Genomic DNA, 57671 nt, shown 5'->3' with positions numbered 1-57671 from the left:
TTTTATTGGCTCAAACTCGATTAATCCCCTTTACTTCTTTCAGTAATAAACATTGGCGGCCGGAAAATATATTTTCTGCGGCAGATGATGTCGCCGCATTTGGCGTCAGGGCGAGCGTTATTTTTTATGTTATTAAAAAACATACTCTTTCCCATCTTGTTACGTGAGTACGAGGTAAAATGCTGGTTAAGAATGTCGCATTTTAGTGCTATCCTGTATGCCCTGAACATTACGTGCTATGTTCTGACTCATTCTGCCAGTGATGCGTTTAACACAATGATTTTATGGTGAATTTTTATTGTTAGTATCATGTGAAACGAAGCAAACCAACCCTTTGAAAGGTGGGCGGCGCATTCTGCCCGCCAGCAGGTTGTCGTCCCGAGGGTAAGCAGCCAGGACGTTAATTTGAGAGATTTCTTCTTCCTCTGAACAGGGGAAGTATTGAGAATCAGGCCTTTGCGCCTGAACGTTGCGGAGAAAAAGCATGGCGGGAGATGACCGCGAGCCTATCGGACGTAAGGGAAGACCCTCACGTCCGACAAAACAGAAAGTCACCCGTCGCCGGGTCCGGGAAGAGGACTACGACGACGAGTATGATGACGATGATTATGAGGATGAGAAACCGGTGCCGAGAAAAGGCAAAGGCAAAGGTGGCAAGCCTCGTCGTAAGCGCAGCTGGCTGTGGCTGCTGGTCAAGCTGGGGATTGTCTTCGCGGTGCTGATTGCCGCCTATGGCGTCTACCTCGACCAGAAAATCCGCAGCCGCATTGACGGTAAAGTCTGGGAGCTGCCGGCCGCGGTCTATGGCCGAATGGTGAACCTTGAGCCGGACATGCAGATCAGCAAAAACGAGATGGTGCGTCTGCTGAACGCCACCCAGTATCGTCAGGTCAGCGCGATGACGCGTCCCGGCGAATATACGGTGCAGGCCAACAGCATCGAGATGATCCGCCGTCCGTTCGATTTCCCGGACAGTAAAGAAGGGCAGGTGCGCGCGCGTCTGACCTTCGACGGCGACCATCTGGAAACCATCGAGAATATGGATAACAACCGCCAGTTCGGTTTCTTCCGCCTCGATCCGCGGCTTATCACCATGCTGCAGTCGCCGAACGGCGAGCAGCGTCTGTTCGTGAAGCGCAGCGGCTTCCCCGACCTGCTGGTGGATACGCTGCTGGCGACCGAAGACCGCCACTTCTACGAGCACGATGGTATCAGCCTCTATTCCATCGGCCGTGCGGTGCTGGCGAACCTGACGGCAGGCCGGACGGTGCAGGGGGCAAGTACCCTGACCCAGCAGCTGGTGAAAAACCTGTTCCTCTCCAGCGAACGCTCCTACTGGCGTAAAGCCAACGAAGCGTACATGGCGCTGATCGTCGACGCCCGCTACAGCAAGGATCGTATCCTTGAGCTGTATATGAACGAGGTGTACCTCGGTCAGAGCGGCGATAACGAAATTCGCGGCTTCCCGCTGGCCAGCCTGTACTACTTTGGCCGTCCGGTGGAAGAGCTGAGCCTCGACCAGCAGGCGCTGCTGGTGGGGATGGTGAAAGGGGCCTCGGTCTATAACCCGTGGCGCAACCCGAAACTGGCCCTTGAGCGACGCAATCTGGTGCTGCGTCTGCTGCAGCAGCAGCAGGTCATCGACCAGGAGCTGTACGACATGCTGAGCGCGCGTCCGCTGGGCGTGCAGCCGCGCGGCGGGGTGATTTCACCACAGCCGGCGTTTATGCAGATGGTGCGTCAGGAGCTGCAGGCGAAGCTGGGCGATAAAGTGAAAGATCTCTCCGGCGTGAAGATCTTCACGACCTTCGACTCGGTGGCGCAGGATGCCGCGGAAAAAGCGGCCACTGAAGGGATCCCGGTACTGAAGAAACAGCGCAAGCTGGCAGATCTGGAAACCGCCATGGTGGTGGTGGACCGCTTTACCGGTGAAGTGCGGGCGATGGTCGGCGGCGCGGAGCCGCAGTTCGCCGGCTACAACCGTGCGATGCAGGCCCGCCGGTCGATTGGTTCTCTGGCCAAGCCGGCGACCTATCTGACCGCGCTGAGCCAGCCGAACCAGTATCGCCTGAATACGTGGATCGCCGATGCGCCAGTGACCATTCGCCTGTCCAACGGCCAGACCTGGTCGCCGCAGAACGACGATCGTCGCTTCAGCGGCCAGGTGATGCTGGTGGATGCCCTGACCCGTTCGATGAACGTGCCGACGGTTAACCTCGGGATGGCGCTGGGCTTGCCGGCGGTGGTCGATACCTGGACCAAACTGGGGGCGCCGAAGAATCAGCTCAACGCCGTGCCGGCGATGCTGCTTGGCGCGCTGAACCTGACGCCAATTGAAGTGGCCCAGGCCTTCCAGACCATCGCCAGCGGCGGCAACCGTGCGCCACTCTCCGCCCTGCGGTCAGTGATTGCGGAAGATGGCACGGTGCTGTATCAGAGCTACCCGCAGGCGGAGCGCGCGGTGCCTGCCCAGGCGGCCTACATGACGCTGTGGACCATGCAGCAGGTGGTGCAGCGCGGGACGGGGCGTCAGCTGGGCGCGAAGTATCCGGGCCTCCATCTGGCGGGGAAAACCGGGACCACCAACAATAACGTCGATACCTGGTTTGCCGGGATCGACGGTAGCCAGGTGACCATCACCTGGGTGGGTCGCGATAATAACCAGCCAACCAAACTGTACGGCGCCAGCGGTGCGATGTCGATTTACCAGCGTTATCTGGCGAACCAGACGCCAACGCCGCTGGTGCTGACGGCGCCTGAAGACGTGGTCGACATGGGCGTGGACAGCAACGGCAACTTCGTCTGCAGCGGCGGTATGCGTTCGCTGCCGGTGTGGACGACGCAGCCGGATGCGCTGTGCCGCCAGGGCGAGATGATGCAGCAGCAGCAGTTGCAGCAGCAGGAAGCGAACAACCCGTTCAATCAGTCCGGGCAGCAGCCTCAGCAGCAACAGCAACAGCAGCAGCAGCAACAGCAGCCGCCGAAGCAGCAGGAGAAGAGCGACGGCGTCGCGGGCTGGATCAAGGATATGTTCGGCAGTAACTGATTTAAGCCCTAAGACCAGACCCCTTAAGACGAAAGTATTAAGGGGTTTTTTTATGCCTGTAAAAAAGTTAACGGCTCTTTAACTCCATAATAACTATCTGGTTATTAATTCAGCCTTCAACCCGCAGCGACAGGCATATCGCTTGCCTTGCCTTCAACGTTTCGCCTATTATATCGCCCGTCATAATAATAATTCTCGTTTACGTTATCATTCACTTTCATCAGAGATATATCCATGGCGCGTCCAAAAACTGCTCAGCCAAACCACTCGCTGCGTAAAGTCGCAGCTGTAGTAGCCACGGCGGTTAGCGGCATGTCTGTCTACGCACAGGCAGCAGAACAACCGAAGCAAGAAGAAACCATTACCGTCGTTGCCGCCCCGGCCGCCCAGGAAAGCGCCTGGGGACCGGCGCCGACCATCGCGGCGAAACGTTCCGCCACGGCGACGAAAACCGATACCCCGATTGAAAAAACGCCGCAGTCTGTGTCGGTGGTGACGCGCCAGGAGATGGAGATGCGCCAGCCGACGACGGTAAAAGAGGCGCTCTCCTATACGCCAAGCGTCTTCTCCACCCGCGGCAGTTCGACCACCTATGACGTGGTCACCATTCGCGGCTTCACCACCTCGACGACCGTCAACACCAACCAGTATCTGGACGGCATGAAGCTGCAGGGGAATAACTACTCTGAAGTCTCCATGGATCCTTACTTCCTGGAGCGCGTGGAAGTGATGCGCGGGCCAACCTCGGTGCTGTACGGCAACAGCAACCCGGGCGGTATCGTCAGCATGGTCAGCAAACGCCCGACCACCGAGCCGCTGAAAGAAGTGCAGTTTAAGATGGGCACCGACAATCTGTGGCAGACCGGGTTTGACTTCAGCGACGCCATTGATGATGCCGGCGTCTGGTCCTACCGCCTGACCGGCCTGGGCCGCAGCCAGGATGCCCAGCAGCAGATGGCGAAATCGACCCGCTACGCGGTGGCGCCCTCCTTTAGCTGGCGTCCGGATGATAAAACCGACTTCACCTTCCTGAGCAACTTCCAGAATGATCCGGATGCGGGCTACTACGGCTGGCTGCCGCGCGAAGGCACCGTGGTGCCGTATTACGACGCCAACGGTAAGGCGCACAAGCTGCCGACCGATTTCAACGAAGGCGAGGCGGATAATAAGATCTCCCGCCGCCAGAAGATGGTGGGCTACAGCTTCTCCCATCAGTTCGATGACACCTTTACCGTGCGGCAGAACCTGCGCTATGCCGATGTGCATACGCTCTATCGTTCGGTGTACGGCAACGGCTATGTCGCGCCGGGCTACATGAATCGCGCCTATGTACGCTCCGACGAGCACCTGAACACCTTCACCGTCGATACTCAGCTGCAGTCTGATTTCGCCACCGGCGCGGTTAGCCATACCCTGCTGACCGGCGTGGACTACTCGCGGATGCGTAACGATGTGGATGCCGACTACGGGACGGCGGATCCCATCAGCATGAACAATCCGCAGTACGGCAACCCGAATATTCAGGTCACCTTCCCGTACGCGGTGCTCAACCGGATGGAGCAGACTGGCCTGTACGCGCAGGATCAGATGGAGTGGGATAAATGGGTGATGACCCTGGGCGGCCGTTACGATTACGCCACGACCTCAACGTTAACCCGCGCCACCAACAGCCTGGCGGAGAACCACGACCAGCAGTTCAGCTGGCGCGGCGGCATCAACTACCTGTTCGATAACGGTATCTCTCCGTACTTCAGCTACAGCGAATCGTTTGAACCGGTATCGGGCGCCAGCAGCAGCGGTAAGCCGTTCGATCCGTCGCGCGGTAAGCAGTATGAAGCCGGCGTGAAATATGTGCCGAAAGATATGCCGGTGGTGGTCACCGCGGCGGTCTATCAGCTGACCAAAGACAAGAACCTGACGGCGGATCCGGCTAACCAGGCGTTCAGCATCCAGACCGGCGAAATCCGCTCCCGCGGCCTTGAGCTGGAGGCGAAGGCGGCGGTGAACGCCAATATTAACGTCACCGCAGCCTACAGCTACACCGATGCGGAGTACACTCACGATACGGTGTTCAACGGCAAACGTCCGGCGGAAGTGCCGCGTAACATGGCCTCCCTGTGGGCGGATTATACCTTCCACGAAACCGCGCTGAGCGGTCTGACGATTGGGGCCGGGGCGCGCTATATCGGTTCAACGGTCAGCTACTACAAAAATGACACCAGCACCGGTAAGAAAAATGATGCCTTTAGTGTGGCCGGTTATGCGCTGATGGATGCGACGGTGAAATACGATCTGGCGCGCTTTGGCCTGCCGGGCTCGTCGGTCGGCGTCAACGTCAACAACCTGTTCGACCGCGAATATGTCTCCAGTTGCTACAGCGAATACGCCTGCTACTGGGGGGCCGGACGTCAGGTCGTCGCCACCGCCACCTTCCGTTTCTAACCACCTACGGGCGCGGTTCGCCGCGCCCTTTATCAGGTTATCGCTATGCAGGAACAGACTCCGCACGCAGAAACCACCTTCGCGCTGGATCGCGTCACTTTCCGTGTGCCTGGCCGCACGTTGCTCCATCCGCTCTCGCTCACCTTCCCGGCCGGAAAAGTCACAGGCCTGATCGGCCATAATGGCTCCGGCAAGTCGACGTTACTGAAAATGCTTGGCCGCCATCAGCCGCCTTCCGCAGGCGATGTGCTGCTGGACGGCCAGCCGCTGGAGAACTGGGGCAGCAAAGCCTTTGCCCGCAAAGTGGCCTATCTGCCGCAGCAGCTGCCGCCGGCCGAAGGTATGACGGTGCGCGAGCTGGTGGCGATCGGCCGCTATCCGTGGCACGGCGCGCTGGGTCGCTTTGGCGCGGCGGACCGCGAGAAAGTGGAAGAGGCGATTGCGCTGGTAGGGCTGAAGCCGCTCGCCCATCGTCTGGTGGACAGCCTCTCCGGCGGCGAACGTCAGCGGGCGTGGATCGCCATGCTGGTGGCGCAGGATAGCCGCTGTCTGCTGCTCGATGAACCCACCTCGGCGCTGGATATCGCCCATCAGGTTGATGTCCTCGCGCTGGTGCATCGTCTCAGCCAGCAGCGCGGCCTGACGGTGATCGCCGTCCTGCACGACGTTAATATGGCGGCCCGCTACTGCGACTATCTGGTGGCCCTGCGCGGCGGGGAAATGATCGCCCAGGGGACGCCGGCGGAACTGATGCGCAGCGACACCCTGGAACAAATCTACGGCATCCCGATGGGGATCCTGCCGCACCCGGCCGGCGCGGCGCCGGTAAGCTTTGTCTATTAATGATGACCCCGACTCAGATAACCCGACGTCGCCTGCTGACCGCGATGGCGCTCTCGCCGCTGCTGTGGCAGATGCGCGGCGCGCAGGCGGCGAACGTTGACCCGCAGCGTGTGGTCGCCCTGGAGTGGCTGCCGGCGGAGCTGCTGCTGGCGCTGGGCGTCACGCCTTACGGCGTGGCCGATATCCCTAACTATCGCCTGTGGGTGAACGAGCCCGCGCTGCCCGACTCGGTGATCGATGTCGGTCTGCGCACTGAACCCAATCTTGAGCTGCTGACGCAGATGAAACCGTCGTTTATCGTCTGGTCAGCAGGCTACGGCCCGTCGCCGGAGAAGCTGGCGCGTATCGCCCCCGGCCGCGGATTCACCTTTAGCGACGGCAAACGCCCGCTGGCGATGGCTCAGCGCTCGCTGCTGGAGATGGCTGACCTGCTGGGCAAACCGCAGCAGGCTCAGCGCCACCTGGCGGAGTTTGAGGCGCTGATGGCGAGCCTGAAGCCGCGTTTTGCCGGGCGCGGCGACCGTCCGCTGCTGATGATCTCCCTGCTCGATCCGCGCCACGTTCTGGTGTTTGGCGAAAACTGCCTGTTCCAGGAGGTGCTTGACCGCTTTGGTATTAAAAACGCCTGGCGCGGCGAAGCGGCGTTCTGGGGCAGCGTCAGCGTTGGCATCGACCGGCTGGCGGCGTTTAACGAGGCCGATGTGATCTGTTTTGATCATGGTAACGAGCGGGAGATGACCCAGCTGCTGGCGACCCCGCTGTGGCAGGCGATGCCTTTCGTGCGCGCGGGACGCTTCCAGCGCGTTCCGGCGGTGTGGTTCTATGGCGCGACGCTGTCGGCGATGCATTTTGCCCGCGTGCTGGCCGAGGCCCAGGGGAGTCCGGCATGAATACGCGTATTTCACCGTTAGCCAGTATCCTGCTGGCCGCGCTGCTGGTCGCCGCCTTCGCGTTGAGTATCGTCAATCTCAATGTCGCCTTGCCCTATGCGCAATGGCGGCAGGCGCTGCGGCAGCCGGATAGCGATCAGATTGCCCAGATGCTGTTTCATTACAGCCTGCTGCCGCGGGTGGCCGTTTCACTGCTGGTGGGGGCCGGGCTGGGACTGGTCGGCGTACTGTTCCAGCAGGTGCTGCGCAATCCGCTGGCGGAGCCGACCACCCTTGGCGTCGCCACCGGCGCGCAGCTGGGGATAACGGTCACCACGCTGTGGGCCATCCCCGGCGTGCTGGCGTCGCAGTTTGCCGCGCTGGCCGGGGCCTGTCTGGTGGGGGCGCTGGTGTTTGGCGTCTCCTGGGGCAAGCGTCTGTCGCCGGTAACGCTGATCCTGGCGGGCCTGGTGGTCAGCCTCTACTGCGGGGCGCTTAACCAGCTGATGGTGATTTTCCATCACGACCAGCTGCAGAGCATGTTCCTGTGGAGCACCGGGACGCTGACGCAAACCGACTGGAGCGTGGCGCAGCGCCTGTGGCCGCAGCTGCTGGGCGGGGCGATACTCACCCTGCTGCTGCTGCGTCCGCTGACTCTGATGGGGCTCGATGACGGGGTGGCGCGCAACCTGGGGCTGGCGCTGTCTCTGGCGCGCCTCGGCGCCCTGACGCTGGCGATCGTGCTGAGCGCGCTGCTGGTCAACGCGGTCGGGATTATCGGCTTTATCGGCCTGTTCGCGCCGCTGCTGGCGAAAATGCTCGGCGCCCGTCGACTGCTGGCCCGGCTGCTGCTGGCGGCGCTGATCGGCGCGCTGCTCCTGTGGCTTTCCGATCAGGTGATCCTCTGGCTGAGCCGGGTATGGCGGGAAGTCTCCACCGGCTCGGTCACCGCCCTGATTGGCGCGCCCCTGCTGCTGTGGCTGCTGCCGCGGCTGCGCAGCATCAGCGCCCCGGTGATGAACGGCGGCGATAATGTGCAGCCTGAGCGCTATCACGTGCAATGGTTTGTTCTCGGGGGCGTCGCGTTGCTGCTGCTGGCGATGAGCGTGGCGCTGGCCTTTGGTCGCGATGCCCACGGCTGGCTGTGGGCTCACGGCGATCTGCTGGAGCAACTGCTGCCCTGGCGCTGGCCGCGGGTGCTGTCGGCGCTGTTCGCCGGGGTGATGCTGGCGGTCGCCGGCTGTATTATCCAGCGCCTGACCGGCAACCCGATGGCCAGCCCGGAAGTGCTGGGCATCAGCTCCGGCGCCGCCTTTGGCGTAGTGCTGATGCTGTTCTTCGTGCCTGGCGACGCCTTTGGCTGGCTGCTGCCGGCCGGGAGCCTTGGCGCGGCGGCCACTTTGCTGATCATTATGCTGGCCGCCGGGCGGGGCGGTTTCTCGCCGCATCGGATGCTGCTGGCGGGGATGGCGCTCAGTACCGCCTTCACTATGCTGCTGATGATGCTGCAGGCCAGCGGCGATCCGCGCATGGCGCAGATCCTGACGTGGATCTCGGGGTCGACCTACAGCGCGACGCCGGAGAGGGTGGTACGCAGCGGCGCGGTGATGCTGGTCCTGCTGGCGCTGTCGCCGCTCTGTCGCCGCTGGTTAACCATCCTGCCGCTGGGCGGGGAGGCGGCGCGGGCGGTGGGCATGGCGCTGACGTCATCGCGGATTGTTCTGCTGCTGCTGGCGGCCTGCCTGACGGCGGCGGCGACGCTGACCATCGGCCCGCTGAGCTTCGTCGGGCTGATGGCGCCGCATATTGCGCGCATGATGGGCTTCCGACGAACGCTGCCGCATATGGTGATCTCCGGACTGACTGGCGGGCTGCTGCTGGTCTTCGCCGACTGGTGCGGACGGATGATCATGTTCCCGTACCAGATCCCGGCGGGGCTGCTGTCGACCTTTATCGGCGCGCCGTACTTTATCTATTTGCTGAGGAAACAGAGCCGCTAACGATCCCGGATGGCCTCAACATCCCCGGTGGCGCTATCGCTTACCGGGGCTACAGCGCTGTGCGATTTGGTAGCCCGGATAAGGCGCAATGCGCCGCATCCGGGAAAATCCCTGCGTCACCAGGCATTCAAGCACCTTACAGTTTGGCAAATACCCGACGCGCGGCGTCGATGGTATTGTCGATATCTTCTTCGCTGTGGGCGACGGACATAAAGCCAGCCTCAAACGCTGACGGCGCCAGGTACACGCCTTCCTCCAGCATCAGATGGAAGAAGCGCTTGAAGCGTTCGACATCGCACTTCACCACGTCCTGATAGCAGGTGACGGTTTCGGCATCGGTAAAGAAGATGCCGAACATGCCGCCGACGTTATTGACCACCAGCGGGATCCCGGCGTCACGCGCCGCATCCAGCAGGCCTTGCGCCAGCTGGTTGGTCAGCTCGGTGAGGGTTTCATGCACGCCCGGCTGCGCCACTTCGCTTAAGCAGGCGAAGCCGGCGGCCATGGCGATCGGGTTACCGGAGAGGGTTCCGGCCTGGTAGACCGGACCGGTGGGCGCCAGCGCGTCCATCACCTCGCGACGGCCGCCGAAGGCGCCTACCGGCATCCCGCCGCCGATGATTTTCCCGAGACAGGTCAGATCCGGCTCCACGCCGTAATAAGCCTGCGCGCCCGCCAGCGCTACGCGGAAGCCGGTCATCACTTCGTCGATGATCAGCAGGGCGCCAAATTCGTCGCACAGCGCGCGCAGGCCCGGCAGGAACTCCGGCTGCGGCGGAATGCAGTTCATGTTCCCGGCGACCGGCTCGACGATGATGCAGGCGATATCCTGCGGATACTGCTCGAACGCCGCGCGCACGGAGGCGAGGTCGTTATAGGTGCAGGTCAGGGTATGTTTGGCGAAATCAGCCGGCACGCCCGGCGAGTTCGGCTGGCCGAGGGTCAGCGCGCCGGAACCGGCTTTCACCAGCAGGCAGTCGGCATGGCCGTGGTAGCAGCCTTCGAACTTGATGATCTTGTCGCGGCCGGTGAAGCCGCGCGCCAGGCGAATCGCGCTCATGGTGGCTTCGGTACCGGAGTTCACCATGCGCACCATATCCATGGTCGGCACCAGCTCGGTCACCAGCGCCGCCATTTTTACTTCCATTTCGGTCGGCGCGCCAAAGCTCAGGCCGCGGGACGCCGCCTCGATCACCGCGTTGCGGATCGCCGGATGGTTGTGGCCCAGCACCATCGGACCCCAGGAGCCGACATAATCGATATAGGCTTTCCCATCCACGTCATAGAGGTAAGCGCCATCCGCGCGTTCGATAAACAGCGGGGTGCCGCCGACGCCGGTGAAGGCGCGGACCGGCGAGTTAACGCCGCCGGGGATCAGTTCACGCGCGGCGTGGTACAGATTTTCAGATTTGCTCATGGCCAGGGTCCTGGTTCGTGAAAAATGTTTTATCGGCTATTCTAAGTTATTCCAGGATGGTTATGAAAGTTTTGCCCAATTGAAACAATGTGCCGCAAGGGCATTTTTTTGACGACGCAGCGCGCCGGGGCGGCTAAAATGCCTCTCTCTTCATTTGTATTACCAATAATTGATAATGGCATGAAAGCAGAAACTCCCTCTTTTGAAGCACATCAGTTCGTGCGGGTACGTCGCGGCGATGCGGTGCGCCGTTTGATTCAGCGCGATAAAACGCCGCTGGCGGTGCTGTTTATGGCGGCGGTGGTCGGCACGCTGGCCGGGCTGGTGGGCGTGGCGTTTGAAAAGAGCGTGAACTGGGTGCAGAACCAGCGGATCGGCGCGCTGGCGCAGGTGGCGGACCACTGGTATCTGGTCTGGCCGCTGGCGTTTATCTTGTCGGCGCTGCTGGCGATGGTCGGCTATTTCCTCGTGCGCCGCTTTGCGCCGGAGGCTGGCGGATCGGGGATCCCGGAAATCGAAGGGGCGTTGGAGGAGCTGCGGCCGGTGCGCTGGTGGCGCGTGCTGCCGGTGAAATTCATCGGCGGCATGGGGACCCTGGGCGCCGGAATGGTGCTGGGACGCGAGGGGCCGATGGTGCAGCTTGGCGGCAACATTGGACGCATGGTGCTGGATATTTTCCGCATGCGCAGTCCGGAAGCGCGGCACACGCTGCTGGCGACCGGTGCGGCGTCGGGGCTCTCAGCGGCCTTTAACGCGCCGCTGGCCGGTATCCTGTTTATCATCGAAGAGATGCGCCCGCAGTTCCGCTACAACCTGATCTCCATTAAAGCGGTATTTACCGGCGTGATCATGTCGAGCATTGTGTTTCGCATTTTCAACGGCGAGGCGGCAATTATAGAGGTGGGCAAGCTGAGCAATGCCCCGGTGAATACCCTGTGGCTGTACCTGGTGCTGGGGATGCTGTTTGGCTGCTTTGGCCCGTTGTTTAATTTTCTGGTGCTACGCACCCAGGATCTGTTCCAGCGCATTCACGGCGGCAACATCAAAAAATGGGTGTTAATTGGCGGGGTCATCGGCGGGCTTTGCGGCCTGCTGGGGCTGATGCAGCCCTCCGCGGTGGGGGGCGGCTTTAACCTGATCCCCATCGCCGCCGCCGGTAACTTCTCCGTCGGTTTGCTGCTGTTCATCTTTATTGCCCGCGTGGTGACCACGCTGATCTGCTTCTCTTCCGGCGCGCCGGGCGGCATTTTCGCCCCGATGCTGGCGCTTGGCACGCTGCTGGGCACGGCGTTCGGCATGGCGGCTATTCCGCTGTTTCCATCCTACCATCTCGATGCCGGCACCTTCGCCATCGCCGGTATGGGGGCGCTGCTCGCCGCCTCGGTGCGCGCGCCGCTGACCGGGATTGTGCTGGTGCTGGAGATGACCGATAACTATCAGCTCATTTTGCCAATGATTATTACCTGCCTTGGCGCAACACTACTGGCGCAATTCCTCGGCGGTAAGCCTTTGTATTCGACCATTCTGCAACGTACTCTGGCGAAGCAGGAGGCCGAGCAGGCGGCAAAAGCGCAGCAGGCACCCCGGGAGAATACTTGAACGATTTACCAGGGTATTAGATAATGGCTCAAAAGGTCCGGTTATTCTTTAACCGGCCGGAAGTATCAATGGGAGCAAAAAATGAGTGATGACGTAGCGTTGCCGCTGGAGTTTACCGAAGCCGCAGCCAATAAAGTAAAACACCTGATTGCGGATGAAGATAATCCGAACCTGAAACTGCGCGTGTATATCACCGGCGGCGGTTGCAGCGGTTTCCAGTATGGCTTCACCTTCGACGATCAGGTGAACGAAGGGGATATGACCATTGAGAAACAGGGTGTCGGCCTGGTGGTTGACCCGATGAGCCTGCAGTACCTGGTCGGCGGCTCTGTCGACTATACCGAAGGGCTGGAAGGTTCGCGCTTTATCGTGACCAACCCGAACGCGAAAAGCACCTGCGGCTGCGGGTCCTCGTTCAGCGTTTAAAGCGAGCGCGGCAGGGGGCTTTTTCTCGCAGCGAGAGGGCGCCAACGCTAAAAACGGTAACCTCAGGGTTACCGTTTTGCTTTTATGACCGTCCGTTATCGTCCAGGGCAAACGTCGGCAGCTTCAGATGCCAGCGGATCGCCGCCAGCCGGATCGCCAGGGTCACCACCATCCCCATCATCGCCGAATTCTCCAGCGGGAGATGGAAGGTGTCGTGCGCGGTGGCGTGGACAATGCCGCCGACAATACAGGCGGTGGCGTAGATCTCGGTGCGCAGAATCATAGGAATTTCGCGCGCCAGCACGTCGCGGATTATCCCGCCGCCAACGCCGGTCACCACGCCCATGCATACCGCTACCAGCGGGCCGCTGCCGGCGAGAAAGGCTTTATTCACGCCGATGCCGACAAACACCGCTAAACCGACGGCGTCGAGCACCGGCAGGATCCATTTCGGCAGCCGGCGCGGCTGGCGGACCAGCAGGATGGTCAGCATGCTGGTGACCATCGCCACCACCAGATCGGTGGGATCTTTGACCCAGAATACCGGGCCATTCGCCAGCGCCATGTCGCGGATGGTTCCGCCGCCCACCGCCGTCACCACGCCTAACACCAGCACGCCAAACGGGTCCATGCGTAACTTTCCGGCTAGCAGAACGCCGGAGATCGCGAAAACGGCCGTGCCAATAATATCCAGCCAATAGACAAGCATCGTTGATTCCCACTGAACATCCGCTTTACCGGATGGTTATTTTACCTGGTCGAGCGCCGCACAAAGTTGTTTGGCGGCGAGGATAATACGTGGGCTTGCGCGTTCAAACCAGTCGCTCTGTAACGCAATCAACGAAATGGTGAGCTGATGTTGCCAAAAGCGCTGCGCCTCGGCGATGCGGCTGGCGTCGCCGGTCACCACAATCGCCTGCGGCTGACGGGCCAGCACCTGTTCGCGGCTCACCTGCGGCCAGGGAACACGGCTGGCGGCAAAGATATTCTCGCCGCCGCACAGCCTCAGCACCTGATCCTGAATCGAGCCGGGGCCGCTGGTGAACAGCGGGGCGGAACCGAACTGCAGGAAGACGCGTTTCTTCGGCGCGCTGGCATAGCGCGCTTTCAGCGCATCGTATTCCTGCTGCATCGCCTGCGCCGCCTGCTGCGCTTTTTCCGGCTGCGGGCTCCACTGCGCCAGCTGACGCAGGGTGGCGATGATCTCTTCGATGGTCGAAGTCTGCACCCAGAGGACGTGGATACCCAGCGACTGCAGCTGGTTAACCTGACGTTCGGCATTACCGCCGCGCCAGGCCAGCACCAGGTCTGGCTTTAACGCTACGATGCGCTCCAGGTTCATCCCCTGCCAGCTGGCAACCTGCTCAATCGTTTTGGCCTGCGGCGGATAATCGGAATAGCTACTGACGCCGACCGGCGTGATCCCGGCGGCAAAGGCCAGTTCGGTATTGGCGGGGGAGAGGGCGATCACCCGCGGCGCGGCCAGCAGCCACGCCGGGGCGAGGAACAGCAGCGCGGCAAGCGCGAAGGAGAGCGACTTAGCCACGTGCCAGGTTCTGGACCAGATTCTCCACCATCAGGGTGGACTGTCGGGCGGCGACCGCAAGGAACTCCTCAAAGCTGAGGTGAGACTGCTGGTCGGCCACATCGGAGATGGCGCGAACCACCACGAAGGGAACCTTAAAGTTATGGCAAACGTGAGCGATAGCGGTCGCTTCCATTTCCACAGCGATCGCCTGCGGGAAATTATGGCGGATCTTCGCCAGACCGACAGAGCCGTTAATGAAGGCATCACCGCTGACGATCAGGCCGCGAACGGCATTGAGATCTAACGCGTTAATGCAGCTCTCCGCGGCGGCCACCAGTTTTTCGTCCGCTTTAAAGCCCGCCGGGCAGCCAGGCAGCTGGCCGTACTCATAACCGAAGGCGGTGACGTCGGCGTCGTGGTAGCGCGCTTCATCGGAGACGACGATATCGCCGACCTTCAGCGTCGACGCCAGGCCGCCGGCAGAGCCGGTATTAATGATCACGTCAGGCTGGCAACGCTCCAGCAGCAGGGTCGCGCCCATTGCCGCCGCCACTTTCCCGATACCAGACTTCAGCAGCGCGACGTCAACGCCGTGAAGTTGGCCGGTATAGATTTCGCTCCCGCCAATAGTGATAGTCTGGCGGTTTTCGATTTTGTCGCGCAGAAGGGTAACTTCCTCTTCCATAGCGCCAATAATGCCAATTTTCATAGATTTACTCGCGATGTGTCAGGTTTAGTTGCATAGTCTATCATGCGCTTAAGGGGAAGCGTATTGCTCGCGCGGGAGAGGCTATGGCAAAGATTGATTTTCGCAACAAGATAAACTGGCGTCGACGCTTCCGTTCGCCGCCGCGTGTCGAGACGGAGCGCGACATCCTGCGGATCTTCGAAAGCGATCGGGGACGGATCGTCAACTCGCCGGCCATCCGTCGCTTACAGCAAAAAACTCAGGTCTTCCCGCTGGAGCGCAACGCGGCGGTGCGTACCCGTCTGACCCACTCGCTGGAGGTGCAGCAGGTGGGGCGTTATATCGCCAAAGAGGTACTGAGCCGGCTGAAAGAGCAGAGGCTGCTGGAAGAGTATGGCCTGGAAGAGCTGACCGGGCCATTCGAGAGCGTCGTGGAGATGGCCTGCCTGATGCACGATATCGGCAACCCGCCGTTTGGCCATTTTGGCGAGGCGGCGATTAACGACTGGTTCCGCCAGCGTCTGGCGCCCGGCGATGCGCTCGGGCAGCCGCTGACCGACGATCGCTGTGAAGTGCAGGCATTACGCCTGCAGGAGGGGGAAACGTCGCTTAACGCGCTGCGCCGCAAAGTGCGCCAGGATCTCTGCTGCTTTGAGGGCAACGCCCAGGGCATTCGTCTGGTCCATACGCTGATGCGCATGAATCTGACCTGGGCGCAGGTCGGCTGTATTCTGAAATATACTCGTCCGGCGTGGTGGTCCGAGGCGACGCCAGCCAGCCACAGTTATTTAATGAAGAAGCCTGGCTACTATTTAGCCGAAGAGGAGTATGTGGCGCGCCTGCGTAAAGAACTGGATCTGGCGCCTTACAATCGGTTCCCATTAACCTGGATTATGGAAGCCGCGGATGACATCTCATATTGCGTCGCGGATCTCGAGGACGCGGTGGAAAAACGTATTTTCAGCGCTGAGCAGCTTTATCAGCATCTTTACGACGCCTGGGGCAGCCATGAAAAAGGATCGTTATTCTCGCAGGTGGTGGAAAATGCCTGGGAGAAATCACGAGCCAATTCCCTGAAGCAGAGCGCGGAAGATCAGTTTTTTATGTATTTGCGGGTGAACACGCTGAATAAGCTGGTGCCCTACGCGGCGCGCCGATTTATTGACAACCTGCCGGCCATCTTTACGGGCGACTTTAATCATGCGCTGCTCGAGGACGACAGCGATTGCAGTCAGCTGCTGGAGCTTTATAAAAATGTAGCTATTAAACAGGTGTTTAGCCATCCGGATGTCGAGCAGCTGGAATTGCAGGGCTACCGGGTGATCAGCGGCCTGCTGGATATCTATCAGCCGCTGCTGAAATTATCACTGGAGGATTTCAGCGAATTAGTGGCGCAGGAGCGGGTACGGCGTTTACCCATTGCCTCCCGACTGTATCAGAAACTTTCAACCCGCCACCGGCTGGCCTATGTGGAAGCGGTAAATAAGCTCGCGCGCACAGCGCCTGAATTTGCGCTGATGGAATACTATTATCGCTGCCGTCTGATTCAGGATTATATCAGCGGGATGACGGATTTATATGCGTGGGATGAATATCGACGACTGATGGCGGTGGAATAGGCTGGAGTTTTGTAAAGATGGACAATAAATTTTTACTTTTTCCAGAAACTTAATTCCGGAACTTAGCGCTATAAAATGACTCTGATAGTCACGTACACAGCAACTTTCGTTTTCTGATATTGAGATTGAAACTGATGAAAAAAACCACGTTAGCAATGAGTGCACTGGCTCTGAGTTTAGGTCTGGCATTGTCCCCGCTCTCTGCGAGCGCGGCGGAAACGGCATCTTCGGCCACTAACGCGCAGCAGATGCCAAGCCTGGCCCCGATGCTGGAGAAAGTGATGCCGTCGGTGGTGAGCATTAACGTTGAAGGTAGCACCACCGTTAATACCCCACGGATGCCGCGTAACTTCCAGCAGTTCTTTGGCGATAACTCGCCGTTCTGCCAGGATGGTTCTCCATTCCAGAGTTCGCCGTTTTGCCAGGGCGGCGGACAGGGCGGTCAGCCTGACGGCGGCCAGCAGCAGAAATTCATGGCGCTGGGTTCCGGCGTGATTATTGATGCGGCCAAAGGGTATGTGGTGACCAACAACCACGTCGTGGACAACGCCACCACGATTAAGGTCCAGCTGAGCGATGGTCGTAAGTTTGATGCCAAAGTCGTGGGTAAAGACCCGCGCTCTGATATCGCGCTGATTCAGATTCAGGATCCGAAAAACCTGACGGCAATTAAGCTTGCCGACTCTGACGCGCTGCGCGTCGGCGACTACACCGTGGCTATCGGTAACCCGTTCGGTCTGGGCGAAACCGTGACCTCCGGGATTGTTTCCGCGCTGGGTCGTAGCGGCCTGAACGTGGAAAACTACGAAAACTTTATCCAGACCGATGCGGCGATTAACCGCGGGAACTCCGGCGGCGCGCTGGTGAATCTCAACGGCGAGCTGATCGGCATCAACACCGCCATTCTGGCGCCGGACGGCGGCAACATCGGTATCGGTTTTGCTATCCCGAGCAACATGGTGAAAAACCTGACCGAACAGATGGTGAAATATGGCCAGGTGAAACGCGGCGAGCTCGGCATCATGGGCACCGAACTGAACTCTGAGCTGGCGAAAGCGATGAAAGTCGACGCCCAGCGCGGCGCCTTCGTCAGCCAGGTGATGCCGGGGTCGGCGGCCGCGAAAGCGGGCATTAAAGCCGGCGACGTGATCACCTCTCTCAACGGGAAGGCGATCAGCAGCTTCGCCGCGCTGCGTGCTCAGGTCGGCACCATGCCTATCGGCAGCAAGGTTGAGCTTGGCCTGCTGCGCGATGGCAAACCGGTGACCGTCACCGTCGAACTGCAGCAGAGCAACCAGACCCAGGTTGACTCCAGCACCATCTTCAACGGGATTGAAGGGGCGGAAATGAGCAACAAGGGTCAGGACAAAGGCGTGGTGGTCAATAATGTGAAAGCCGGCACCCCGGCGGCGCAGATTGGCCTCAAGAAAGGCGACATCATTGTCGGGGCCAACCAGCAGCCGGTGAAAAATATCGCCGATCTGCGGAAAATCTTCGACGCCAAACCGTCCGTGCTGGCGCTGAACATTCAGCGTGGCGACGCCTCTATCTACCTGCTGCTGCAGTAATCGTCAGCGCTTGATCCCAGCCCCTTCCCTCGCCGAGGGCAGGGGCTTTTTTTCGTTCTGTGACCGCTTCCACAACTCCACATATCTCATCCGGGCTTCGGGCATATGCACAATGCGGCAGGGCGACGACTCTTTTATGCTGGTGCCCTGCAAAGGGGAGGATTACATGGCTGGCTGGCATCTCGATACCAAAATGGCGCAGGATATTGTGGCGCGGACGATGCGCATCATCGATACCAACATCAACGTGATGGATGCCCGCGGGCGGATTATCGGCAGCGGCGATCGGGAAAGGATTGGTGAATTGCACGAAGGCGCGCTGCTGGTGCTTTCCCAGGGGCGGGTGGTGGATATCGACGACGCGGTGGCTCGCCATCTGCACGGGGTGCGCCAGGGCATTAACCTGCCGCTGCGCCTGGAGGGGGAGATCGTCGGGGTGATCGGCCTGACCGGCGAGCCGGAGTCGCTGCGAAAATATGGCGAGCTGGTGTGCATGACGGCAGAGATGATGCTGGAGCAGTCGCGACTGATGCATCTCCTGGCGCAGGACAGCCGTCTGCGCGAAGAGCTGGTGATGAACCTGATTCAGGCGGAAGAGCATACCCCGGCGCTGAACGAATGGGCTCAGCGATTAGGCATCGACCTGAATCAGCCGCGCGTGGTGGCGATGATTGAGGTGGACAGCGGCCAGCTCGGCGTAGACAGCGCGATGGCGGAACTACAGCAGCTGCAGAACGCGCTGACCACGCCCGATCGCCATAATCTCGTGGCCATTGTCTCGCTCACGGAAATGGTGGTGCTGAAACCGGCGCTGAACAGCTTTGGCCGCTGGGACGCCGACGATCACGTCCGGCGCGTCGAGCAGCTTATCGCCAGGATGAAAGAGAATGGCCAGCTCCGTTTCCGCGTGGCGTTGGGCAACTTCTTCACCGGCCCCGGGAGTATCGCCCGCTCTTACCGTACCGCTCGCACGACGATGATGGTGGGCAAGCAGCGGATGCCGGAGAGCCGCTGCTATTTCTATCAGGATCTGATGCTGCCGGTGCTGCTTGACAGCCTGCGCGGCGGCTGGCAGGCCAATGAGCTGGCTCGTCCGCTGGCGCGTCTCAAGGCGATGGATAACAACGGGCTGCTGCGGCGAACGCTGCAGGCGTGGTTTCGCCATAACGTGCAGCCGCTGGCGACGTCGAAGGCCCTGTTTATTCATCGCAATACGCTGGAGTACCGGTTGAATCGTATCTCGGAGCTGACGGGGCTGGATCTTGGCAGCTTTGACGACCGGCTGCTGCTGTATATCGCGCTGCAGCTGGATGAACAACGCTAAGGCGTGGAGGTAAAAAAATGCCGGGTAGCGACTCGCCATACCCGGCCTGGACGATGCATGCTGTCGGTAGCGGTTTGATACCGCCAGCCCGGTCAGGCGACGCGCCGCCGGGGATGCGCTTACTTACGGGTGAGCTTTTCCAGATCGGCTTCGATTTCGCTGATCTTATTGGTGACCACGCTTTCCAGATGGCGTAAATCGTCGAGGATTTTACGCTTGAGATCGATTTCAGTGCGATCGCGCTGGCAGATCTGATCCAGCTCATCGATGACGTAGCGCAGATTGGGGCTGATCTCCTGGACCTCTTTGTAGCCCTGGCCGACGCCGTCGGCGACGACGGTTTTGCGCTGACGCGGATATTTGAACTTCACGCTCTTGGCGAAGAATTCGCCTTTGTCTTTCTGAAAATAGATTTTCAGAATGTCGTTGTTAGCTTCCTGCCGCAGGCTATAGCGATCGATCTCATCAGGGTTGGTAATGCCAAGACTTTTCAGATTATCGTACATAACGGTACCTTTGATAGCATCATAACCATTGAATAATTAACGAAAAAATCCATTCTCGCCAGCATCAAATATAAAAAAAGCGGGATATCTCCCGCTTTTTATTTGCTTTAGTCGATGGTGCGCAGCAGTTCGTTAATGCCGACCTTGCCGCGAGTTTTAGCATCGACTTTCTTCACGATCACTGCGCAGTACAGACTGTATTTACCATCTTTCGACGGCAGGTTGCCTGACACCACTACCGAGCCAGCCGGCACGCGGCCGTAGAAGACTTCGCCGGTTTCGCGATCGTAGATTTTGGTGCTCTGACCCAGGTAAACGCCCATGGAGATCACGGAGCCTTCTTCGACAATCACCCCTTCAACTACTTCAGAGCGCGCGCCGATGAAGCAGTTATCTTCGATGATGGTCGGGTTCGCCTGCAGCGGCTCCAGTACGCCACCGATGCCGACGCCGCCGGACAGGTGAACGTTTTTACCGATCTGCGCGCAGGAGCCGACGGTGGCCCAGGTGTCAACCATGGTGCCTTCGTCAACGTAGGCGCCGATGTTAACGTAGGACGGCATCAGCACGGTGTTGCGGGCGATGAACGCGCCCTGGCGCACCGCTGCCGGCGGCACCACGCGGAAACCTTCTTTCTGGAAACGCGCTTCGTCATAGTCAGCGAATTTCATCGGTACTTTATCGAAGTAGCGGCTTTCCGCACCATCGATAACCTGGTTATCGTTAATACGGAAAGAGAGCAGTACCGCCTTCTTCAGCCACTGATGCGTCACCCACTGACCGTCGATCTTCTCAGCGACGCGCAGCGCGCCGGAATCCAGAAGGGCAATAACCTGGTTAACCGCTTCGCGGGTCACGGTATCCACATTGGCCGGCGTGATGTCGGCGCGACGCTCAAAGGCGGACTCAATAACGTTCTGTAACTGCTGCATTGTTTCTTTCCATTCACTAAAAAAAATACGTCACCCTTTATCGTTTGGATTGAGGGCCGCTGTCAACCGTTGTTGCACTTCTTGTTGCAGCTCATTATTAAGGGCACGCCGGTCGGCGGTAGCGATTATAAATAAATCTTCTACTCGCTCACCAATTGTCGTAATTCGCGCCCCGTGAAGCGAAATTCCGAGGTCGGCGAACACCTGACCGACGCGGGCGAGCAGCCCGGGCTGGTCAAGGGCAATCAGCTCGAGAAACGATTTGCGATCGGTATGGGTCGGCAGGAAATTCACCTCGGTGTCCACCGAAAAATGACGCAGCTTTGCCGCCTGACGACGGGGCGCCGGGGGCTCCCAACTGCGCTGGGTGATGGTCTGTTCCAGACCCTGGCGGATCGCCTCGTGGCGGTCGGCGGACAGCGGACTGCCGTCAGGCTCAAGGACGATAAAGGTATCCATCGCCATGCCGTCGCGGGTGGTGAAGATCTGCGCGTCGTGGACGCTGAGGTTGCGACGGTCCAGTTCGCCACACACCGCGGCGAACAGGTAAGGGCGATCCGGGCTCCAGATAAAAATCTCCGTTCCGCCGCGAGTGGCCTGCGAGCTCAGGAGGATCATCGGCTTATTCAGATCGTGGCGCAGCAGGTTGCGGGCGTGCCAGGCGAGCTGCGTCGGCGTATGTCGCACGAAATAGTTGGCGCGGCAGCGGTTCCAGATTTGATGCAGCGCCTCTTCATTAATATTGTCCATCCGCAGCAGGGCCAGCGCCTGCAGCTGATGGTGACGCACCCGTTCGCGCATGTCCGGGGTGCTTTGCATGCCGCGACGCAGCTGTTTTTCAGTGGCGAAATAGAGTTCGCGCAGCAGGCTCTGCTTCCAGCTGTTCCACAGGGTTTCGTTGGTGGCGCAGATATCGGCGACGGTCAGGCACACCAGATAGCGCAGGCGATTTTCCGTTTGCACCTCCTCGGCGAACTGCTTAATCACTTCCGGATCCTGAATATCGCGCCGCTGGGCGGTGACCGACATCAGCAGGTGGTGACGCACCAGCCAGGCGACCAGCTGCGTTTCACGGGAGTTCAGCCCGTGCAGTTCGGCAAATTTCAGCACATCCTGTGCGCCGAGGATCGAGTGGTCGCCGCCGCGCCCTTTGGCGATGTCGTGGAACAGGGCGGCGATTAAAATCAGCTCCGGGTGCGTTAAGCGCGGCCACAGTTCCACGCACAGCGGGTGGCGGCTACGGGTCTCTTCTTTAGCAAAGCTCTCCAGCTTGAGCATCACGCGGATGGTGTGTTCATCGACGGTGTAGGCGTGAAACAGGTCGAACTGCATCTGGCCGACGATATGAGACCACTGCGGCATATAGGCCCACAGCACGCTGTGACGATGCATCGGCAGCAGTCCGCGACTCACTGCCCCCTGATGGCGCAGCATGCTGAGAAAGAGCGTGCGCGCCTCCGGGATATAGCACAGCGGCTGGGTCAGATGGCGGCGGGCGTGGCGCAGATGGCGCAACGTCGTGGAGTAGATGCCGGTGATGGTGCTGTTGCGCACCATGATATAAAACATGCGCAGAATGGCCTGCGGCTCGCGAATAAACAGCGTATCGTCACGCAGATCGATCAGCGTGCCGCGCAGCTGGAAATCATCATCGATCGGGCGCGGTTTTTCATCCTCGGTCAGGGCGAGGATGGCCTCTTCAAACAGCTGCAGCAGCATCTGGTTCAGCTCACTCACCCGGCGGGTGACGCGGAAGAAGTCCTTCATCATATGCTCAATCGGCTGGTTGCCGTCGCCTTCATAGCCGAGCCGGCGGGCGACGCTGAGCTGGCGGTCGAAAAGCAGGCGGTTGTCATAGCGAGTGAGTTCGAGATGCAGCGCGAAGCGGATACGCCACAGCTGGTGCAGACACTCGTTGAGCTCATTGCGCTCGGCTTCGGTCAGAAAGCCGAAGCCGACCATCTCATCCATCGAGGTGGCGCCGAAATGGCGGCGAGCCACCCACTGTAGCGTATGGATATCGCGCAGGCCGCCGGGGCTGCTTTTCACGTCCGGCTCGAGGTTATAGCTGGTGCCGTGATAGCGCTGATGACGGACGTTCTGCTCTTCGACTTTCGCGGCGAAGAACTTTTCTGATGGCCAGAAGCCGTCGCTAAAAATATGTTTTTGCAGTTCAAGGAACAGCGCGACGTCGCCGATCAGCAGGCGCGATTCGATTAAGTTGGTGGCGACGGTGAGATCCGAAAGCCCTTCCAGCAGACACTCTTCGAGAGTGCGCACGCTGTGGCCTACCTCCAGTTTGACGTCCCACAGCAGCGTCAGCAGTTCGCCGACCTTTTGCGCCTGGTCGTCCGGCAGCTTTTTGCGGCTGAGGATCAGCAGATCGACGTCAGAGAGCGGATGCAGCTCGCCGCGGCCATAGCCGCCGACGGCCACCAGCGCCAGGTCGCAGACGGATTCAAAGCCGCAGGCGATCCACAACCGCTGCAGCAACTGGTCGATAAATTCGGTGCGCGCCGCAATGAGCTGCTCCGCGGCGATACCGGCGTCAAACGCCTCGCCCAGCCAGTGCTGAAAGGTATCGATGTGCGCCTTAATTGCAGCACAGTTCAGATCGCCCTGCGGCCAGCTCACCGGATGTTCCGGCGGGATGGGCAGAAGGGGGGAGGCTGTGTCAGGTAATGAGTTGCTCATCGCGTCACCATAAGAAAAAACTATCTAATAAAAAAGCCGGCGGGCGCCGGCTTTTCATCATTCATCGTGCGAGATTATCGCCGGGATGGTGTCATCCTTACGTAGCGTCAGAATTTCGCAGCCGTTGTCTGTCACCACAATAGTATGCTCGTACTGCGCAGACAAGCTCCGGTCTTTGGTTTTCACCGTCCAGCCGTCTTTCATGCTGCGGATCTCTTTTTTACCGGCGTTGACCATCGGCTCGATGGTGAAGGTCATGCCTGGTTTGAGCACGACGTTGGTTTCCGGCGAGTCGTAGTGCAGCACCTGCGGCTCTTCATGGAAGCCGCGGCCGATGCCGTGACCACAGTATTCGCGAACCACGGAGAACCCTTCCGCTTCCACATATTTCTGGATCGCCGCGCCGATGGTGCGCAGGTTGATGCCCGGCTTCACCATCTTCAGCGCCAAGTACAGGCTTTCCTGAGTGATGCGGCACAGGCGCTCGCCGAGAATCGTCGGTTTGCCGACGATAAACATTTTGGAGGTATCGCCATGGAAATCATCTTTAATGACGGTCACGTCGATATTCACGATATCGCCATCTTTCAGCAGCTTGCCGTCGTCAGGGATACCGTGACAGACCACTTCGTTGACCGAAATGCAGACGGATTTCGGATAGCCGTGATAGCCGAGACAGGCGGAAATGGCCTTCTGCTCGTTAACGATATAGTCGTTACAGATACGGTCCAGTTCGCCAGTGCTGACGCCCGGCTTAACCCAGGGTTCGATCATTTCCAGCACTTCAGCGGCCAGACGACCGGCAACGCGCATTTTTTCAATATCTTCAGATGTCTTAATAGAGATAGCCATGGAGTATGTCCAGCAGTGTCGATATTTTCGACAATAATAGAGTAAGTCCTGTCAATGGTAACAGTCCGGGCAGGCTGGTGCCAAACTGAGAATCATTAACAGCACGTGACGTCAACAAGAGTTGGTGTCTGGATGGATTTTGTGATATAAAGCGCGCCGGACTTCCGTTCCATCTCAGATACACAAGGATGGGACGTAAGCGACATCGCTCACTTTGTGTAATAACACACACGTATCGGCACATATTCCGGGGTGCCCTTCGGGGTCGGTAATATGGGATACGTGGAGGCATAACCCCAATTTAATCTATAGAGGTTTTAAACATGGCAACTGTTTCCATGCGCGACATGCTCAAGGCTGGTGTTCACTTCGGTCACCAGACCCGTTACTGGAACCCGAAAATGAAGCCGTTCATCTTCGGTGCGCGTAACAAAGTTCACATCATCAACCTTGAGAAAACCGTACCGATGTTCAACGACGCTCTGGCTGAACTGAACAAGATCGCTGCTCGTAAAGGTAAAATCCTTTTCGTTGGTACTAAGCGCGCTGCAAGCGAAGCGGTAAAAGACGCTGCTCTGAGCTGCGACCAGTTCTTCGTGAACCATCGCTGGCTGGGCGGTATGCTGACTAACTGGAAAACCGTTCGTCAGTCCATCAAACGTCTGAAAGACCTGGAAACTCAGTCCCAGGACGGTACTTTCGACAAGCTGACCAAAAAAGAAGCGCTGATGCGTACTCGTGAGCTGGACAAGCTGGAAAACAGCCTGGGCGGTATCAAAGACATGGGCGGCCTGCCGGACGCACTGTTCGTTATCGACGCTGACCACGAGCACATCGCTATCAAAGAAGCAAACAACCTGGGCATCCCGGTATTTGCTATCGTTGATACCAACTCTGATCCGGACGGCGTAGACTTCGTTATCCCGGGTAACGACGATGCAATCCGCGCAGTAAGCCTGTACCTGGGCGCTGTTGCTGCTACCGTTCGTGAAGGTCGCTCTCAGGACCTGGCTTCTCAGGCGGAAGAAAGCTTCGTAGAAGCTGAATAATAAGGTTTAAGCCCTTATTAGTACCGTGTATGAATAGGGGCCCATTATCGGCCCCTTTTTTCAATTTACGCTGTTTGGCCGTTGGCCGGGCAGTATCCACATCTCCCGAGGATTTTAGAATGGCTGAAATTACCGCTTCCCTGGTAAAAGAGCTGCGCGAACGTACTGGCGCAGGCATGATGGATTGCAAAAAAGCGCTGACTGAAGCGAATGGCGACATCGAGCTGGCAATCGAAAACATGCGTAAATCCGGCGCGATCAAAGCGGCGAAGAAAGCAGGCAACGTGGCTGCTGACGGCGTGATCAAAACCAAAATCGAAGGCAACTACGGTTACATCCTGGAAGTTAACTGCCAGACTGACTTCGTTGCTAAAGATGGTGGTTTCCAGGCATTTGCTGACAAAGTACTGGACGCCGCTGTTGCGGGTAAAATCTCCGACGTTGAAGTTCTGAAAGCGCAGTTCGAAGAAGAACGTGTTGCCCTGGTTGCTAAAATCGGTGAGAACATCAACATCCGTCGTATCGCTGTTCTGGAAGGCGACGTTCTGGGCAGCTACCAGCACGGTGCGCGCATCGGCGTTCTGGTTGCCGCTAAAGGCGCTGACGAAGAGCTGGTTAAGCAGCTGGCAATGCACGTTGCCGCAAGCAAGCCGGAATTCGTTAAGCCGGAAGACGTGTCTGCTGAAGTGGTAGAGAAAGAGTACCAGGTTCAGCTGGACATCGCGATGCAGTCCGGTAAGCCGAAAGAAATCGCAGAGAAAATGGTTGAAGGCCGCATGAAGAAATTCACCGGCGAAGTTTCTCTGACTGGTCAGCCTTTCGTCATGGAGCCGAGCAAATCTGTTGGTCAGCTGCTGAAAGAGCACAACGCTGACGTGACTGGCTTCATCCGCTTTGAAGTGGGCGAAGGCATCGAGAAAGTTGAGACTGACTTTGCAGCAGAAGTTGCTGCGATGTCCAAGCAGTCTTAATTTTTACAAGGAGCCGCCTGAGGGCGGCTTCTTTTTGCGCCCATTTTGTAAATTCAGCCAACTGCTTATAGTGACCGCGCTGAAATGCGACATACAATGTCGCCGGAATTCTCACATCTCATTCGTTGACAGTCTCAGGAAAGAAACATGGCTACCAATGCAAAACCCGTCTACAAACGTATTCTGCTGAAATTAAGTGGCGAAGCGCTGCAGGGCTCAGAAGGCTTCGGTATTGATGCAAGCATACTTGACCGCATGGCTCAAGAGATCAAAGAGCTGGTTGAGCTGGGTATTCAGGTTGGCGTAGTAATTGGTGGCGGTAACCTGTTCCGTGGTGCTGGTCTGGCGAAAGCGGGTATGAACCGCGTTGTGGGCGACCACATGGGCATGCTGGCTACGGTTATGAATGGCCTCGCGATGCGCGATGCGCTCCACCGCGCCTATGTGAACGCTCGTTTGATGTCCGCCATTCCGCTGAACGGCGTGTGCGACAACTACAGCTGGGCAGAGGCGATCAGCCTGCTGCGCAACAACCGCGTGGTGATCCTTTCCGCGGGTACCGGCAACCCGTTCTTTACCACCGATTCCGCAGCCTGCCTGCGCGGGATTGAAATTGAAGCCGATGTGGTGCTGAAAGCCACCAAGGTTGACGGCGTATTCACCGCCGATCCGGCCAAAGATCCTTCCGCCACGATGTACGATCAGCTGACCTACAGCGAAGTGCTGGAAAAAGAGCTGAAAGTGATGGATCTGGCGGCCTTCACCCTGGCGCGTGACCATAAATTGCCGATTCGCGTCTTCAACATGAACAAACCTGGCGCGCTGCGTCGCGTGGTGATGGGCGAAAAAGAAGGCACATTGATCACGGAATAATTCCCGTCAGCGCCAAATCCGGGTAAGATTCCGCTTTACTTTCGCGGGGATATTACCCGGTGATTTTCATTAAATCTGACTATACTTAGCTCATTTTCCGACGGGTGCCCCGTCTGGTCTGACTGAGACAAGCTTTCAAGGATTCGTAACGTGATTAGCGATATCAGAAAAGATGCTGAAATCCGCATGGAAAAATGCGTCGAAGCATTCAAAAACCAAATCAGCAAAATTCGCACGGGTCGTGCTTCTCCGAGCCTGCTGGACGGGATTGTTGTTGAATACTACGGTACGCCGACCCCGCTGCGCCAGCTGGCCAGCGTCACCGTCGAAGACTCCCGTACCCTGAAAATCAACGTCTTTGACCGTTCTATGTCCGCGGCTGTTGAAAAAGCGATCATGGCGTCCGACCTCGGTCTGAACCCAAGCTCTGCCGGTAGCGATATTCGTGTTCCGCTGCCGCCGCTGACCGAAGAGCGTCGTAAAGATCTGACCAAGATCGTGCGTGGTGAAGCTGAACAGGCGCGCGTTGCCGTACGTAACGTTCGCCGCGACGCCAACGACAAAGTCAAAGCGCTGCTGAAAGAGAAAGAGATCAGCGAGGATGACGATCGCCGTTCTCAGGACGACGTGCAGAAAATGACTGACGCCGCCATCAAGAAAGTTGACGCGGCGCTGGCAGACAAAGAAGCGGAACTGATGCAGTTCTGATGCTCTGCCCTTACTCGGGCCTGACAGCGTCTGGCCTGAGTAAAATCCGAAACGCCGTACAGAAGACTGTACGCTCAATTCTCGGGATTGCGTTGCGACCGCTGGCCTTGTAGCCTTTAGCGCTAAGTTGAAGGCCTGATGCCGCCGTCTTATCCCTGATAATTGCTGCGTAGGGGCTTGCTGGCGGCGTTTTGCTTTTTATTCTGTTTCCACTCTTCTGGACGTCTCATGAAGCAATTAACCGTTCTCGGTTCGACCGGCTCCATTGGCTGTAGCACGCTGGACGTGGTACGCCATAATCCCGGTCGCTTTTCCGTCGCCGCGCTGGTCGCGGGGAAAAACGTTGACCGTATGGTTGAACAATGCCTTGAATTTACCCCCCGTTACGCCGTGATGGACGATGCGCAAAGCGCTGAGCGGTTGCGCACCCGTCTGCAGGAACATGGCTGCCGTACCGAGGTGCTGAGCGGCCAGCAGGCGGCGGCAGAGGTCGCGGCGCTGGAGGAGGTCGATCAGGTGATGGCGGCTATCGTCGGCGCGGCGGGTCTGGTGCCGACGCTGGCGGCGATCCGCGCCGGAAAAACGGTGTTGTTAGCGAATAAAGAGTCGCTGGTGACCTGCGGTCGCTTGTTCATGGAGGCGGTTCAACGGTCGGGGGCGCGATTGCTGCCGGTCGATAGCGAACATAACGCGATTTTTCAGAGTATGCCGGAGACAATTCAGCAGCATCTGGGATACGCTGACCTGGCGCAGAATGGCGTTTCGTCCATTCTGCTGACCGGCTCGGGCGGGCCTTTCCGCGAGACAGCGGTAGCTGAACTGGCGGCGATGACGCCGGATCAGGCCTGCCGTCATCCCAACTGGTCGATGGGACGCAAGATCTCCGTCGACTCCGCCACGATGATGAACAAAGGTCTGGAATATATTGAAGCGCGCTGGCTGTTTAACGCCTCGGCCCGGCAGATGGAGGTCCTTATCCATCCGCAGTCGGTGATCCACTCGATGGTTCGCTATCAGGACGGCAGCGTGCTGGCGCAGCTTGGGGAACCGGATATGCGCACCCCGATCGCCCATACCATGGGCTGGCCGCAGCGGCTGAACTCCGGGGCTAAGCCGCTGGACTTCTGTCAGCTGAGCAATCTGAGCTTCTCCGCGCCAGACTATACGCGGTATCCGTGCCTGAAGCTGGCGATGGAGGCGTTTGACGTCGGCCAGGCGGCGACCACCACGCTGAATGCGGCCAATGAAGAGTCGGTTGCCGCGTTTCTGCAGGGCGATATCCGCTTTACCGATATTGCGGCGGTTAACCTGGCGGTGCTGGATAAGATGAACCTGCTGGAGCCGCAAAGCATTGATGACGTTCTGGTTATCGACGCTGAGGCCCGCGCGGTTGCTCATCAACAGCTGAAGCGGTTGGTCACCCAGGCGTAACGCGGTGATATTTGTGGGCGCAAAGCTTCAGTGATATAGTCTGCGCCACCCGATCGTTGCATTTTGTTGTTGAAGATTACGGTGGCCGTGGCAAAACACGGCTTTTTTGCGTAAAGCTTTTGGTTGTTCTCTGCGATTGGCTGCAGCCCCGGCACCGGATAAAAATGCGTATCCAGCGCGGCCCGGTGGCCTCTGTTTGGTGGCTAGTTAATCCTTATTATGGACTTAAAACGCGTGATGTTGTCTGCTAATCAAACTGTCAGCGAAATATCGCCTACACATGGCTGCCGTCATGTCGCCATTATTATGGATGGCAACGGCCGTTGGGCGAAACGGCAAGGTAAAATTCGCGCTTTCGGGCACAAGGCCGGTGCGAAATCCGTGCGTCGCGCGGTCTCTTTCGCGGCGAATAATGGAATTGAGGCGTTAACGTTATACGCGTTCAGCAGCGAAAACTGGAACCGTCCGGCTCAGGAAGTCAGTGCGCTGATGGAGCTGTTCGTCTGGGCGCTGGATAGCGAAGTCAAAAGCCTGCACCGACACAATGTGCGTTTGCGGATTATTGGCGACACCACGCGCTTCAATGCGCGCCTGCAGGAGCGTATCCGCAAAGCGGAAGCGCTGACCGCGAACAATACCGGCTTAACGCTGAATATTGCGGCCAATTACGGCGGTCGCTGGGATATTACCCAGGGCGTTCGTTTTCTGGCGAAACAGGTACAGGACGGGACGCTGCTGCCTGAGCAGATCACGGAAGACATGCTGAGTCAGCAGGTCTGCATGCATGAACTGGCTCCCGTAGATTTAGTTATTAGGACCGGGGGAGAGCACCGAATAAGTAATTTTCTGATTTGGCAAATTGCCTATGCCGAACTTTACTTTACGGATGTTCTTTGGCCCGATTTTGCTGAACAGGACTTTGAAGGTGCACTCCATGCCTTTGTTAATCGAGAGCGTCGTTTCGGCGGCACTGAGCCGGGTGGCAGTCATGCCTGATGGGGGTCACTTTTGCTGAAGTATCGCCTGATATCTGCTTTCGTCTTAATCCCCGTCGTCATTGCGGCGCTGTTTTTATTGCCGCCGATGGGGTTTGCTATCGTGACCCTGGTGGTCTGTATGCTCGCCGCGTGGGAGTGGGGGCAACTGAGCGGTTTCACCTCGACGTCGCAGCGGGTCTGGCTGGCGGTGTTGTGCGGCCTTCTGCTGGCGGCGATGCTGTTTTTGCTGCCGGAATACCATTATGACGTTCATCAACCGATGGTTGAAGGCTCGCTGTGGGCCTCTTTCGCCTGGTGGATCGTCGCGCTGCTGCTGGTGCTCTCTTATCCGGCGTCGGCGGCATTCTGGCGGCACTCGAAAGTGCTGCGCCTTATCTTCGGTATCCTGACCATCGTCCCGTTTTTCTGGGGCATGCTGGCGCTGCGCGCCTGGCATTATACCGATAACCATTACAGCGGCGCGCTGTGGCTCCTGTATGTGATGATTCTGGTCTGGGGCGCGGACTCCGGCGCCTATATGTTTGGCAAAATGTTTGGCAAGCACAAGCTGGCGCCGAAGGTCTCGCCGGGGAAAACCTGGCAGGGCTTTTTTGGCGGTTTGCTGACCGCGGCGGTGATCTCCTGGGCCTACGGGGTGTGGGCCCATCTTGACGTTACGCCAACGGTGCTGCTGGTCTGTTCGGTGGTGGCAGCCCTGGCTTCGGTGCTGGGCGATCTGACGGAAAGTATGTTTAAGCGCGAGGCCGGCATTAAGGATAGCGGGCACTTGATTCCCGGACATGGCGGTATTCTCGATCGTATCGACAGCCTGACGGCGGCGGTGCCGGTCTTCGCCTGTCTGCTACTGTTGGTCTTCAGGACGATTTGACGGAAGGTTATATGCTGAGCGTGCTCTGGAATCTGGCAGCTTTTATCATTGCGCTTGGCGTACTGATTACGGTGCATGAGTTTGGCCATTTTTGGGTAGCGCGCCGCTGCGGTATCCGGGTTGAGCGTTTTTCTATCGGCTTCGGCAAAGCGCTGTGGCGGCGGATGGATAAGCAGGGTACGGAGTTCGTCATTGCCCTGATCCCGCTGGGCGGCTACGTCAAGATGCTGGATGAGCGTGTTGAAGCGGTGGCGCCGGAGATGCGCCACTACGCTTTCAATAATAAAACCGTCGGCCAGCGTGCGGCGGTGATTGCCGCCGGTCCCATCGCTAACTTCCTTTTCGCTATCTTTGCCTACTGGCTGGTCTTCATCATCGGCGTTCCTGGCGTTCGCCCGGTAGTGGGTGAAATAACCCCCAATTCGGTTGCCGCGCAAGCACAAATTGCAAAAGGCACGGAACTTAAAGCGATAGATGGTATCGAAACGCCTGATTGGGATGCGGTGCGTCTGCAGCTGGTGGCCAAAATCGGCAACCCGCAAACAATACTTACCGTCGCCCCTTTCGGGACCAATCAGCGCCAGGATAAAATCGTCGATCTGCGGCACTGGGCGTTTGAGCCAGACAAGCAAGATCCCGTGACGTCGCTAGGGATCCAGCCGCGCAGCGCGCAGATTGATACGGTGCTGGCGGAAGTCCAGGCGGGCTCGGCAGCTCAGAAAGCAGGTTTGCAAGCGGGCGACCGGATCGTTAAAGTCGATGGACAACCGTTAACGCAGTGGATGACGTTTGTTAATCTGGTGCGCGATAATCCGGGCAAAGCGCTGGCGCTGGAGATTGAACGGCAGGGGAGTGCGCTGCCGTTAACCCTGACGCCGGATGCAAAAACGGTGAAAGGTAAGGCAGAAGGGTTCGCAGGGGTGGTGCCAAAGGTCATCCCGCTGCCTGAAGAATACAAGACAGTACGTCAGTACGGACCGTTTGCCGCCATCGCTGAAGCCACGGATAAAACCTGGCAGCTGATGTCGCTGACGGTCAGGATGCTGGGTAAATTGATAACCGGTGATGTCAAACTGAACAACCTCAGTGGGCCGATCTCTATCGCTCAGGGGGCTGGAATGTCAGCGGAGTTTGGGTTGATTTATTATCTGATGTTCCTTGCGCTGATTAGCGTGAACCTCGGAATCATCAACCTGTTCCCACTACCCGTACTGGATGGGGGACATCTGCTGTTTTTGGCGATTGAAAAGCTGAAGGGCGGGCCGGTATCCGAGCGAGTTCAAGACTTTAGTTATCGCATTGGCTCAATACTGCTGGTGCTGTTAATGGGGCTTGCACTTTTCAATGATTTCTCTCGGTTATAAGAGAGTTTGTTAGGAAGAACGCATAATAACGATGGCGATGAAAAAGTTGCTCATAGCGTCGCTGCTGTTTAGCAGCGCGACTGTATACGGTGCTGAAGGGTTCGTGGTGAAGGACATTCATTTCGAAGGCTTGCAGCGTGTCGCTGTTGGTGCGGCCCTCCTCAGTATGCCAGTGCGTCCTGGCGATACGGTGACCGACGATGATATCAGTAACACTATTCGCGCGCTGTTTGCCACTGGCAACTTCGAGGACGTCCGCGTCCTGCGCGATGGTGATACCCTGCTGGTGCAGGTGAAAGAGCGTCCGACGATCGCCAGCATCACTTTCTCCGGCAACAAGTCGGTGAAAGATGACATGCTCAAGCAGAACCTTGAGGCCTCTGGCGTTCGGGTGGGCGAGTCGCTTGACCGCACGACCATCGCGGACATCGAGAAGGGTCTCGAGGATTTCTACTACAGCGTCGGTAAATACAGCGCCAGCGTCAAAGCGGTGGTTACTCCGCTGCCGCGAAACCGTGTCGACCTGAAACTGGTCTTCCAGGAAGGCGTCTCCGCTAAAATTCAGCAGATCAACATCGTCGGCAACCATGCGTTTTCGACTGATGAGCTGATCTCCCACTTCCAGCTGCGCGATGAAGTGCCGTGGTGGAACGTGGTCGGCGACCGTAAATACCAGAAGCAGAAGCTGGCGGGCGACCTTGAAACCCTGCGCAGCTACTACCTGGATCGCGGCTATGCCCGTTTCAACATCGATTCTACCCAGGTCAGCCTGACGCCGGATAAGAAAGGGATCTACATCACCGTCAACATCACCGAAGGCGATCAGTACAAGTTTTCCGGGGTGCAGGTGACGGGCAACCTCGCCGGCCATTCCGCGGAAATCGAAGCGCTGACCAAAGTCGAGCCGGGTGAACTGTATAACGGCGCGAAAGTGACCAAGATGGAAAACGACATCAAGAAACTGTTGGGTCGTTATGGTTACGCCTACCCGCGCGTGCAGTCGCAGCCGGAGATTAACGACAGCGATAAAACCGTTAAGCTGCACGTCAACGTCGATGCGGGCAACCGCTATTACGTGCGTAAAATTCGCTTCGAAGGCAACGACACCTCCAAAGATGCCGTTCTGCGCCGCGAAATGCGCCAGATGGAAGGCGCGTGGCTGGGCAGCGACCTCGTCGATCAGGGTAAAGACCGTCTCAACCGTTTAGGCTTCTTCGAAACGGTCGATACCGATACCCAGCGCGTCCCGGGCAGCCCGGACCAGGTCGACGTAGTCTACAAGGTGAAAGAGCGTAACACCGGTAGCTTCAACTTCGGTATCGGTTACGGTACCGAGAGCGGCGTCAGCTTCCAGGCGGGCGTTCAGCAGGATAACTGGTTAGGTACTGGCTATGCTGTCGGGATCAACGGCACCAAAAACGACTACCAAACCTATACCGAGCTGTCGGTGACCAATCCGTACTTCACCGTAGACGGTGTGAGCCTCGGCGGCCGTGTCTTCTATAATGACTTTGATGCGAACGATGCGGATCTGTCTGACTATACCAACAAAAGCTATGGTACAGACATCACGCTGGGCTTCCCGGTCAACGAATACAACACGCTGCGCGCCGGCGTCGGGTATGTGCATAACTCCCTGTCCAATATGCAGCCGCAGGTGGCGATGTGGCGTTACCTGAACTCGATGGGCCAGTATCCGGACAACACCAACGACCGGAACTCGTTCAGTGCGAATGACTTCACCTTCAACTACGGTTGGACCTATAACAAGCTTGACCGCGGCTTCTTCCCAACGGAAGGTTCGCGCGTCAACCTGAACGGTAAAGTGACCATTCCGGGTTCGGACAACGAATACTACAAAGCGACGTTGGATACCGCCACCTATGTGCCGATCGACAACGATCATGAATGGGTGGTGCTGGGTCGTACCCGCTTTGGCTATGGCGATGGTATTGGCGGCAAAGAGATGCCGTTCTATGAGAACTTCTATGCCGGTGGCTCCAGCACCGTGCGTGGCTTCCAGTCGAACACCATTGGTCCGAAGGCAGTGTATTTCCCGGCAAGCAGCCGTCATGACGATGATGACAGCTACGATAATGAATGTAAGAGCACCGAATCCGCACCGTGTAAATCCGATGATGCGGTGGGCGGTAACGCGATGGCGGTGGCCAGCCTGGAGCTGATTACCCCGACGCCGTTCATTAGTGACAAATATGCGAACTCGGTCCGGACTTCCTTCTTCTGGGATATGGGTACCGTATGGGATACTCACTGGGATTCGAGCGCGTATGGCGGTTATCCGGATTACAGCGATCCGAGCAACATCCGTATGTCTGCGGGTATTGCCGTGCAGTGGATGTCGCCGTTGGGGCCGTTGGTCTTCTCCTACGCCCAACCGTTCAAAAAGTACGATGGAGACAAAGCCGAACAGTTCCAGTTTAACATTGGTAAAACCTGGTAATTGTTGGCGGCAATGGAATGCAAGTGCAGTATAGCGCTGACCGTAGGCGATAACGCGTTTATCGCCTCGCCACGCAAATAACGGTACCCCTGGGTACTCATGGGATGGTAAGGAGTTTATTGTGAAAAAGTGGTTATTAGCTGCAGGTCTGGGTTTGGCAATGGTAACTTCCGCTCAGGCGGCAGATAAAATTGCCCTGGTGAACATGAACAGCCTGTTCCAACAGGTTGCCCAGAAAACTGGCGTTTCCAACACGCTGGAAAACGAGTTCAAAGGCCGCGCTAGCGAACTGCAGCGTATGGAAGGCGACCTGCAGTCTAAAATGCAGCGTCTGCAGTCCATGAAGCCGGGCGCCGATCGTACCAAACTGGAAAAAGACGTGATGGCTCAGCGCCAGACCTTCTCCCAGAAAGCGCAGGCGTTTGAACAGGATCGCGCTCGTCGTTCCAACGAAGAGCGTGGCAAACTGGTGACCCGTATCCAGACTGCCGTACAGAGCGTAGCGAAAGATCAGAGCATCGATCTGGTGGTTGACGCGAATGCCGTTGCATACAACAGCAGCGATGTAAAAGACATCACCGCTGATGTGCTGAAACAGGTTAAATAAGTAATGCCTTCAATTCGACTGGCTGATCTTGCGCAGCAGTTGGATGCAGAATTACACGGTGATGGCGATATCGTCATCACCGGCGTTGCGTCCATGCAGAGCGCGAAAACGGGCCAAATCACTTTCATGGTCAACCCTAAGTACCGTGAACACCTGGCCGCTTGCCAGGCTTCTGCCGTTGTGATGACGCAGGATGATTTGCCTTTTGCCCATAGCGCCGCGCTGGTAGTGCGTAATCCCTACCTGACCTACGCGCGCATGGCTCAAATTCTGGATACCACGCCGCAGCCGGCACAGGATATCGCGCCGAGCGCGGTTATCGATCCGACGGCGAAGCTGGGTAGCAACGTTGCCATCGGCGCCAACGCCGTTATCGAATCCGGGGTAGAGCTGGGCGATAACGTGGTCATCGGCGCAGGCTGCTTCGTTGGGAAAAATACGAAAATAGGCGCCGGCTCGCGTTTGTGGGCCAATGTGACCATTTACCATGAGATTGAGATCGGCGAGAATTGCCTGATCCAGTCCAGCACGGTGATCGGCGCGGATGGCTTCGGCTACGCCAACGATCGCGGCAACTGGGTGAAGATCCCGCAGCTGGGTCGCGTCATTATTGGCGATCGCGTGGAGATCGGCGCCTGCACCACAATTGACCGCGGCGCGCTGGACGATACCGTGATTGGCAACGGGGTTATCATTGATAACCAGTGCCAGATTGCGCATAACGTGGTGATTGGCGACAATACCGCGGTTGCCGGCGGTGTCATCATGGCAGGCAGCCTGAAAATCGGCCGCTACTGCATGATTGGCGGCGCCAGCGTGATTAACGGCCATATGGAAATCTGCGATAAGGTCACCGTCACGGGGATGGGGATGGTGATGCGTCCTATCAGCGAACCTGGCGTATACTCCTCCGGTATTCCGCTGCAGCCGAACAAGGCGTGGCGTAAAACCGCTGCGCTGGTGATGAATATTGACGAGATGAGCAAGCGCCTGAAAGCGATTGAGCGCAAGGTTAATCAACAAGACTAATTCATCATTTGGTCACATGACATTTCCGGCCTGTTGCATTCGCTAAAAGATTGCCGCAGGCCGTGTTATTATTGCCTTTTAGTACATTTAGACAGGAAGAGTATTTTGACTACTGACACTCATACTCTGCACATTGAAGAGATTCTGGAACTTCTGCCTCACCGTTACCCGTTCCTGCTGGTAGACCGCGTGCTGGATTTTGAAGAAGGTCGTTTTCTGCGCGCAGTAAAAAATGTTTCTGTAAACGAGCCGTTTTTCCAGGGGCATTTCCCTGGTAAGCCGATTTTGCCGGGCGTCCTGATTCTGGAAGCAATGGCGCAGGCCACCGGGATTCTGGCATTCAAAAGCGTTGGAAAACTGGAACCAGGCGAGCTGTATTACTTCGCGGGTATCGATGAAGCACGTTTCAAACGCCCGGTAGTACCAGGCGATCAGATGATTATGGAAGTCACTTTCGAGAAAACCCGCCGCGGCCTGACCCGTTTCAAAGGCGTTGCGCTGGTTGACGGTAAAGTGGTTTGCGAAGCGACGATGATGTGTGCGCGTAGCCGGGAGGCCTGATACGTGATTGATAAAACCGCTTTTGTTCATCCTACCGCCATTGTTGAAGAAGGCGCCGTGATTGGCGCTAACGTCCACATTGGTCCGTTTTGTATTGTTGGCGCCAACGTCGAAATCGGCGAAGGCACCGTACTGAAGTCTCACGTTGTCGTTAACGGCCACACCAAAATCGGCCGTGACAACGAGATCTATCAGTTCGCTTCCATCGGCGAAGTTAACCAGGATCTGAAATATGCTGGCGAACCAACCCGGGTGGAAATTGGCGATCGCAACCGCATTCGCGAAAGCGTCACCATTCATCGCGGCACAGTACAGGGCGGTGGATTAACAAAGGTGGGCAACGATAACCTGCTGATGATCAACGCCCACGTGGCGCACGATTGTACGCTTGGCGATCGCTGCATCCTGGCCAATAACGCGACGCTCGCGGGCCATGTTTCGCTGGATGATTATGTCATTATCGGCGGCATGACTGCGGTGCACCAGTTCTGCGTCATTGGCTCACACGTTATGGTTGGCGGCTGCTCCGGCGTAGCGCAGGACGTTCCGCCGTTCGTGATTGCCCAGGGCAACCACGCGACGCCGTTCGGCGTCAACATCGAAGGCCTGAAACGCCGCGGCTTCAGCCGGGAAGCGATTACCGCGATCCGCAACGCGTATAAACTGCTGTACCGCAGCGGCAAGACGCTGGAAGAAGCCAAGCCGGAGATCGCCGAACTGGCGACTCAGCATCCTGAAGTTCAGCCGTTTGTCGATTTCTTCGCCCGCTCTACCCGCGGCTTGATTCGTTAATGGCTGAACAGCGTCCCCTGACGATTGCCCTGGTCGCCGGAGAAACCTCCGGCGATATTCTTGGCGCTGGCCTCATCCGCGCCCTCAAAGCACGCATCCCGAATGCGCGCTTTGTCGGCGTGGCGGGACCGCTGATGCAGGCGGAAGGGTGTGAAGCCTGGTACGAAATGGAAGAGCTGGCGGTGATGGGTATTGTTGAAGTGCTCGGTCGCCTGCGTCGCTTACTCCATATTCGCGCCGATTTGACCCGCCGCTTCGGCGAGCTGCGTCCCGATGTTTTCGTCGGTATCGACGCCCCTGACTTCAATATTACCCTCGAAGGGAATCTGAAAAAGCAGGGCATCAAAACCATTCACTACGTCAGCCCATCGGTCTGGGCCTGGCGACAAAAACGCGTTTTCAAAATCGGCAGATCCACCGATCTGGTGCTGGCCTTTCTGCCTTTCGAAAAAGCGTTTTATGACAAATTTAACGTTCCCTGCCGCTTTATCGGCCATACCATGGCGGATGCGATGCCGCTGGATCCTGACAAAGGCGCCGCGCGCGACCGGTTAGGGATCCCGCACGACGTGCGTTGCCTGGCGCTGTTGCCCGGTAGCCGCGGCGCGGAAGTCGAAATGCTCAGTGCGGACTTTCTGAAAACCGCGCAACTTCTGCGGGCTACCTATCCCGATCTGCAGGTGGTGGTGCCGCTGGTTAATGCTAAACGGCGGGAGCAGTTTGAGCGAATTAAAGCTGAGACGGCGCCGGATATGATCGTGCATATGCTGGACGGCCAGGCGCGAGATGCGATGATCGCCAGCGACGCCGCGCTGCTGGCCTCCGGGACGGCGGCGCTGGAGTGTATGCTGGCGAAATGCCCGATGGTGGTTGGCTATCGCATGAAGCCGTTCACCTTCTGGCTGGCGAAGCGGTTGGTTAAAACCGACTATGTCTCGTTGCCGAACCTGCTGGCCGGGCGCGAGCTGGTTAAAGAGCTGCTGCAGGATGAGTGCGAGCCGCAGGCGCTGGCTGCCGCCCTGCAGCCGCTGCTGGCCGATGGCAAAACCAGCCATGAGATGCATGAGACATTCCGCGCGCTGCATCAGCAGATCCGCTGCAACGCCGATGAGCAGGCGGCGGATGCCGTACTGGAGTTAGCAAAACAATGATGGAGTTCGTCTATCCGCATACCCATCTGGTTGCCGGCGTCGATGAGGTCGGGCGTGGCCCCCTGGTTGGCGCGGTGGTGACCGCGGCGGTGATCCTCGATCCGGCGAAGCCGATTGTGGGTCTGAATGATTCCAAAAAACTCAGCGAGAAGCGTCGACTGGCGCTCTTCGATGAGATTAAAGAGAAAGCGCTGTGCTGGAGCCTTGGGCGCGCCGAGCCGCATGAGATCGATGAGCTGAATATCCTGCATGCCACTATGCTGGCGATGCAGCGCGCCGTCGCCGGCCTGAGCATTGTGCCCGAGTTTGTCCTGATCGATGGCAACCGCTGTCCGTCGCTACCGATGCCCTCCCTGGCGGTGGTGAAAGGCGACAGCCGGGTGGCAGAAATCAGCGCAGCGTCTATTCTGGCAAAAGTCACTCGTGACGCCGAAATGGCCACGCTGGACCTCGCATTTCCCCACTACGGATTTGCCCAGCATAAAGGCTATCCCACCGCTGTTCACCTGCAGAAGCTGCAGGAACACGGCGCAACAGAGCATCACCGGCGCAGTTTCGGCCCGGTGAAGCGTGCCCTGGGCCTGGCGTCCAACTAAGTCACCGGGATCTAAAGATGGCTGAACCACGTTTCGTACACCTGCGGGTGCACAGCGACTATTCCATGATCGATGGGCTGGCAAAGACCGGGCCGCTGGTCAAGAAGGCGGCCTCGCTTGGCATGCCAGCGCTAGCAATCACCGATTTCACCAACCTCTGCGGGCTGGTGAAGTTCTACGGGACGGGACACGGCGCGGGGATTAAGCCGATCGTCGGCGCCGATTTCCACGTGCAGTGCGACCTGCTCGGCGACGAATTTACCGAGCTGACCGTGCTGGCGGCGAACAACACCGGCTACCAGAACCTGACTCTGCTGATTTCCCGCGCCTATCAGCGCGGCTACGGCGCCCTGGGGCCGTGGATCGATCGCGACTGGCTGGTGGAACATCAGGAAGGGCTGATTCTGCTCTCCGGCGGCCGTAAAGGCGACGTCGGCGTCAGCCTGATCCGCGGCAACATGCCGCTGGTTGAGCAGTGCGTCTCCTTCTATGAAGAGCATTTCCCGGATCGCTATTTTCTGGAGCTGATCCGCACCGGTCGTCAGGATGAAGAGAGTTATCTCCATGCCGCCGTAGCGCTGGCGGAAGCTCGTGGTCTGCCGGTGGTGGCGACCAACGATGTCCGCTTCCTCGACACTGGCGACTTTGACGCCCATGAAATCCGCGTCGCTATTCACGACGGCTTCACCCTCGACGACCCGAAACGGCCGCGCAACTACTCGCCACAGCAATATATGCGCAGCGAGGAGGAGATGTGCGAGCTGTTCGCCGATATTCCGGAAGCGCTGGCAAACAGCGTCGAGATCGCCAAACGCTGCAACGTCACCGTGCGGCTTGGCGAATATTTCCTGCCGCAGTTCCCGACCGGCGATATGACCACGGAAGATTTCCTGGTAATGAAATCGAAAGAGGGTCTGGAAGAGCGGCTGGAATTCCTCTTCCCGGATCCGGAAGTGCGCGCGAAGCGCCGGCCGGAATACGACGAGCGTCTGGATATCGAGCTGCAGGTGATCAACCAGATGGGCTTCCCCGGCTACTTCCTGATCGTGATGGAGTTTATCCAGTGGTCGAAGGATAACGGCGTGCCGGTCGGCCCGGGCCGCGGTTCCGGCGCCGGCTCGCTGGTGGCCTACGCGCTGAAGATCACCGATCTTGACCCGCTGGAATTCGACCTGCTGTTCGAACGTTTCCTCAACCCGGAACGTGTTTCGATGCCCGACTTCGACGTCGACTTCTGCATGGAGAAACGCGACCAGGTTATCGAGCACGTGGCGGATATGTATGGCCGCGACGCGGTATCGCAGATCATCACCTTCGGTACCATGGCGGCGAAGGCGGTCATCCGCGACGTGGGCCGCGTGCTGGGTCACCCGTACGGCTTTGTCGACCGCATCTCCAAGCTGGTGCCGCCCGATCCGGGCATGACGCTGGCGAAAGCCTTTGAGGCCGAGCCGCAGCTGCCGGAGATCTACGAGGCGGACGAAGAAGTGAAAGCGCTGATCGACATGGCGCGTAAGCTGGAAGGGGTGACGCGAAACGCCGGTAAGCATGCGGGCGGCGTGGTTATCGCGCCGACCAAAATCACCGACTTCGCCCCGCTGTATTGCGATGAGCAGGGGCTGCATCCGGTTACCCAGTTTGACAAGAACGACGTGGAATACGCCGGGCTGGTGAAATTCGACTTCCTCGGTCTGCGTACGCTCACTATCATTAACTGGGCGCTGGAGATGATTAACAAGCGCCGTGAGAAGAACGGCGAAGGGCCGCTGGATATCGCCGCCATCCCGCTGGATGACAAGAAAAGCTTCGACATGCTGCAGCGCTCGGAAACCACCGCGGTCTTCCAGCTTGAATCGCGCGGCATGAAAGATCTGATTAAACGCCTGCAGCCGGACTGCTTCGAAGATATGATCGCGCTGGTGGCCCTGTTCCGCCCGGGCCCGCTGCAGTCGGGGATGGTAGATAACTTTATCGACCGTAAGCACGGCCGCGAAGAGATCTCGTATCCGGACGTACAGTGGCAGCATGAAAGCCTGAAACCGGTGCTGGAGCCGACCTACGGCATCATCCTGTACCAGGAACAGGTCATGCAGATTGCCCAGGTGCTGTCCGGCTATACCCTCGGCGGCGCGGATATGCTGCGTCGTGCGATGGGTAAGAAAAAGCCGGAGGAGATGGCCAAGCAGCGTTCTATCTTTGAGGATGGGGCGAAGAAAAACGGCGTTGATGGCGAGCTGGCGATGAAAATCTTCGACCTGGTGGAGAAATTCGCCGGTTACGGGTTTAACAAATCGCACTCCGCCGCATACGCGCTGGTTTCTTACCAGACGCTGTGGCTTAAGGCGCACTATCCGGCTGAGTTTATGGCGGCGGTAATGACCGCCGATATGGACAACACCGAGAAGGTCGTTGGCCTGGTGGACGAGTGCTGGCGTATGGGGCTGAAAATTTTGCCCCCGGATATTAACTCCGGCCTGTACCATTTCCACGTCAACGACGACGGCGAGATCGTCTACGGTATCGGCGCCATCAAGGGCGTCGGCGAAGGGCCGATCGAAGCGATCATTGAGGCGCGTAACAACGGCGGTTATTTCCGCGAGCTGTTCGACCTTTGTGCGCGGACCGATATTAAAAAGCTCAACCGTCGGGTGCTGGAAAAACTGATTATGTCCGGGGCGTTCGATCGTCTCGGTCCGCATCGCGCGGCGCTGATGAATTCACTGGGCGATGCGCTGAAAGCCGCCGATCAGCACGCCAAAGCCGAGGCCATCGGCCAGGCCGATATGTTCGGCGTGCTGGCGGAAGAGCCTGAGCAGATTGAACAGTCCTACGCCAGCTGCCAGCCGTGGCCTGAGCAGGTGGTGCTGGATGGTGAAAGGGAGACCCTGGGGCTGTACCTGACCGGGCACCCGATTAACCAGTATTTGAAAGAGATTGAGCGCTACGTCGGCGGCGTGAGGCTCAAAGACATGCATCCGACCGATCGTGGAAAAGTGACCACGGCGGCGGGGCTGGTGATTGCGGCGCGGGTAATGGTCACCAAGCGCGGCAATCGTATCGGCATCTGTACCCTGGATGACCGTTCCGGGCGGCTGGAGGTGATGTTATTCACCGACGCGCTGGATAAATATCAGCAGTTGCTGGAAAAAGACCGCATACTTATCGTCAGCGGACAGGTCAGCTTTGATGACTTTAGCGGGGGGCTTAAAATGACCGCCCGTGAAGTCATGGACATTGACGAAGCCCGGGAAAAATATGCTCGCGGGCTTGCTATCTCGCTGACGGACAGGCAAATTGATGACCAGCTTTTAAACCGACTCCGTCAGTCTCTGGAACCCCACCGTTCGGGAACCATTCCAGTGCACCTCTACTATCAGAGGGCGGATGCACGCGCGCGGTTGCGTTTCGGCGCAACATGGCGCGTCTCTCCGAGCGATCGTTTACTCAACGATCTGCGTGGCCTTATCGGCTCGGAGCAGGTGGAACTGGAGTTTGACTAATACAGGAATACTATGAGTCTGAATTTCCTAGATTTTGAACAGCCGATTGCAGAGCTGGAAGCGAAAATCGATTCCCTGACTGCGGTAAGCCGTCAGGATGAGAAACTGGATATTAACATCGACGAAGAGGTGCATCGTCTGCGCGAGAAAAGCGTAGAGCTGACGCGCAAAATCTTCGCCGATCTCGGTGCATGGCAGGTTGCGCAACTGGCGCGCCACCCGCGCCGTCCTTACACCCTGGATTATGTCCGCCTGGCGTTCGACGAATTTGACGAACTGGCCGGTGACCGCGCCTTCGCTGACGATAAAGCGATTGTCGGCGGTATCGCGCGTCTTGACGGTCGTCCGGTGATGATCATCGGCCACCAGAAAGGTCGCGAAACCAAAGAAAAAATTCGTCGCAACTTTGGTATGCCGGCCCCGGAAGGCTACCGCAAAGCGCTGCGCCTGATGGAGATGGCTGAGCGGTTTAAAATGCCGATCATCACCTTTATCGACACCCCGGGCGCCTACCCGGGCGTCGGCGCGGAAGAGCGCGGCCAGTCGGAAGCGATTGCCCGCAACCTGCGTGAGATGTCGCGTCTGAGCGTGCCGGTTATCTGCACCGTGATCGGCGAAGGCGGCTCCGGCGGCGCGCTGGCGATTGGCGTGGGTGACAAGGTCAATATGCTGCAGTACAGCACCTATTCGGTGATTTCGCCGGAAGGCTGCGCCTCCATTCTGTGGAAGAGCGCGGATAAAGCGCCGCTGGCTGCGGAAGCGATGGGCATTATCGCCCCGCGTCTGAAAGAGCTGAAGCTGATCGATTCTATCGTTCCGGAACCGCTGGGCGGCGCCCACCGCAACCCGGAAGCGATGGCGGCAAGCCTGAAAGCGCAGCTGCTGGCGGACCTGGCCGATCTCGATCTTCTCAGCGAAGAAGAGCTGCTGAACCGCCGCTATCAACGTCTGATGAGCTACGGTTACGCCTAAGTTTTCCGCTAGCGCAAAACACTAAGGGCCGGATTTTCCGGCCCTTTTTTTATGTGCGATGCGCCCAGGGGATTGCTATGATGCTGGGCTTAGGTGAATACCAGGAGGAAAGCGTGAATATCATCGCCATCATGGGGCCTCACGGCGTCTACCACAAAGACGAGCCGATCAAAGAACTGGAAGCGGCGCTGCAGCGCCAGGGCTTTCAGACCATCTGGCCGCAAAATAGCGCCGACCTGCTGCAGTTTATCGAGCACAACCCGCGCATCTGCGGCGTGATCTTCGACTGGGATGAGTACAGCGTCGATCTGTGCAGCGATATTAACCAGCTCAATGAATATCTGCCTCTGTACGCCTTTATTAACGCCCACTCGACGATGGACGTCAGCAGTCAGGATCTGCGCATGACGCTGTGGTTCTTCGAATATGCGCTGGGACTCTCCGAAGAGATCGCCACCCGCATCGGGCAGTATACCCGCGAGTACCTGGACAATATCACCCCGCCATTTACCCGCGCGCTGTTTAACTATGTGCAGGAGGGGAAATATACCTTCTGTACGCCGGGTCATATGGGCGGTAGCGCCTATCAGAAAAGCCCGGTGGGCTGCCTGTTCTATGATTTCTTTGGCGGGAATACGCTGAAGGCGGATGTCTCGATTTCGGTCACCGAGCTGGGCTCCCTGCTGGATCATACCGGCCCGCATCTGGAGGCGGAGGAGTATATCGCTCGCGCCTTTGGCGCCGAGCAAAGCTATATGGTGACCAACGGTACCTCGACGTCCAATAAAATTGTCGGTATGTACTCGGCGCCCGCCGGCAGTACCCTGCTGATTGACCGTAACTGTCACAAATCGCTGGCCCACCTGCTGATGATGAGCGATGTGGTTCCCCTGTGGCTGAAGCCGACCCGCAATGCGTTAGGGATCCTCGGCGGTATCCCCCGGCGCGAGTTTACCCGCGACAGTATTCAGCAGAAAGTGCGCGACACGGGCGGGGCGCAGTGGCCAGTGCATGCGGTGATCACCAACTCCACCTACGATGGGCTGCTCTACAACACCACCTGGCTTAAAGAGACGCTCGACGTCCCGTCGATCCATTTCGATTCCGCCTGGGTGCCGTATACCCATTTCCATCCGATATATCAGGGGAAAAGCGGCATGAGCGGTGAGCGGATCCCCGGAAAAGTCATTTTCGAGACGCAGTCGACGCACAAGATGCTGGCCGCGCTGTCGCAGGCCTCGCTGATCCACATTAAGGGCAACTATGATGAAGAGACCTTTAATGAAGCCTTTATGATGCATACCTCTACGTCGCCGAGCTATCCCATCGTCGCGTCGATTGAGACCGCGGCGGCGATGCTGCGCGGTAACTCCGGTAAGCGCCTGATCCAGCGCTCCATTGAGCGGGCGCTGGATTTCCGCAAAGAGGTGCAGCGACTGCGCGAGGAGTCGGACGGCTGGTTCTTTGATATCTGGCAGCCGGAAGCGGTGGATAAAGCCGAGTGCTGGCCGGTGGCGCCGGGCGATGACTGGCACGGTTTCAAAGATGCCGATGCGGATCATATGTACCTCGATCCGGTGAAAGTCACCATTCTGACGCCGGGTATGGACGAGCAGGGGAATATGGATGAAGAGGGGATCCCGGCGGCGCTGGTGGCGAAGTTCCTCGACGAGCGGGGCGTGGTGGTGGAGAAAACGGGCCCCTACAACCTGCTGTTCCTCTTTAGCATCGGTATCGATAAAACCCGGGCGATGGGTCTGCTGCGCGGCCTGACCGAATTTAAGCGCGCCTACGATCTCAATCTGCGGGTGAAAAATATGTTGCCGGATCTGTACGCGGAAGATCCCGACTTCTACCGCAACATGCGGATCCAGGATCTGGCACAGGGGATCCACCGCTTGATCCGCCAGCACCAGCTGCCGCAGCTGATGCTCAGCGCCTTTGACGTCCTGCCGGAAATGAAAATGACGCCGCATCATGCCTGGCAGCGCCAGATCAAGGGTGAGGTGGAAACCATTGAACTGGAGAACCTGGTGGGCCGAATTTCGGCCAACATGATCCTCCCTTATCCGCCGGGCGTACCGCTGCTGATGCCGGGAGAGATGATCACGGAGGAGAGCCGGGCGGTGCTCGACTTCCTACTGATGCTCTGCTCAATAGGACGTCATTACCCTGGGTTTGAGACCGATATTCACGGCGCGAAGCGCGATGAGGACGGCGTGTATCGGGTACGAGTCTTAAAAAATGACGAAAGGCTTGCGCGTTAACGGCGCGCACGAGTAACGTGGCTGGCTTAACAGAAGGAGTTTGACCATGCTGGGTTTGAAACGGGTTCACCATATTGCCATCATTGCGACTGACTACGCCCGCAGTAAAGCGTTCTATTGCGATATTCTGGGGTTTATGCTGCAAAGCGAGTTTTATCGCGCCGAACGTGACTCCTGGAAGGGCGATCTGGCGCTCAACGGCGAGTATGTGATTGAGCTGTTCTCGTTCCCGTTTCCGCCGGCCCGACCCAGTCGTCCGGAAGCGTGCGGGCTGCGTCATCTGGCCTTTAGCGTGGATGATATCGACGCTGCGGTGGCGCACCTGACGGCGCATGGCGTGGAGTGCGAAGCGATTCGCGTCGATCCCTTTACCGGTAAACGCTTTACCTTCTTTAGCGATCCGGACGACCTGCCGCTGGAAATATATCAGCAGTAAACCTTGCCAGCGCGACCCTGGCCCGGTAACGTGCCGGGCCATCACTTCTCGGTATGTTTGTGGTTATGACGGCTAACATTGCGCATACGCTTCATCCCCATCGCCAGCTGCTGGTGGCCTTCAGCGGCGGTCTGGACTCGACGGTTCTCCTGCATCAGCTGGTGCTGCTGCGGGAACAGGATCCCTCTCTGACGCTGCGGGCGGTGCATGTTCATCACGGCCTTAGCGCCCACGCAGACGACTGGGTGGCGCATTGTCGGCAAATTTGCCAGCAGTGGCAGGTGCCGTTGGCGGTGCATCGCGTGACGTTAGCCCGGGGCGGCCTGGGCGTCGAGGCCCATGCCCGCGCGGCGCGCTATCAGGCCTTTCAGGAGACGCTCCGCGCCGGCGAAGTGTTAGTGACCGCTCAGCACCAGGACGATCAGTGTGAAACGCTGCTGCTGGCGTTAAAACGCGGCAGCGGTCCGACCGGCCTGTCGGCGATGGCGCCATCGTCTCCCTTTGCCGGCAGTCGACTGCTGCGTCCTCTCCTCAATGAAACCCGGGAATCGCTGCGCCAGTGGGCGCTCGCCCACCAGCTGTCGTGGATTGAAGATGAGAGTAATCAGGACGATACCTATGACCGCAACTTCCTGCGCCTGCGGGTGATCCCGGTGCTGCGTGAGCGCTGGCTGCACTTTAGCGAGGCCGTCGCCCGCAGCGCCAGCCTATGCGCCGAGCAGGAGCAGCTGCTGGACGAGATGCTGGCGGCGGAGCTGGCGTCGCTGGTGGCCGAAGACGGGTCACTGGCTATCGCGCCGCTGACGTCGATGAGTTCTCCCCGCCGCGCGGCGTTGCTGCGTCGCTGGCTCGCCGGGCAGCAGGCGCCGATGCCGGCCCGCGAGGTGCCTGAGCGCCTCTGGCACGAGGTGGCGCTGGCGCGGGAAGATGCCAGCCCCTGCCTGCGGTTGGGGGAATTTACCGTCCGCCGTTTTCAGCAGCGCTTGTACTGGGTGAGATATGTACCCGGGCAGACGGACAGCGTCCAGCGCTGGAAAGACTGGCGCCAACCGCTGCGGCTGGCGGACGGTCTTGGTGAGCTGGTGCTGCAGCCGGGCGGCAGGCTGCGCCCGCCCCCGGCGGATGAGCCAGTCACCGTCCGCTTTCGCGCCAGCGGCCATCTGCATATCGTCGGGCGTCATGGCGGCCGTAAGCTGAAGAAGATCTGGCAGGAGCTGGGCGTTGCTCCGTGGCGACGAGACACCACGCCGCTGCTGTTTTACGGCGAAACGCCGATTGCCGCAGCGGACGATCTGTTTGTGACTAACGAAGGTGAAGTCAAAGACGGGGAAGGGATCAGTCTGGCGTGGAGGAAAACGGGCGGTTAAGCCCGTTTTGATTCAGGATTCGCTCACCACCACGGTGCCGATTTCCGGGTGACTGAAGCTGGCGATTTTATCCAGGCGCAGCTCGCGGACGTTGCCGGCGAGTTCGACCACAAGATACTCGATATTTTTACGCGAGATTAGATCGCTGGCCTTCGCCTGCAGCTGTTCGCCATCCTTCAGCGCCAGCGTCAGCACCAGGTGATGCTGGCAGGCCAGCTCCAGGTTGTCGTAATCATCGCAGTTAATGGGTTGATAAGTATCATTCATTGACATAATCGCTCACCAGTAAGTTTGCTGCCGCATAAGCGGCCTTTTCCCTGACTGACTCCGAAAGGGCCTCATCCGCCGCAATCTCATTCAATACTTTCAACACGCAACCCAGCGCATCCGGGATATACCCTAAGTCTCCGCTGGCTATTTCCGCATACCGCTTGCGTATTAACTCACAATAGTGGTCCACATGCCCTCCTGTCAGCGTTCTGACTCAACCGTGGGATGCAAGTTTAAGCCTACGAAGATAAACTCTGTTTAGCAAGGGAACTATATCATAGTCATTTAAGCAATTTCAGCAGGATGAAACAGGTTGCTGCGATTGCTGACAGCCTTTTGTCGCCAGTTTCGCTACAATGTACGCCATTTTTTTCAGGAGTTTGTTCATGGCGCTGAAAGCGACGATATATAAAGCCGCGGTGAATGTAGCCGATCTGGATCGCAACCAGTTTCTGGATGCTAACCTGACGCTGGCGCAGCACCCATCGGAAACCCAGGAGCGCATGATGCTGCGCCTGCTGGCGTGGATCAAATATGCCGATGAGCGGCTGCAGTTTACGCGCGGCCTCTCGTCAGACGACGAGCCGGAGCTGTGGCTGCTTAACGATCATCTCGGGGTTGATCTGTGGATCGAGCTGGGGCTGCCGGACGAGAAACGTCTCAAGAAAGCCTGCTCGCGGGCGCAGGCGGTGGCGTTGTTTGCCTATAACAGCCGGGCGGCTGAAATCTGGTGGCAGCAGAATCAGAACAAGCTTGCGGCGTACCCGAAGCTGACTATCTGGTATCTTGATGATGCACAGCTGGCGCAGCTTAGCGCTTTTGCCGACCGCACGATGACGCTGCAGGCCACTTTGCAGGAGGGGAGCATCTGGTTGTCCGATGCTCAGAATAATCTGGAAATTCAGCTTACCGCCTGGCAAGGGCCGGCATGATTACTATCAGCCGCAGCGTGGCCATTGCCGATAACGAGATCACGCTGGAAGGTATTCGCGCCTAGGGGGCCGGGGGCCAGCACGTGAACAAAGCGTCGACCGCGATCCATCTGCGCTTCGATATTAAAGCCTCGAGCCTGCCGGCGTTTTACAAAGAGCGCCTGCTCGCCGCCAGCCACCACTTAATTTCTGCTGACGGTGTGGTTATCATTAAGGCTCAGGAATATCGCAGTCAGGAGATGAACCGCGAAGCGGCGATCGCCCGGCTGGTGGCCCTTATCAAAGAATTGACCGCAGTGCAAAAAAGTCGCCGGGAGACGCGACCGACTCGGGCATCCAAAGAGCGACGCCTTGCTTCCAAGGCGCAAAAGTCCTCAGTCAAGGCGCTGCGTGGGAAAGTTCGCCAGTGAAGGCGCTGCGTGGGAAAGTTCGCCAGTGAAGGCGTCGGCGAACGGGTGGAATGGATCATAAGGAAAGTAGAGTGAAGAAAATCATATTCTCCGTGATAGCGGCCTGTTCGCTGTTCGCGCTGTTTGGTTGTAACCATCGCGCCGAAACTGACACGGTCCAGCCGGCGGCGATGGAAGAGCTCAAGCCGATGCAGCAAAGCTGGCGCGGGGTGCTGCCTTGCGCGGATTGCGAAGGCATCGACACCTCGCTGTTCCTGGAAAAAGACGGCACCTGGGTGATGAATGAGCACTACCAGGGCGCGCGTCGTGAACCATCCTCCTTTGCCTCTTACGGCACCTGGGCGCGTACGGCGGATAAGCTGGTACTGACCAACAGCAAGGGCGAAAAATCGTACTTTCGCGCGAAGGGCGACAAGCTGGAGATGCTCGACCGCAACGGGAGCCCCATTCAGTCTCCCCTCAACTATACCCTGGAGCCGGTGAAGGCCAGCCTGCCGACCACCCCGATGGCGATGCGTGGTATGTACTTCTATATGGCCGATGCGGCAACCTTTACTGATTGCGCGACCGGTAAACGCGTCGCGGTGGCGAATAATGCCCAGCTTGAGCGGGATTATGCCGCTGCCCGCGGCAATGATTCACGTCCGGTGCTGCTGGTGGTGGAGGGGCACTTTACCCTCGAGGCGAACCCGGATACCGGCGAAATGATGAAAACGCTGATGACGGATCAGGCTGGCAAATTTATTCCTGGGAAGGACTGCGGACACTGATTGTCCGGCTCCTGCGCGGGAAAAGCAGGTCGCCGGAATGAAGGTCGTTTTCGGCGATTTCGCGCAGTCCGCTGCCGGCAATCGAGCTTTGACGCTGGAGGGTGACAGCCCATGGCGGTGAGCGGCCATCGATAGCGGATGCGGAAGGGGCGCTGCGGCCGACGTCTACAGTGCAGGCGGTAAGCAGGAGCAGGGCGGAGGTAAGCAGCCCGCTGCTGAGGAGAGGTGCAGTCATGGGTACAGTCCTTGTAAAAAAAAGGCCCTGACATCCGTTCAGGGCCCTGAGTTGGGTGATTAGCCTTTTATCGCTTTAACCAGATATTCCACAATATCCCCGGTCTTGATCAGCTGCTTCTCACCGTTGCGACGATACTTGTATTCGATATCGTCGTTGTCGAGGTTACGATCGCCCAGCACGATGGTGTGCGGGATACCGATCAGCTCCATATCGGCGAACATCACGCCCGGACGCTCTTTACGATCGTCCATCAGCACTTCAATACCCTGGGCGCTCAGCTCGGCGTACAGTTTCTCCGCCAGCTCCTGCACACGGTAAGATTTATGCATGTTCATCGGCAGGATCGCCACCTGGAACGGCGCAATCGCATCCGGCCAGACAATACCGCGATCGTCAAAGTTCTGCTCAATCGCCGCCGCCACCACGCGAGTGACCCCGATACCATAGCAACCCATGGTCAGGATCTGGTTGCGGCCATCTTCGCCCTGGACCGCGGCTTTCATCGCCTCGGAGTACTTCGTCCCCAGCTGGAAGATATGACCCACTTCGATACCGCGCTTGATAAGCAGGGTACCTTTGCCGTCCGGGCTCGGATCGCCGGCAACGACGTTACGGATGTCAGCGACTTCCGGCGTGGCGACATCGCGGTCCCAGTTGATGCCGAAATAGTGTTTGCCGTCGATGTTGGCGCCGGCGGCGAAATCGCTCATCACCGCCACAGTACGGTCGATAATCACCGGCACCGGCAGGTTCACCGGACCCAGGGAGCCCGGACCGGCTTTCACCAGGGCGCGGATCTCTTCTTCGGTGGCGAAGGTCAGCGGGCTGGCGACCTGCGGCAGTTTTTCCGCTTTCACTTCGTTCAGCTCGTGATCGCCGCGCACCAGCAGGGCAACCAGCGGGGAAGCGCTATCTTCAACCGCTTTCACCAGCAGGGTTTTCACGGTTTTTTCGATCGGCAGGTTGAACTGCTCAACCAGCTCGGCGATGGTTTTGGCGTTCGGCGTGTCGACCAGGGTCAACTCCTGGGTGGCGTCCGCGCGCGGCGTTTTCGGCGCAACGGCTTCCGCAAATTCGATGTTTGCCGCGTAGTCGGAGCTGTCGGAGAAGATCACATCGTCTTCGCCGCTCTGCGCCAGCACCTGGAATTCATGAGAGGCGCTGCCGCCGATGGAGCCGGTATCAGCCTGTACCGCGCGGAAATCCAGCCCCATACGGCTGAAGATTTTGCTGTAAGCGGCGTACATCGCATCGTAGGTTTCCTGCAGCGATTCCTGCGAAGTATGGAAAGAGTACGCATCTTTCATCAGGAATTCGCGGGAGCGCATCACGCCGAAACGCGGGCGCACTTCGTCGCGGAATTTGGTCTGGATCTGATAGAAGTTCAGCGGCAGCTGCTTATAGGAGTTCAGCTCGTTGCGGATCAGATCGGTGATGACCTCTTCGTGGGTTGGACCGAGGACGAACGGACGATCGCCACGATCGGCTATGCGCAGCAGTTCCGGGCCGTACTGCTCCCAGCGACCGCTCTCCTGCCACAGTTCAGATGGCTGAACGACCGGCATTAACACCTCGATCGCACCGGCGTTGTTCATCTCTTCACGCACGATGTTTTCGACTTTTTTCAGGACGCGCACGCCGGTCGGCAGCCAGGTGTATAACCCGGAGGCCAGCTTGCGGATCATCCCGGCGCGCAGCATCAGCTGGTGGCTGATTACCTCGGCGTCGGCAGGTGTCTCCTTCAGAGTGGAGAGCAGATATTGGCTAGTACGCATGTTGTAACGGTTCCAGTTAAACGAGCGGAACAGGCTGGTTGCCCAGCCTGAAACAAAAAAAGTGGTTTAGTTTACCAGTGTGGCAAAGATGCCAAAAGAGAGGAAAATAAAATTAGCGCGCTTCGAGGGCAAAGACTTCAAAACCGGAGGCAGTCACCCGCCAGCGGACGTTGAAATCCAGCAGCCAGACGGCGTAATTTTTGCCTGCCTCTTCCTCCTTACGGTAGGCCGGACGCGGATCCTGCGCCAGCACCTCTCGGATAAACGCCTTCAGGTGCGGATAACGCTTCTCCAGATGCAAAAGCTGCGTTTCGACGTCGGCGGTAAAACTGACGACCTGATCCGCCTGCGGCGCCTGTTGCGCGTAGCTGGCGTGCGCGTTGGGCAGCGCTTCGGCAAACGGCAGATAGGGTTTGATGTCGACCACCGGCGTACCGTCGACGAGATCGAGGCTGCCGAGTTCCAGTATCACCTGCTCTTTCTGACAGCGAACGCCCTTCAGCTCAACCAGAGACATGCCAATGGGATTGGGGCGAAAGGTGGAGCGGGTGGCGAAGACGCCCATACGCGCGTTGCCCCCGAGACGGGGAGGGCGCACCGTCGGACGCCAGCCGCCTTCCATGGTCTGATGAAACACAAACAGGATCCACAGATGGCTGAAGCTTTCCAGACCACGCACGGCGTCGGCCTGGTTGTAGGGCGCGATCAGATGGAGTTCTCCGCCGCCGTGCTTGACCAGACCCGGCTGGCGAGGTACGGCAAACTTCTCTTTATACGGCGAGCGGATCACGCCTATCTGCGCGAACTGAAATGCACTCATTGCGCCGAGACGTTAAGCGCCGAGCCCAGACAAACCGCCTGACGGTAGCAGCCTGGGGTGCCGCTGGTCACTTCGCAGCGGTGCAGCAGGACAGCATTGGCTTTCATACGTGCGGCATTAATCTGCAGGCGCTTGCGGGCGGTAGGGATATTCGGCGGAGAATCCTGATTCGAGGCCTGGCAGGACTCGCCAGACACTTCCCCCAGATCGCGGAATGGTTTACCTACCAGCTCTGACGCATCGGTATAAATACGTACCGGCGCCGGACGGGTTGCGCGTGGTTTGCTCGGCTCCGATTTAACCGGGGGAGTTGCAGTGCTTTGAACAGGTTCAACGGGAGATCTGCTTAGCATGGAACAACCGCTTAACATGAGTGCTAACAAACAGACCGGTAAAGCACGCATAGTATTTCCTCAATGAATAAAAAACAGGGCGTTATTGAATCAGGTGCTTGCATAAATGACAAGACGGGCGTGAAGCCCGTCCTGAATGATATTACGGTGAGAAAAGATTACCAGCCTTTCACTGCGCCGCCGTTAAAGATCTTGTTTGCTGCTTCGTAAACTTCATCGCTCTGGTAAGCCTGAACGAATTTTTTCACATTCTCAGCATCTTTATTGTCTTCACGCGCCACGATCAGGTTCACGTACGGCGACTCTTTCCCTTCAACAAAGATGCCGTCTTTCGCCGGGGTCAGGCCAATCTGGCTGGCGTAAGTGGTGTTGATAACGGCCAGCGCAATCTGCGCGTCGTCAAGAGAACGCGGCAGCTGCGGCGCTTCCAGTTCAACAATCTTCAGGTTTTTCGGGTTCTCGACGATATCCAGCGAGGTCGGCAGCAGGCCTACGCCGTCCTTCAGTTTGATCAGGCCCACCTGCTGCAGCAGCAGCAGAGAACGACCGAGGTTGGTCGGATCGTTAGGGACGGCGATCTGCGAGCCCGGCTGCAGTTCGTCCAGCGATTTGATTTTCTTCGAGTAACCCGCGATCGGGTAGACGAAGGTGTTGCCGACAGCCACCAGCTTGTAGCCGCGGTCTTTAATCTGCTGGTCGAGATACGGTTTATGCTGGAAGGCGTTGACGTCGATATCGCCTTTGCTCAGCGCTTCGTTCGGCAGAACGTAATCGTTGAAGGTCACCAGCTCAACGTCAAGGCCATACTTCTCTTTTGCCACTTTCTGCGCGACTTCAGCGACCTGCTGCTCCGCCCCGACGATAACGCCGACTTTAATATGATTCGGATCTTTTTCATCCTGACCGCAACCCACCAGCGCCAGAGAACCGATTAACGCACCAACTGCCGCAAAGGTTTTGAAATTAAAGGCCATGTTATTTCCTTCCTGTAAGAATGAGTGTTGTCTGCCAATAACGTTATTTATGAGTCACAGCCCGGACGATGCGATCGCCAGAGAATTGAATTAAATAAACCAGAATAACCAGCAATACCAGTACGGTATTCATTACGGTGGCGTTGTAGCCGATATAGCCATACTGATAACCAATCTGCCCCAGACCGCCGGCGCCCACCGCGCCGCCCATGGCGGAATAGCCCACCAGGGTGATCAGGGTGATGGTGGCGGCGTTGACCAGACCCGGCAGCGCTTCAGGCAGCAGAACCTTACGCACGATCTGCAGCGGCGTGGCGCCCATCGCCCGGGAGGCTTCGATAAGGCCGGTCGGGATCTCCAGCAGGGCGTTCTCCACCATGCGAGCGATAAACGGCGCGGCGCCCACCGTCAACGGCACGATCGCCGCCTGCAGGCCGATTGAGGTGCCGACGATCACGCGGGTAAACGGGATCATCCAGACCAGCAGGATAATGAACGGGATGGAGCGGAAAATGTTCACCAGCGCCGACAGGGTCCGGTACAGTTTAGCATTGGCGACGATTTGCCCCGGACGGGTCACGTACAGCAGCACGCCCACCGGCAGACCAAGGACAAAACCGAAGAAGCCGGAGACAAAGGTCATTGCCAGCGTTTCCCATACGCCGCGCAAGAGCAGCCACATCATTGCCTCAGACATAACCCAATACCTCTACTTTTACATGATGTTCCTGCAGCCAGGCGATAGCCGCCTGAGTGTCTTCCTGTGTACCGTGCATTTCGGTCAGCATGATGCCGAACTTCACCCCGCCGGCATAATCCATCTGCGCGCTAATAATGTTGTTATTCACGTTGAAGCGACGCGCGGTTTCAGAAAGCAGCGGCGCATCGACGGAGTGGCCGGTAAATTCCATGCGCAGCATCGGTACGCTATCCGCTGTGGCGGTAGGTTTCAGGCGCGCCTGGTAGTCATCAGGAATATCCAGGTGCAGCGTCGACTGAATAAACTGCTGGGCCAGCGGCGTCTTCGGATGGGAGAAGACTTCGCTCACCGTGTCCTGTTCAATCAACTGGCCGTTGCTAATCACCGCCACGCAGTCGCAGATGCGTTTCACCACATCCATTTCGTGGGTGATCAGCAGGATGGTCAGCCCCAGACGACGGTTAATGTCTTTCAGCAGTTCGAGAATGGAACGGGTGGTGGCCGGATCCAGGGCGCTGGTGGCTTCATCGCACAGCAGCACCTTGGGGTTACTGGCCAGCGCGCGGGCAATGGCGACACGCTGTTTCTGGCCGCCGGAGAGATTAGCCGGATAGCTGTCGTGCTTATCGCCCAGGCCGACAAGATCCAGCAGCTCCGTCACACGGCGTTTGATTTCTGCCTGCGGCGTGTTATCCAGCTCCAGGGGTAACGCTACGTTGCCGAAAACGGTGCGGGATGCCAGCAGGTTAAAATGCTGGAAAATCATGCCAATCTGACGGCGAGCGCGGGTTAGCTCTTTTTCCGACAGCGCAGTCAGTTCCTGACCGTCAACCTGTACGCTGCCCTCGGTCGGGCGCTCCAGCAGGTTAACGCAGCGAATCAGCGTACTTTTACCGGCGCCTGAGGCACCGATGACGCCGTAAATTTGTCCGGCAGGGACATGCAGGCTGACATTGTTCAGCGCCTGAATGCTGCGATTCCCCTGCTGGAACACTTTGGTGATATTGGAAAGTTTAATCATCAGTTATTTATTATCGTTTAGCCGTTTGCCGTGGCATTTTCTTCTGCCGTATCCAGGCGATGCCTGGCAATGAAATGGATGTTAAGGCATCCAGACGTCTAAATCAATCTGACTCTTTATAATGAGCACTTTCTTGCATGCGGAAACATGCGATACTAACGGCACTAGCCTTTTTCAGGAGCAAACCGGTGGCAAAGTCAGTACCCGCAATTTTTCTCGACCGTGACGGCACCATTAATGTCGATCATGGCTACGTCCACGAAATCGACAATTTTGAATTTATCGATGGCGTCATTGACGCAATGCGCGAGCTCAAAGAGATGGGCTACGCGCTGGTGCTGGTCACTAACCAGTCCGGTATTGCTCGCGGTAAATTTACCGAAGCCCAGTTTGAAACGCTGACTGAATGGATGGACTGGTCTCTGGCAGACCGTGGCGTCGATCTGGACGGTATCTATTATTGCCCGCATCACCCGCAGGGTGCGGTTGAGGAGTACCGTCAGACCTGTGATTGCCGTAAACCGCATCCGGGGATGCTGATCTCCGCCCGCGATTATCTGCATATCGATATGGCCGCTTCCTATATGGTAGGGGACAAACTGGAAGATATGCAGGCTGCAGCGGCCGCTGATGTCGGTACTAAAGTGCTGGTGCGTACCGGTAAGCCTGTTACTGAAGAAGCGGAAAAAGCCGCGGATTGGGTGCTAAATAGCCTGACCGAGCTGCCGGCGGCGATTAAAAAGCAGCAAAAATAAGCGTTGCGTATAAAAGATGAGCGGTTGAAATAAGATTGTATTTTTCCGCTTGTCATTCCCGGCGGGCTCCCTATAATGCGCCTCCATCGACACGGCGGATGTGAATCACTTCACACAAACAGCCGGTTCGGTTGAAGAGAAAAATCCTGAAAAACGGGTTGACTCTGAAAGAGGAAAGCGTAATATACGCCACCTCGCGACAGAGCGCTAAAGCGCGTCGCAACTGCTCTTTAACAATTTATCAGACAATCTGTGTGGGCACTCAAAGTGACATGGATTCTTAACGTCCTCGGACGAAA

At 58.0% G+C, this 57671-nt stretch carries 49 protein-coding genes and 2 pseudogenes; 34 read left to right on the top strand and 17 right to left on the bottom strand.

Going from position 1 to position 57671, the window contains the following annotated elements; genetic code table 11:
* The first annotated feature begins 484 nt into the window (after positions 1 to 484).
* The 5 genes from mrcB (at position 485) to fhuB (ending at position 9200) form a co-directional block, all read left to right on the top strand.
* Entirely contained in the window at positions 485 to 3046 is a 2562-nt protein-coding gene (gene mrcB / locus L2I46_RS24100; RefSeq protein ID WP_032452783.1) for a bifunctional glycosyl transferase/transpeptidase, read from the top strand.
* A gap of 234 nt (positions 3047 to 3280) precedes the next feature.
* Complete coding sequence (gene fhuA / locus L2I46_RS24095; protein ID WP_032452784.1) at positions 3281 to 5488, top strand: ferrichrome porin FhuA; 2208 nt, start codon at positions 3281 to 3283, stop codon at positions 5486 to 5488.
* 45 nt (positions 5489 to 5533) lie between these two features.
* The gene (fhuC, locus tag L2I46_RS24090; RefSeq protein WP_236948282.1) at positions 5534 to 6331 is read left to right on the top strand and encodes a Fe3+-hydroxamate ABC transporter ATP-binding protein FhuC; all 798 of its coding nucleotides are present in this window, start codon (positions 5534 to 5536) and stop codon (positions 6329 to 6331) included.
* Positions 6331 to 7221, top strand: a complete 891-nt coding sequence (fhuD, locus tag L2I46_RS24085) for a Fe(3+)-hydroxamate ABC transporter substrate-binding protein FhuD (RefSeq protein ID WP_032452786.1) — start codon at positions 6331 to 6333, stop codon at positions 7219 to 7221. The genes fhuC and fhuD overlap by 1 nt, the downstream gene beginning before the upstream one ends.
* Positions 7218 to 9200 carry a Fe(3+)-hydroxamate ABC transporter permease FhuB gene (gene fhuB, locus L2I46_RS24080; protein WP_032452787.1) on the top strand — a complete coding sequence of 661 codons (1983 nt, stop codon included), beginning with the start codon at positions 7218 to 7220 and terminating at the stop codon, positions 9198 to 9200. Before fhuD ends, fhuB begins: the two co-directional genes overlap by 4 nt.
* Positions 9201 to 9336: 136 nt before the next feature.
* Here fhuB and hemL read toward each other — a convergent pair whose 3' ends face one another.
* Positions 9337 to 10617: a glutamate-1-semialdehyde 2,1-aminomutase gene (gene hemL, locus L2I46_RS24075; protein WP_017900647.1), complete on the bottom strand. Its 1281-nt coding sequence runs from the start codon at positions 10615 to 10617 to the stop codon at positions 9337 to 9339.
* A 180-nt stretch (positions 10618 to 10797) separates the two neighbouring features.
* On the opposite strand from hemL, the gene clcA reads away from it, so the two are divergent.
* A complete protein-coding gene (gene clcA, locus L2I46_RS24070; RefSeq protein WP_032429103.1) occupies positions 10798 to 12216 on the top strand; it encodes a H(+)/Cl(-) exchange transporter ClcA in 1419 nt (472 codons plus the stop codon).
* Positions 12217 to 12297: 81 nt separating this feature from the next.
* The gene (erpA, locus tag L2I46_RS24065; protein ID WP_002889275.1) at positions 12298 to 12642 is read left to right on the top strand and encodes an iron-sulfur cluster insertion protein ErpA; all 345 of its coding nucleotides are present in this window, start codon (positions 12298 to 12300) and stop codon (positions 12640 to 12642) included.
* 82 nt (positions 12643 to 12724) lie between these two features.
* On the opposite strand, the gene L2I46_RS24060 is transcribed toward erpA, so the two are convergent.
* Genes L2I46_RS24060 through mtnN form a run of 3 tightly spaced genes read right to left on the bottom strand, consistent with a single transcriptional unit; the run spans position 12725 to position 14879 of the window.
* Positions 12725 to 13351 carry a TRIC cation channel family protein gene (locus L2I46_RS24060; protein ID WP_023292038.1) on the bottom strand — a complete coding sequence of 209 codons (627 nt, stop codon included), beginning with the start codon at positions 13349 to 13351 and terminating at the stop codon, positions 12725 to 12727.
* A 36-nt stretch (positions 13352 to 13387) separates the two neighbouring features.
* The gene (btuF, locus tag L2I46_RS24055) at positions 13388 to 14188 is read right to left on the bottom strand and encodes a vitamin B12 ABC transporter substrate-binding protein BtuF (RefSeq protein ID WP_236948281.1); all 801 of its coding nucleotides are present in this window, start codon (positions 14186 to 14188) and stop codon (positions 13388 to 13390) included.
* A complete protein-coding gene (gene mtnN / locus L2I46_RS24050; RefSeq protein WP_023292040.1) occupies positions 14181 to 14879 on the bottom strand; it encodes a 5'-methylthioadenosine/S-adenosylhomocysteine nucleosidase in 699 nt (232 codons plus the stop codon). Before mtnN ends, btuF begins: the two co-directional genes overlap by 8 nt.
* An 83-nt stretch (positions 14880 to 14962) precedes the next feature.
* Between mtnN and dgt the strand changes: the two genes are divergently transcribed.
* The 3 genes from dgt (at position 14963) to cdaR (ending at position 19369) form a co-directional block, all read left to right on the top strand.
* Positions 14963 to 16477: a dGTPase gene (gene dgt, locus L2I46_RS24045; protein WP_023292041.1), complete on the top strand. Its 1515-nt coding sequence runs from the start codon at positions 14963 to 14965 to the stop codon at positions 16475 to 16477.
* A gap of 134 nt (positions 16478 to 16611) precedes the next feature.
* Complete coding sequence (gene degP, locus L2I46_RS24040) at positions 16612 to 18045, top strand: serine endoprotease DegP (protein ID WP_023292042.1); 1434 nt, start codon at positions 16612 to 16614, stop codon at positions 18043 to 18045.
* Between the two features lie 166 nt (positions 18046 to 18211).
* Entirely contained in the window at positions 18212 to 19369 is a 1158-nt protein-coding gene (cdaR, locus tag L2I46_RS24035; RefSeq protein WP_023292043.1) for a DNA-binding transcriptional regulator CdaR, read from the top strand.
* 119 nt (positions 19370 to 19488) lie between these two features.
* Here the strand turns inward: cdaR and L2I46_RS24030 are convergent, their stop codons facing one another.
* The 4 genes from L2I46_RS24030 to map all read right to left on the bottom strand — a co-directional run bounded on the left by L2I46_RS24030 (position 19489) and on the right by map (position 24353).
* On the bottom strand, positions 19489 to 19875 hold the full coding sequence (locus L2I46_RS24030) for a DUF3461 family protein (protein WP_002889292.1): 387 nt from the start codon (positions 19873 to 19875) through the stop codon (positions 19489 to 19491).
* Positions 19876 to 19982: 107 nt separating this feature from the next.
* Positions 19983 to 20807, bottom strand: a complete 825-nt coding sequence (gene dapD, locus L2I46_RS24025) for a 2,3,4,5-tetrahydropyridine-2,6-dicarboxylate N-succinyltransferase (protein ID WP_002889295.1) — start codon at positions 20805 to 20807, stop codon at positions 19983 to 19985.
* 30 nt (positions 20808 to 20837) lie between these two features.
* On the bottom strand, positions 20838 to 23501 hold the full coding sequence (glnD, locus tag L2I46_RS24020) for a bifunctional uridylyltransferase/uridylyl-removing protein GlnD (RefSeq protein WP_023292044.1): 2664 nt from the start codon (positions 23499 to 23501) through the stop codon (positions 20838 to 20840).
* 57 nt (positions 23502 to 23558) lie between these two features.
* Complete coding sequence (map, locus tag L2I46_RS24015) at positions 23559 to 24353, bottom strand: type I methionyl aminopeptidase (RefSeq protein ID WP_004204446.1); 795 nt, start codon at positions 24351 to 24353, stop codon at positions 23559 to 23561.
* Positions 24354 to 24676: 323 nt separating this feature from the next.
* On the opposite strand from map, the gene rpsB reads away from it, so the two are divergent.
* The 20 genes from rpsB (at position 24677) to tilS (ending at position 48354) form a co-directional block, all read left to right on the top strand.
* Positions 24677 to 25402, top strand: a complete 726-nt coding sequence (gene rpsB, locus L2I46_RS24010; protein WP_004204447.1) for a 30S ribosomal protein S2 — start codon at positions 24677 to 24679, stop codon at positions 25400 to 25402.
* A gap of 119 nt (positions 25403 to 25521) precedes the next feature.
* A complete protein-coding gene (gene tsf / locus L2I46_RS24005; RefSeq protein ID WP_004151930.1) occupies positions 25522 to 26373 on the top strand; it encodes a translation elongation factor Ts in 852 nt (283 codons plus the stop codon).
* A gap of 147 nt (positions 26374 to 26520) precedes the next feature.
* Positions 26521 to 27246, top strand: coding sequence for a UMP kinase (gene pyrH / locus L2I46_RS24000; RefSeq protein WP_002889306.1), 726 nt, complete (start codon positions 26521 to 26523; stop codon positions 27244 to 27246).
* A gap of 150 nt (positions 27247 to 27396) precedes the next feature.
* Complete coding sequence (gene frr, locus L2I46_RS23995) at positions 27397 to 27954, top strand: ribosome recycling factor (protein ID WP_002889308.1); 558 nt, start codon at positions 27397 to 27399, stop codon at positions 27952 to 27954.
* Positions 27955 to 28182: 228 nt separating this feature from the next.
* The gene (ispC, locus tag L2I46_RS23990; RefSeq protein WP_044521082.1) at positions 28183 to 29385 is read left to right on the top strand and encodes a 1-deoxy-D-xylulose-5-phosphate reductoisomerase; all 1203 of its coding nucleotides are present in this window, start codon (positions 28183 to 28185) and stop codon (positions 29383 to 29385) included.
* Between the two features lie 237 nt (positions 29386 to 29622).
* Positions 29623 to 30381 (top strand): (2E,6E)-farnesyl-diphosphate-specific ditrans,polycis-undecaprenyl-diphosphate synthase, encoded by a 759-nt coding sequence (gene ispU, locus L2I46_RS23985; protein ID WP_032429282.1) that lies wholly within the window; start codon positions 29623 to 29625, stop codon positions 30379 to 30381.
* 12 nt (positions 30382 to 30393) lie between these two features.
* Positions 30394 to 31251: a phosphatidate cytidylyltransferase gene (gene cdsA, locus L2I46_RS23980; RefSeq protein ID WP_023292047.1), complete on the top strand. Its 858-nt coding sequence runs from the start codon at positions 30394 to 30396 to the stop codon at positions 31249 to 31251.
* Between the two features lie 11 nt (positions 31252 to 31262).
* Positions 31263 to 32615: a sigma E protease regulator RseP gene (rseP, locus tag L2I46_RS23975; protein ID WP_004204451.1), complete on the top strand. Its 1353-nt coding sequence runs from the start codon at positions 31263 to 31265 to the stop codon at positions 32613 to 32615.
* 31 nt (positions 32616 to 32646) lie between these two features.
* On the top strand, positions 32647 to 35076 hold the full coding sequence (gene bamA / locus L2I46_RS23970) for an outer membrane protein assembly factor BamA (RefSeq protein ID WP_023292048.1): 2430 nt from the start codon (positions 32647 to 32649) through the stop codon (positions 35074 to 35076).
* A 121-nt stretch (positions 35077 to 35197) separates the two neighbouring features.
* Entirely contained in the window at positions 35198 to 35683 is a 486-nt protein-coding gene (gene skp / locus L2I46_RS23965) for a molecular chaperone Skp (RefSeq protein WP_002889325.1), read from the top strand.
* 3 nt (positions 35684 to 35686) lie between these two features.
* Positions 35687 to 36712: a UDP-3-O-(3-hydroxymyristoyl)glucosamine N-acyltransferase gene (lpxD, locus tag L2I46_RS23960; RefSeq protein WP_087825061.1), complete on the top strand. Its 1026-nt coding sequence runs from the start codon at positions 35687 to 35689 to the stop codon at positions 36710 to 36712.
* A gap of 105 nt (positions 36713 to 36817) precedes the next feature.
* Complete coding sequence (gene fabZ / locus L2I46_RS23955) at positions 36818 to 37273, top strand: 3-hydroxyacyl-ACP dehydratase FabZ (RefSeq protein WP_004145858.1); 456 nt, start codon at positions 36818 to 36820, stop codon at positions 37271 to 37273.
* Between the two features lie 3 nt (positions 37274 to 37276).
* The gene (gene lpxA / locus L2I46_RS23950) at positions 37277 to 38065 is read left to right on the top strand and encodes an acyl-ACP--UDP-N-acetylglucosamine O-acyltransferase (RefSeq protein WP_004204455.1); all 789 of its coding nucleotides are present in this window, start codon (positions 37277 to 37279) and stop codon (positions 38063 to 38065) included.
* Complete coding sequence (gene lpxB / locus L2I46_RS23945; RefSeq protein WP_023292050.1) at positions 38065 to 39216, top strand: lipid-A-disaccharide synthase; 1152 nt, start codon at positions 38065 to 38067, stop codon at positions 39214 to 39216. The genes lpxA and lpxB overlap by 1 nt, the downstream gene beginning before the upstream one ends.
* On the top strand, positions 39213 to 39812 hold the full coding sequence (gene rnhB / locus L2I46_RS23940; protein WP_004204458.1) for a ribonuclease HII: 600 nt from the start codon (positions 39213 to 39215) through the stop codon (positions 39810 to 39812). The genes lpxB and rnhB overlap by 4 nt, the downstream gene beginning before the upstream one ends.
* A 17-nt stretch (positions 39813 to 39829) precedes the next feature.
* Positions 39830 to 43312, top strand: coding sequence for a DNA polymerase III subunit alpha (gene dnaE / locus L2I46_RS23935; RefSeq protein ID WP_023292051.1), 3483 nt, complete (start codon positions 39830 to 39832; stop codon positions 43310 to 43312).
* Positions 43313 to 43324: 12 nt separating this feature from the next.
* A complete protein-coding gene (gene accA, locus L2I46_RS23930) occupies positions 43325 to 44284 on the top strand; it encodes an acetyl-CoA carboxylase carboxyl transferase subunit alpha (RefSeq protein WP_004145855.1) in 960 nt (319 codons plus the stop codon).
* A 113-nt stretch (positions 44285 to 44397) separates the two neighbouring features.
* On the top strand, positions 44398 to 46551 hold the full coding sequence (locus L2I46_RS23925; RefSeq protein WP_032429283.1) for a lysine decarboxylase LdcC: 2154 nt from the start codon (positions 44398 to 44400) through the stop codon (positions 46549 to 46551).
* A 46-nt stretch (positions 46552 to 46597) separates the two neighbouring features.
* Positions 46598 to 46987, top strand: a complete 390-nt coding sequence (locus L2I46_RS23920) for a VOC family protein (protein WP_236948280.1) — start codon at positions 46598 to 46600, stop codon at positions 46985 to 46987.
* A gap of 53 nt (positions 46988 to 47040) precedes the next feature.
* Positions 47041 to 48354 carry a tRNA lysidine(34) synthetase TilS gene (gene tilS, locus L2I46_RS23915; protein ID WP_236948279.1) on the top strand — a complete coding sequence of 438 codons (1314 nt, stop codon included), beginning with the start codon at positions 47041 to 47043 and terminating at the stop codon, positions 48352 to 48354.
* Positions 48355 to 48366: 12 nt separating this feature from the next.
* On the opposite strand, the gene rof is transcribed toward tilS, so the two are convergent.
* Positions 48367 to 48627 carry a Rho-binding antiterminator gene (gene rof / locus L2I46_RS23910; protein WP_002889424.1) on the bottom strand — a complete coding sequence of 87 codons (261 nt, stop codon included), beginning with the start codon at positions 48625 to 48627 and terminating at the stop codon, positions 48367 to 48369.
* Entirely contained in the window at positions 48614 to 48814 is a 201-nt protein-coding gene (locus tag L2I46_RS23905; RefSeq protein WP_002889429.1) for a YaeP family protein, read from the bottom strand. Before L2I46_RS23905 ends, rof begins: the two co-directional genes overlap by 14 nt.
* Before the next feature lie 196 nt (positions 48815 to 49010).
* Between L2I46_RS23905 and L2I46_RS23900 the strand changes: the two genes are divergently transcribed.
* From L2I46_RS23900 to nlpE, 3 genes and pseudogenes are all read left to right on the top strand, one after another.
* A complete protein-coding gene (locus tag L2I46_RS23900; protein WP_023292054.1) occupies positions 49011 to 49556 on the top strand; it encodes a YaeQ family protein in 546 nt (181 codons plus the stop codon).
* Positions 49553 to 49966, top strand: a pseudogene (gene arfB / locus L2I46_RS23895) (alternative ribosome rescue aminoacyl-tRNA hydrolase ArfB). The gene L2I46_RS23900 and the pseudogene arfB overlap by 4 nt, the downstream one beginning before the upstream one ends.
* A gap of 71 nt (positions 49967 to 50037) precedes the next feature.
* Positions 50038 to 50736, top strand: coding sequence for an envelope stress response activation lipoprotein NlpE (gene nlpE / locus L2I46_RS23890; protein WP_101976373.1), 699 nt, complete (start codon positions 50038 to 50040; stop codon positions 50734 to 50736).
* A gap of 19 nt (positions 50737 to 50755) precedes the next feature.
* On the opposite strand, the pseudogene L2I46_RS23885 reads toward nlpE, so the two are convergent.
* The 7 genes and pseudogenes from L2I46_RS23885 to metN form a co-directional block, all read right to left on the bottom strand.
* A pseudogene (locus L2I46_RS23885) lies at positions 50756 to 50971 on the bottom strand (YaeF family permuted papain-like enzyme); the annotation flags it as partial.
* Between the two features lie 59 nt (positions 50972 to 51030).
* Positions 51031 to 52749: a proline--tRNA ligase gene (gene proS / locus L2I46_RS23880; protein WP_032452990.1), complete on the bottom strand. Its 1719-nt coding sequence runs from the start codon at positions 52747 to 52749 to the stop codon at positions 51031 to 51033.
* A gap of 112 nt (positions 52750 to 52861) precedes the next feature.
* Entirely contained in the window at positions 52862 to 53569 is a 708-nt protein-coding gene (gene tsaA, locus L2I46_RS23875) for a tRNA (N6-threonylcarbamoyladenosine(37)-N6)-methyltransferase TrmO (RefSeq protein ID WP_032452991.1), read from the bottom strand.
* Entirely contained in the window at positions 53566 to 53973 is a 408-nt protein-coding gene (gene rcsF / locus L2I46_RS23870) for an Rcs stress response system protein RcsF (protein WP_023292059.1), read from the bottom strand. The genes tsaA and rcsF overlap by 4 nt, the downstream gene beginning before the upstream one ends.
* Before the next feature lie 107 nt (positions 53974 to 54080).
* Positions 54081 to 54896 carry a methionine ABC transporter substrate-binding lipoprotein MetQ gene (metQ, locus tag L2I46_RS23865; RefSeq protein WP_002889445.1) on the bottom strand — a complete coding sequence of 272 codons (816 nt, stop codon included), beginning with the start codon at positions 54894 to 54896 and terminating at the stop codon, positions 54081 to 54083.
* A gap of 43 nt (positions 54897 to 54939) precedes the next feature.
* A complete protein-coding gene (locus tag L2I46_RS23860) occupies positions 54940 to 55593 on the bottom strand; it encodes a methionine ABC transporter permease MetI (RefSeq protein WP_004204478.1) in 654 nt (217 codons plus the stop codon).
* On the bottom strand, positions 55586 to 56617 hold the full coding sequence (gene metN / locus L2I46_RS23855; protein ID WP_002889450.1) for a methionine ABC transporter ATP-binding protein MetN: 1032 nt from the start codon (positions 56615 to 56617) through the stop codon (positions 55586 to 55588). Before metN ends, L2I46_RS23860 begins: the two co-directional genes overlap by 8 nt.
* Before the next feature lie 188 nt (positions 56618 to 56805).
* Here metN and gmhB point away from each other — a divergent pair, with 188 nt between their 5' ends.
* The gene (gmhB, locus tag L2I46_RS23850; protein WP_004204479.1) at positions 56806 to 57372 is read left to right on the top strand and encodes a D-glycero-beta-D-manno-heptose 1,7-bisphosphate 7-phosphatase; all 567 of its coding nucleotides are present in this window, start codon (positions 56806 to 56808) and stop codon (positions 57370 to 57372) included.
* The last annotated feature ends 299 nt before the right edge of the window (positions 57373 to 57671 follow it).

It is taken from the genome of Klebsiella sp. 2019SCSN059, assembly GCF_021739525.1.
GTDB lineage: Bacteria > Pseudomonadota > Gammaproteobacteria > Enterobacterales > Enterobacteriaceae > Klebsiella > Klebsiella quasipneumoniae.
The sequence above is the reverse complement of the archived record's forward strand: the minus strand, read 5'-3'. Positions and strand labels throughout refer to the sequence as shown.

Coding starts and splice junctions, on each gene's coding strand:
- mrcB (WP_032452783.1), top strand. CDS start 485: ATGGCGGGAGATGACCGCGAGCCTATCGGACGTAAGGGAAGACCCTCA.
- fhuA (WP_032452784.1), top strand. CDS start 3,281: ATGGCGCGTCCAAAAACTGCTCAGCCAAACCACTCGCTGCGTAAAGTC.
- fhuC (WP_236948282.1), top strand. CDS start 5,534: ATGCAGGAACAGACTCCGCACGCAGAAACCACCTTCGCGCTGGATCGC.
- fhuD (WP_032452786.1), top strand. CDS start 6,331: ATGATGACCCCGACTCAGATAACCCGACGTCGCCTGCTGACCGCGATG.
- fhuB (WP_032452787.1), top strand. CDS start 7,218: ATGAATACGCGTATTTCACCGTTAGCCAGTATCCTGCTGGCCGCGCTG.
- hemL (WP_017900647.1), bottom strand. CDS start 10,617: ATGAGCAAATCTGAAAATCTGTACCACGCCGCGCGTGAACTGATCCCC.
- clcA (WP_032429103.1), top strand. CDS start 10,798: ATGAAAGCAGAAACTCCCTCTTTTGAAGCACATCAGTTCGTGCGGGTA.
- erpA (WP_002889275.1), top strand. CDS start 12,298: ATGAGTGATGACGTAGCGTTGCCGCTGGAGTTTACCGAAGCCGCAGCC.
- L2I46_RS24060 (WP_023292038.1), bottom strand. CDS start 13,351: ATGCTTGTCTATTGGCTGGATATTATTGGCACGGCCGTTTTCGCGATC.
- mtnN (WP_023292040.1), bottom strand. CDS start 14,879: ATGAAAATTGGCATTATTGGCGCTATGGAAGAGGAAGTTACCCTTCTG.
- dgt (WP_023292041.1), top strand. CDS start 14,963: ATGGCAAAGATTGATTTTCGCAACAAGATAAACTGGCGTCGACGCTTC.
- degP (WP_023292042.1), top strand. CDS start 16,612: ATGAAAAAAACCACGTTAGCAATGAGTGCACTGGCTCTGAGTTTAGGT.
- cdaR (WP_023292043.1), top strand. CDS start 18,212: ATGGCTGGCTGGCATCTCGATACCAAAATGGCGCAGGATATTGTGGCG.
- L2I46_RS24030 (WP_002889292.1), bottom strand. CDS start 19,875: ATGTACGATAATCTGAAAAGTCTTGGCATTACCAACCCTGATGAGATC.
- dapD (WP_002889295.1), bottom strand. CDS start 20,807: ATGCAGCAGTTACAGAACGTTATTGAGTCCGCCTTTGAGCGTCGCGCC.
- glnD (WP_023292044.1), bottom strand. CDS start 23,501: ATGAGCAACTCATTACCTGACACAGCCTCCCCCCTTCTGCCCATCCCG.
- map (WP_004204446.1), bottom strand. CDS start 24,353: ATGGCTATCTCTATTAAGACATCTGAAGATATTGAAAAAATGCGCGTT.
- rpsB (WP_004204447.1), top strand. CDS start 24,677: ATGGCAACTGTTTCCATGCGCGACATGCTCAAGGCTGGTGTTCACTTC.
- tsf (WP_004151930.1), top strand. CDS start 25,522: ATGGCTGAAATTACCGCTTCCCTGGTAAAAGAGCTGCGCGAACGTACT.
- pyrH (WP_002889306.1), top strand. CDS start 26,521: ATGGCTACCAATGCAAAACCCGTCTACAAACGTATTCTGCTGAAATTA.
- ispC (WP_044521082.1), top strand. CDS start 28,183: ATGAAGCAATTAACCGTTCTCGGTTCGACCGGCTCCATTGGCTGTAGC.
- ispU (WP_032429282.1), top strand. CDS start 29,623: ATGTTGTCTGCTAATCAAACTGTCAGCGAAATATCGCCTACACATGGC.
- rseP (WP_004204451.1), top strand. CDS start 31,263: ATGCTGAGCGTGCTCTGGAATCTGGCAGCTTTTATCATTGCGCTTGGC.
- bamA (WP_023292048.1), top strand. CDS start 32,647: ATGGCGATGAAAAAGTTGCTCATAGCGTCGCTGCTGTTTAGCAGCGCG.
- lpxD (WP_087825061.1), top strand. CDS start 35,687: ATGCCTTCAATTCGACTGGCTGATCTTGCGCAGCAGTTGGATGCAGAA.
- lpxB (WP_023292050.1), top strand. CDS start 38,065: ATGGCTGAACAGCGTCCCCTGACGATTGCCCTGGTCGCCGGAGAAACC.
- rnhB (WP_004204458.1), top strand. CDS start 39,213: ATGATGGAGTTCGTCTATCCGCATACCCATCTGGTTGCCGGCGTCGAT.
- dnaE (WP_023292051.1), top strand. CDS start 39,830: ATGGCTGAACCACGTTTCGTACACCTGCGGGTGCACAGCGACTATTCC.
- accA (WP_004145855.1), top strand. CDS start 43,325: ATGAGTCTGAATTTCCTAGATTTTGAACAGCCGATTGCAGAGCTGGAA.
- L2I46_RS23920 (WP_236948280.1), top strand. CDS start 46,598: ATGCTGGGTTTGAAACGGGTTCACCATATTGCCATCATTGCGACTGAC.
- tilS (WP_236948279.1), top strand. CDS start 47,041: ATGTTTGTGGTTATGACGGCTAACATTGCGCATACGCTTCATCCCCAT.
- rof (WP_002889424.1), bottom strand. CDS start 48,627: ATGTCAATGAATGATACTTATCAACCCATTAACTGCGATGATTACGAC.
- L2I46_RS23900 (WP_023292054.1), top strand. CDS start 49,011: ATGGCGCTGAAAGCGACGATATATAAAGCCGCGGTGAATGTAGCCGAT.
- proS (WP_032452990.1), bottom strand. CDS start 52,749: ATGCGTACTAGCCAATATCTGCTCTCCACTCTGAAGGAGACACCTGCC.
- tsaA (WP_032452991.1), bottom strand. CDS start 53,569: ATGAGTGCATTTCAGTTCGCGCAGATAGGCGTGATCCGCTCGCCGTAT.
- rcsF (WP_023292059.1), bottom strand. CDS start 53,973: ATGCGTGCTTTACCGGTCTGTTTGTTAGCACTCATGTTAAGCGGTTGT.
- metQ (WP_002889445.1), bottom strand. CDS start 54,896: ATGGCCTTTAATTTCAAAACCTTTGCGGCAGTTGGTGCGTTAATCGGT.
- L2I46_RS23860 (WP_004204478.1), bottom strand. CDS start 55,593: ATGTCTGAGGCAATGATGTGGCTGCTCTTGCGCGGCGTATGGGAAACG.
- metN (WP_002889450.1), bottom strand. CDS start 56,617: ATGATTAAACTTTCCAATATCACCAAAGTGTTCCAGCAGGGGAATCGC.